Raw genomic sequence first — 57,671 nt, 5'->3', positions numbered from 1 at the left:
CGCGATCGACCGCTTTGACCCCTCGCCTTCCTTGGGCTTGAACGCCGAGGCACCCGCCGCACCAAGGCCATAGCCCATCGTCGTGTTGCCGATGTTGAACGGCGGCAGGATCGAGAACAGGTGGCAGCCGATGTCCGCCGAGACGTGCGTGGGACCAAGCTCGCGCTCCACCAGCTTCATCGCGGTGAAGATCGGGCGCTCCGGACAGCCGGTGCAGAAGCCTGCGGGGCGCTGCGGGATTTCCTTGGCCACGGGTGCGGGCAGCGGGTTGGCCGCTTCCAACTGCGGAGCCAGCGCAGGCGCATAGGCTTCGAGGAACTTCGCCAGGCCCTTGCGAATCACGTCGGCGGTGTACTCGCCCGAGCGCGGCAGCATGTCCTTGCCGACGATCCGGGTGTCCAGCTCCGCGCGGCGGATCAGCGTGTTGAGTTCGTGCTCAATGAACTCGGGCTGGCCTTCCTCCAGGATCATCACCGCGCGCTTTCCCTTGCAGAACGCGGCGACTTCCTCGGGGATGATCGGGTAGACGACGTTGAGGCAGTAGATCGGCAGCTTGCTGACCCCGTAGGAGTCCGCCAGCCCGATCAGTTCCATCGCGCGGTTGAGGTTGTTGTAGAGGCCGCCCTGCACGATCAGGCCGATGCCTTCTTCGCTTTCCTCAGGCCCGAACCACTCGTTCAGCTTGTTGTCGCGGACATAGGCGATGCCTGCGGGCCAGCGCTTCTCGATCTTCTCGACTTCGTGGAGGAAGTTCGCAGGGGGCAGCACGATGCGGTCGGTATCGCGCACCGGGCTGGCGGCCGCCTCGCCCACCGTCAGCGGCGGGCGCACGTTGTCCTTCGCCACGAACGATCCGGTCATGTGGCAAGACCGCACGCGCAGCTGCAGCATGACCGGCGTGTTCGAGGCTTCGGAGAGGCGGAAGCCCTGCTCCACCGAGTCCACGATGCTGGGCAGGTTCGGGCGCGGATCGATCAGCCACATCTGCGACTTCATCGCGAAAGCATGGGTGCGCTCCTGCATGATCGAGGAGCCTTCGCCGTAGTCCTCGCCCACGATCACCAGCGCGCCGCCGGTAACGCCGCCCGACGAGACGTTGGACAGCGCGTCCGACGCCACGTTGGTCCCCACCACCGATTTCCACGCGACCGCGCCGCGTAAGGGGTAGTTGACCGAGGCCGCCAGCATCGCCGCCGCGGTGGCTTCCGAGGCGCTCGCCTCGAAATGGACGCCGAGGCTTTCGAGCAGGTCGTTGGCGTCGGCGAAGACGTCCATCAGGTGGCTGATCGGCGAGCCCTGATAGCCGCCGACATAGGCCACGCCCGACTGCAGCAGGCCCTTGGTGACTGCCAGGATGCCTTCGCCGGTGAAGACCTCGCCCTCACCCGCGGTGAGCTTGAGGACTTCCTTCTTGAATGAACGCTCCGCCACTTGCCCTTACTCCGAAACGAGCGCGAGGACGCGCAGCGGGCTGCCCGAACCGCCCAGGATCTTGAGCGGCGAGGCAATCACGATCGCGCCGGTGGCAGGCAGCTTGTCGAGGTTTTCAAGGCACTGCAGGCCATACTTGCCCGCGCCGTGGAGCAGCGTGTGCGCCGGATACATCGGCTCAAGCAGATGCGCCTGGCCCGCGTCGGTGCCGATCGTCTCGACGCCGAAGCCCAGCGCGTCACGGTCGAGGATGTACTGGATCGCGGAGGCGTCCGGACCCGGGGTGTGGGCGCCGTCTTCCTTGCGGTTGGTGTAGGCATCGACGTCCAGCTTCGACCAGTCGGTGCGGAACAGCACCCAGGCGCCGGCGGGAATGGCGCCGTGCTTGGCTTCCCAGACCTTGATGTGCTCGGCTGTCAGGAGGAAGTCCGGGTTCGCGGCGCATTCGGCCGAGAAATCGAGCACCACGGCAGGCGCGACCAGCTTCTGCGCGGGCACCTTGTCGATGGTGTTGTCCGGCAGATCCTTGCCCGAGACCCAGTGCACCGGCGCATCGAAGTGCGTGCCGGTGTGCTCGCCCACGGTGAAGTTGTTCCAGTGCCATGCGACGCCGCGCTCGTCGTAGCGCGAGATTTCCTCGCGCGAGAACGCCGCCGTCTGGCCGAACGGTTCGGGCAGCACCAGCAGCGGGGTATCTTCGGAGAGGGTCTGGGTCAGATCGACGACGGTGATGTCACCGGCCGTCAGCGCATGGGCGAGAGAAGCGAGAACGTCTGTCATGGACTTGGGCCTCCTGTTGGACCATTACGGCGAAGAGTATCGGATTAAGTTGCATATGCAACTAAAATGTCATGCCGGGCGCTTATCGCCCTTGGAGCCTAGGATGAGCGAGGATTTGCGCCCTTTCGGTAACCCTGGATCGGAGGATTTCCGCCTCGACGCCTACCCGTTCTACCTGCTGAACCGGGCCGCGAGCCGGTACAACGTGGTCATCGAGTCGGGCCTGCGCGGCATCGGGATCGACATTCCGACGTGGCGCGTGCTGATGATTCTCGGCGAGCACGAGCCGCTGGCGATCGGGCAGGTGGCGAAGTCGGCGGTCATCAACCTCTCCACCATGATGCGCATCGTGGAGCGCATGACCAAGGCGGGGCTGATCGAGACGGCGCCCAGCGAATCGGACGGCCGCGTGACCGAGATCCGCATGACGGCCGAGGGGCGCGTAAAGCTGGGCGAAGCGCGCGAGGTGACCGCGCCGCTCTACGAGCAGATCATCCGGGGGTTCTCTGCCACGGACTTTTCGAAGATGCTGGATCTGCTGGGGCGGCTCTACGACAATCTGGATTGAGAGCACACGCCCCGAAACAGACGGGAAGGCTTGGTCTATTCGGTGTCGTCGGCGGAGAAGAAGCGCCGGATGACGTCGCGGGCCAGACGCGCCGGGCGCATCGTGGAGGCATCGAGGCAGCACCAGCTCGAGCGGACTTCCGCCAGCACTTCCTCGCCGCGACGGATCACGGTCTCGTAGAATGCGCGGGCGCCCTGCACTTTTTCCAGAAGCACCGTCGCGATGACGTCGTCTTCGAGGAAGGCGGGCTTGCGATAGGTGATCTCATGCTTGATCGCGACCCACAGGTGGCCGGCGATCGCGTCTGCGGGGGCCAGAGCGCGCCAGTGATCGGTCACCGCCGCCTGCACCCATTTCAGGTAGCTGGCATTGTTGACGTGACCCATGAAGTCGATGTCGTCCGGATCGATGCCGATCGGAAAGCGATGGGGAATTGCCTGGTTCACGTATACGTCAATAGCACCTTGCGAGCGATCCCGGAAGCCGGGCTTGCACTTGCGCCACGGCTTCCGGTCTTCATCCGGGCCTATCGTGTGGGGATTCAGAATCCTGCGGCCTTAAGCTCTTTCGCCGCCTCGTCGAAGCGTGCCTGAAACGTGGGCTTTTCCATCAGGCGCTCGCCGATCATCATGCCGTAGGTCTGGCCGGCGACGACATCGGATCGGAAATGACGCCCGCAAACCACGCGGCCATTTGCGTAACCGGCAGCGCGGGCCATGATCGCGGGAGCCTTGGCAGGGGACAGGCGCGCAAGGATCGAAGCCATCGAGAACACCATCGTGGCATGGCCGCTGGGATAGCCAAAGTCCGGGTTCTCGAGATTTCCGCAAGGATGCAAGGTGGCATCGGAGACCCACGGACGATCCCGATGGAAATGCGCCTTGCCCCGCTCGACCGCTGCCTGCTCTTCCGCACGCACTGTCGCGAACAACGCGCGGGTCGCGGGAAGCCGGTCCAGGGAGAAGCCCGGCCCCATCGCCGCTGCGAAGACGCTGACGTCCTTGATCTTGCCCTCTGCCGCAGCATTCTCGGCCTCGGCGGTGCTCCGCGTTCGTTCGAAGCGGTGGAGTTGCTCCAATTCGGACCGACCTTGCGTGCTGTCCATTGCCGGAGGCGGGGGCAGCAGCAGCGAAGGATCGACATCCCCGGGCGTCAGCAGCAAGGGCTGCTGCGGCCCTTCCTTGGCCGCGACCAGAGCGATCGCAGCCAGGGTGAGAAGCATTGCCTTGCGCATCAGAAGCGCACCGTAATGTCGCCCATGATCTGGCGGCCGGGCTGGAAGTAGACCTGATCCTGCGAGGTGTTCAGGCTCGTGGACGTAGGGCCGTTCCCCGAGAGGCCGATGTCGGTGTACTTGGTGGAGTCGAACAGGTCGGTCACCGTCACGCCGAAGCGCAGGTTGCGCCAGTCGTAGCTCGCGGAAAGAATGGTGGTGTTGTACGGCGCGATGCGAACCTGCCGGTTCACCTTGTTGAGCCCGCCGCCGATGCTCGATTCATCGATCGCGTACTGAACGCCGGTCCACTTGTCGATGATCGAGAAGCGGATCGGGCCGGACTTGAAGATGGCGCCGGCTGCCGCCGTTCCCTTGGGCGCATTGGCAACCTGGATGTGCGTGGTCTTCTCTTGCGCGGAATTGAGCGAGCCGTTTGCGAACACGGCAAGTCCGTGGCCGATCACCAGCGTCGCCTGCCCTTCGAGGCCCTTGTAGATCACGCCGCCCTGATTGTAGAACGCCGAGGTCGTTCCGCCGGTGCCGTCGGATACGGTGCGGCTGCCGATCTTGTTGTTGAAGTCGATGTAGTAACCATCGAAATCGAGGCTCAGGCGCGAACCGTGATAGACGAAGCCGGCCTGGTAATTGGTCGAAGTCTGCGGCTGCAGGTTCGAAAGGTCGGGGCGCGCGATGTAGAGCGTGCTCAGGCCGGGGGCGAGGAAGCCCTGAGCATACTGGCCATAGACCGACAGGTTCGACAGCACCGAATAATTGATCGTCGCGTACGTCAGGTTCTTGCTGTTGGTCTGACTTAGGCGCTGCGCATAGCGGGTCTTCTGGTTGTAGAGCGCGTCGATCTTGCGCGTGAAATCGACATGCTTGAACCCGGGGGTGATCGTCAGGCCGGGCAGCGGGCGCAGTTCCAGTTCCGCGAATTCCTCAGCCTGATCGCCGGAGGAGTTCTGGTCGAACTTGACGTACTGCGGTGTCTTTGCGCCAGTGACCGGGTTGGTGACCGACTTCTCGATATAGTTGTAGCCGCCGGTGACGAGATCCACGTCAGTCTGCTGGCGGTACGTATCGTTATGCTCCAGCCACAGGCCTGCGGTCAGCGCACCGAAGCCGAAGTCGTACCTGATCTTGGCGATATCGCCCCAGACGCGGTACTTGTTGGTCTTGGTGTAGCCGGGAATGCCGGCGACCTTGGCGCCGCCCGGCGTCAGGACGACCTGGTTGGCGACGTTCAACTGGCTGTTCGGCACGCCGACGAGGTTCGTCGCGGTGTTGCCCGACAGCGTCTCGTTATCGTAGGAATAGGTATAGGCCGTATTCGTGAACGTGGAGTTCGGCGCGAAATTCGCGTCGAGCTTGACGATTTCGAAGTCGGTCGTCTTCGATGTCGAGTTGTACTTCCAGTAGCTCTGGCTGTTCGGATCGTTGTTCAGGCTGTAATTGCGTCCGTACAGGCGCACCTGATCCAGCGTCGAGCCATCGCTGTCCGGCTGGTTGAAGTGGTTCTTGTTGTAGGTCGAGAGCAGCGTCAGCTTCACGTCGGGGCCGACCGGGATCACGACTTTGCCGAAGAGGTTCTTCTGGTTGTAGCCGCTATAGGTCAGCGCACCGTCGGTCTTGGTGTACTGGCCCGAGAACACCGCTTCGGTGCCGCCGAGCTTGTCGATCGCGCCGGTCTGGATGAGCCCGCGCAGGAGGTAGGTGTTGAAGGTGCCGTAACTGCCCTTCATTTCCACGCCGGGATCGGCACGCGTCTCGCGGGAGAACATGTTCATGTTGCCGCCGAACGTGGCGATGCCAAGCTGGCTGGCGTTGCCGGGACCGCGATCGACCACCAGGGTCTCGACGGTGTTGGACGGGAAGAACGTGTTGGAGTGATGGCTGGGATCGTTGGTATCGCCGAACGGCACGCCATCGTAGGTGATGTTGAATTCACCGTCCTTGAAGCCGCGCATGCGCGACTTGGATTCGTTGAGGCCGACGCCGTTGGTGCCGCCGCTGTTGCTCACCGAAGGCGAGATCAGCGCGATCTGGTTGAAATCGACGCTGGCGGGAAGCGAATCCTCGATGAACGAGCGCGACACGATCGAGGCGGGCTGCGTCTGCTTGAGCGACGCGGTGACAGGCGCGATCTCGTTTGCCTTGGTCGCGGTCACCAGAATGGCGGAACCCTCGGCGATGCCGTCGCCGCCATCTGCCGCAGGCGCCTCGTCGGCCCAGGCAGCCTGGGTGGAAAGGGCGATGGCGAGAGCGGCAATGGATGTAAGGCGGCCAGCGCGCAGGCACAAATTCCGGGCTTTCATGAGTGCATTCCCTGAGTGGTGTGATCTTGTGGCCGTGCCGCTAGAGGCCACGCGTGACAGTTCAGGGTAGTGACCGCCGCCAACCTTGCACCGATGCAATGTTGCACAATTATAATTTTTCGTGGCTTGCCGGAGGCCGAGTCAGATCGCTTGCGGCAAGGCCTCGCCGGGAATTCTCACCCGCACTTCCAGGCCCGGCATCGCGTCCGCCAGGTCGAGGCTGCCTTTGTGAAAGCGGGCGATGGCGCTCGCGATCGCCAGACCCAGTCCGCTGCCCTTGGACGGGGAAACCGCGAGGCCGCGCTCGAACGGCTGCGTAACGCGCGCGAATTCGTCTTCCGGCAAGCCGGGGCCGTCGTCGCGCACCGTGATCGTCGCGCCGTTCCCGACGCTTTCGAGCGAGATCGTGACGTTGGTTCCCGTGGGAGTGTGCGTGGCCGCATTCTCAAGCAGGTTCACCAGCAACTGATTCAGAAGGTCCGGATCGCCGTCGATGGCGACCTCCTCCAGGCTCTCCACCCGAAGCGATCCGCCGCGATCGGTGATCACCGGCTCCATCGTATCCGCAATGTCCCTGATCAGCGGGCGCAGCGCGATTCGTCCCATGACCGTGGGATGCTGCCCGGTCTCGATCTCGGCCAGGCGCAGCAGCGCGTCGAAGATATTGATAATGGAGCCGCACTCACGTTCCGCCCTGTCCAGCAGAGAGGGGAAGGCCGATTGGTCGTCGCGCGATGCCTTTTCGAGGAGGCTGCGCAGGCGCATCAAGGGTGTGCGCAGGTCATGCGCCAGATTGCTGGAAAACAACTGCTGCGCGCGGACCAGCTCCGCCATGTGATCCAGCATCTGGTTGAGACTTTGCGCCTGCACCGCGAACATGCCGTCAAGCCGCTCCATCGGAATGCGGCGGGACAAGTCGCCCGCGGCGATGGCGGCGGCGGTATCCTGCGTTTCCGAAAGCCGCCGGGCCGTCAGCCGCGCGACCAGCAATGTCGCCGAGACGCCGAGCACCAGCGCCACCAGCGAAATCGCGACGACCACCATGGGCAGGATCGCATGCAGCCCCCTGACCGCCTCCAGATGCTGGACGACCACGAACAGGCCCCCGGCATCGAGCCGCGTCGCCAGTGCCCTGCCCGCCTCCTTGTGATGCCCGCCCGCCGTATATTGCACCTCGGAGAAGCCCGATGGCGGCGGCACGATGTCCAGCCTTCCCGCCAGACGGCGCCCGTTGCGGTCGAACAGGACATACGTGCGTTCGCTGAAGACCTTGCGCTGGCTCCATTCGAGGATCTTGGCCTTCAGAATCGCTTCCTGCGCGGGATTGCCCCTGAGGTTCGAGACGTACTTGCGGGTATGGTATCGCAGCGATTCGTCGATCCGGTTCGATACTGAATTGTCGGCAAGACTGAACCCGACGATGCCGGTGACGATCATCGCCAGCGCAAAGGCGAGACCGACCTGGATCGCCAGTCGACCCAGCGTCGCCGGTCCACGCATGATCGAGTTCACGTGCAGCGCTCAGTGCGCAGCACATAGCCTGCACCGCGCTGCGTATCGATGGGATCGCAGCCGATTTCCTGCAGGGCCGTGCGCAACCGGCTCATGTTGCTTTCCACGATGTTGGTCGTGGTCGAAAACGAATAGGACCACACTGCCTCCAGCAGCATGGTGCGCGTGACGATGCGATCCGCGTTGTGCATGAGATGGGCCAGCAGGGAATATTGCTTGCGGTTCAGGATCATCGAACTTGCACCGTAGGATACGCTGTGGCTGGCGACGTCCAGCTTCAGTGCCCCGATCTGCAGGATCGCCTTCCCCGCTTGCGGGGTGCCGCGGCGGACGATCGCCTGAAGGCGGGCATCCAGTTCGTCCATGCTGAACGGCTTGGCAAGGTAGTCGTCCGCCCCGGCCTGCAGCCCCTCGATGCGATTCTTGACCGACCCCAACGCACTCAGCATGAGGATCCGCATCGCACCTCCCTTCGCGCGGACCTGATCGATCACCGAAAGGCCGTTTATATCGGGCAGCATGCGATCGAGCACCACCGCGTCATAGACGCCATCGGCGATCGCCCTGGCCGCATCCGCGCCGGTTACGGCCAGCCTGGCGGTGTGGCCGCCCAGCTTCAGCCCGGAAACGATATGATCTGCGATGAGGGGGTCGTCTTCTACGACTAGAACATGCACGGCGCTTTTCTCCTTGCGCCTGTTCCTCGGAAAACATGACAGGAAAATGACGATCTCCGCCTGTAAGCGGTTCTCGTGCAGGGCGTCGTTGGCTGCCCGAAGCGGAACGGGAAGATGAGGCCTGTCACTCAGACGCTCCGGTCATGCTGCCCATGGCCTTCAAAGCGCCTCATATTTCTCGGCCTGCCGTTGACGTCCCATGAAAATCTGCTGCAGATAGCGAGCGAAGGGGCACTTATGCGCATTGTCATCATCGACGACAGCGGGCTGCGCGCGACCGTGCTCGAGGAGGGGCTGCGCGACGCGGGATATGACGACATCCATATCGTTCCCCCGCGCGGCGCTTTCGTGGCGCGGCTGGAGCGCATGGCGCCCGACGTCGTGCTCATGGACCTCGGCAGCCCCAGCCGCGATACGCTGGAGGAAATGCTCACCGTAAGCCGGGCGCTGGCCCGGCCGATCGCGATGTTCGTCGACCAGTCGGACGAGGCGATGATCGGTGCCGCCATCGACGCGGGCGTCTCCGCCTATGTCGTCGATGGCTTGCGCAAGGAGCGGGTGAAGCCGGTGCTGGAACTGGCGGTGCGCCGTTTCAACGCCTTCTCGCGCATGCAGACCGAGCTTGAGGAGGCGCGCACCGCGCTTGCCGACCGCAAGGTGATCGACCGCGCCAAGTCGATCCTGATGAACCAGCGCGCCTTGTCCGAACAGGACGCCTATGCGCTCCTGCGCTCCACCGCGATGAACCAGGGCAAGAAGATCGCCGAGGTCGCGCAGGCGCTGATTACCGCCAGCGACCTGCTGGGAGGGGTATAATGACGACGAATCTTCGCATCGCCTTCCTGCCGCTCAACGACGTCGCGGTGCTCGCCGCCGCCCGCGAACGCGGCTTTGCCGAGGAGGAGGGCCTTGCGCTCGACCTCGTGCGCACGACGAGCTGGGCGACCTTGCGCGACCGGCTGGTCTACGGACAGGTGCAGGCCGCGCACATGCTGGCGCCGCTGGCGGTGGCGGTGACGCTGGGCCTGAGCCAGCAGCCCGCCGCACTGGCCGCGCCGTTCAAGCTGGGCGTCAACGGCAACATGCTGGTCATGGCGAAGGACTTCGCCGCCGCCCTCGCACCCGATCCCGCCGCGCGGCTGGCCGACCCGCTGGGCACCGCGCACGACTTCGCCGCTGCAATCGGGCTGTGGCGGCGCAAGCCGATCATCGGCGTCGTCCACCGCTTTTCCAGTCATGCGCTGATGCTCCGCTACTGGCTGGCCAGCGCGGGCATCGATCCCGACCGCGACGTGGTGCTGCGCGTGCTGCCTCCCTCGCTGACGGTCGAGGCGATCCATGCCGGCGAGATCGACGGTTTCATCGCGGGCGAGCCCTGGGGCAGCGCCGCGATCGAGTCCGGACGCGCGGAGGCGGTGGCGATCGGTCAGCGCATCTGGCAGCGCGGGGTGGAGAAAGTGCTGGCCTTCCGCGAACCATGGCTCGAGGAGAACCCCGAGATCACCGACCGCCTGCTGCGCGCGCTCGCCCGCGCCGCCGTCTGGTGCGACGAGCCGGACAACCGCGAGATACTGGCCGATATTCTCGCCGACCCGCGCTATGTCGGGCAGCCCTCCGACCTGATCCTGCGCACGTTGAGCGGCACGATCGTCCCCAGGGCGGGCGATGCGGCGGTGTCCTGCCCCGACTTCGTGCTGTTCTCCCGCGAGGCGACGCCGTTTCCGTGGCGCAGCCAGGCGCTGTGGATCTATTCGCAACTGGTGCGCTGGAACATGGTGGAGCCTTCCGCCGAAACCGAGGCGCAGGCGGCGGCGGTGTTCCGTCCCGACATCTACCGCCGTGCGCTTGCGGGCAGCGACCTGCCGATGCCGGGGGCGAGCATGAAGCTGGAAGGGGCGGTCGATGCGCCGCTCGGCGTGGGTTCGCGCAAGGGCGACCTGCTGCTGGGGCCTGACCGGTTCTTCGACGGCCGCGTGTTCGATCCTGAACGGATCGAGGACTACCTCGCCGGTTTTGCCCGTTAGGATTTTTGGGCAGCATTGAAAATGCGATGACGCTGAAAACGCGTGCAATTTTACGTCTTGCCAGATCTGCGAAATCGCGTGACTATATAGGCGTCTCGCGATGAAGCGCGACCACACCGGATAGGCTGTCCCAAAGACGGGACGCCATCCTCACCGAAATTCGCAGCAAAGCCGCTGACCGGGCTCACCGCAAGGGTGACGTCCGGCCTGCGGCTTTTTTCGTGTCCGCTTTCATGATTTATGGGGGACGTACCATGGCAACCGCATTCTTCCGACCTGACGAAGACAATGACGTGCTTGCGCCCGCGCAGAAGCCCGCCGTCGGCTTCTGGAAGGCCGGCCACACGCCGACTCTGATCGCAGCTTTCCTCTATTTCGACCTCGCCTTCATGGTCTGGGTCCTGCTCGGCCCGCTGGCGCCGGAGATTTCGAAGACTCTCGGGCTCACGCCCGCGCAGAAGGGCCTGATGGTGGCGCTTCCCACGCTGGCGGGCGCTCTCCTGCGCGTCGTCAACGGGCTGCTGGTCGATCGCATCGGGCCGAAGCGCTCGGGCGCGATCAATCAGGTCATCGTCATCACCGGGCTGTTCTTCGCCTGGTCGATGGGCGTCACCAGCTTTGGCGGGACGCTGGCGCTGGGCGTGATCCTGGGCTTTGCGGGGGCGAGCTTCGCGATCGCGCTGCCGCTCGCCAGCCGCTGGTATCCGGCCGAGCATCAAGGCAAGGCGATGGGCCTTGCGGGCATGGGCAATTCGGGCACCGTCTTCGCCGCGCTCTTCGCGCCGACGCTGGCCAAGATGTTCGGCTGGAACGCGGTGCTGGGCCTTGCCTGCATCCCGCTGACCGTGGTGCTATGCATCTATCTCGCGCTGGCGAAGGACGCACCGAACCAGCCCGCGCCGCGCAAGCTGGTGGACTATGCGGCGCTGCTCAAGCAGGCGGACGCATGGTGGCTGATGGCCTTCTACGCGGTGACTTTCGGCGGTTTCGTGGGGCTTGCCGCGTCGCTGCCGATCTACTTCACCGACCAGTTCGGCCTCAGCACCGTCGTCGCCGGATATTGCACGGCGGGCTGCGTCTTCGCCGGATCGCTGGTCCGTCCGATGGGCGGCGCGCTGGCCGACAAGATCGGCGGTGTGAAGGCGCTGATGATGGTCTACGCGGTGGCTGCGATCGCGCTTGTCGGCGTGTCTCAGGCGCCTAGCCTGATCGCGGCGCTCGGGCTGTTCGTGGTGGCGATGCTGGCGCTCGGCACCGGCAACGGTTCGGTGTTCCAGCTGGTCCCGCAGCGCTTCCAGGCCGAGATCGGCGTGATGACCGGCCTCGTCGGCATGGCGGGCGGTGTCGGCGGGTTCTACCTCGCCAGCTCGCTCGGCCTGGCCAAGCAGTTCACTGGCAGCTTCGCGCCGGGCTTCCTGATCTTTGCCGGCCTTGCGGTCGTGGCTCTCGCCTCGGTGGCGAGCGTCAAGGGCCGCTGGCGCGCGACCTGGAAAACCGGCGCGCGCATCTGAGCCGACAACCGGGGCGGCGGCACCCCAGCGCCGCCGCCCCACTTTCTTTCGTCCTGAGGGGGACGCTTTCACCATGAAAAACATAACAAAAGCGGCGGCCGTGCTGGTCGTCGGCGGGGTCGCTTGCGCGGGATCGGCGCAGGCCCAGGACATCACGGTCAAGCCGGTCGCCGAGGCGCGGGTGCGCTACGAGCATGTCGATCAGGACGGCATCGCCGCCAAGGCCGATGCGCTGACCGTGCGGGTGCGCGGCGGCGCGCAGGCCACCAGCGGGGCGCTGAGTGCCACCGTGGTCGCGCAGGGCAACCTCGCCGTGGTCGATCACTACTACGATGGCGTGAACGGCGCGGCCACGCGGCCCCTTGTGGCCGATCCGCAGAACATCGCGCTCTACATCGCGCAGTTGCAGTACAAGGCGAAAGGCGTGACGCTGACCGCCGGGCGCCAGAAGATCGCTCTGGACGACGAGCGCTTCGTCGGCAACGTCGCCTTCCGCGACAATGCGCAGACCTTCGACGCGGTGAGGGCCGAGGTCACCCCGGTCAAGGGCCTGAAACTGGACGTTTCCTACGCCTGGAGCGTGCGCACGATCTGGGGCATCGACGGCAACGCCGCGCGCCAGCAGGCGGTGGGCGGGGACAATCTGCTCGCCAACCTCTCGTGGGAGACACCGCTTGGGGTGCTGACCGGGTTCGCCTACCTCGTCGATCAGGATGAGGCGGCGGTGCAGGCGTTTCGCCTCTCCAGCCAGACATATGGTGCCCGTTTCGCGGGGACTCATGCGTTCGGCAAGGCGGTGAAACTGGCGTATCAGGCGAGTTACGCGCGCCAGTCGGACTGGCACCGCAATCCCAGCGACTACAGCGCCGAATACTGGCTGGCCGACGCGACGCTCGACGTGAAGGGTTGGAAGGCCAATGCCGGTTACGAAGTGCTTGGCTCCGACAAGGGCGCGACGCTGACCAGCTTCCAGACGCCGCTGGGCACCAACTTCAAGTTCCAGGGCTGGGCGGACAAGTTCCTGACCACCCCCGCGAACGGCGTGCGCGATCTCTATGTCGGCGGCGGGTATGGCACGAAGCAGATCGGCGCGTTTTCCGCCGTCACCCTGCAGGCGACCTGGCATCGCTTCGACAGCGACCGGCTGGACCAGCACTACGGCAACGAAATCAATCTCCTGGCCTCGGCAAAGCTGCGCAAGACGACGATCGCGCTGCGCTATGCCCACTATGACGCGAAGACCCTCGCGACCGACACCGACAAGGTCTGGGTCCAGTTCGACTGGGCGATTTGACAGGTTCGTTACGGAATCGCTTGAGCCTTCGGGCGATTCCATTTATGTTGCAGTGCAAAGGGCAGCGTTGTCCTTCCTACATCGCCGAAATGTCCCACTGACGGGGCACTTAGGCACCGAATGATGGCAAGGCCGCCATCCTGACTTCCGGTTTCGAACCGGGGGTCTGGATGGCGGCCTTTTCTCGTTTTCAACTCCCTTTCCCATGACATTGCCGGAGTTTCGAACATGGACTTTCAGGACGGGATCGAACCCAATTCCGACTATGACGACGCGCTGATCGTGCCGAGCGACGATGTGCGCGAGCATCTGGTCGTCGTCGGCAACGGCATGGCGGGCTGCCGCGCGGTCGAGGAACTGCTGGCGCGCGATGCGGACCGCTACCGCGTGACCATCTTCGGCGCCGAACCGCATGTGAACTACAACCGCATCATGCTTTCGCCGGTGCTGGCGGGTGAGAAGACCTTCGACCAGATCGTCATCAACACCCGCGAGTGGTACGACGAGAACGGCATCGACCTCATCACCGCCGATCCCGTCACCGCGATCGACCGCGCGGCGAAAACCGTGACTTCGCGCTCGGGCCGCACGGTGCATTACGACCGCCTGCTGATCGCGACCGGCTCCGATCCGTTCATCATTCCGGTGCCCGGCAAGGATCTGCCCGGCGTGATCTCGTTCCGCGACATGAACGACGTCGATACGATGCTGGCGGCTGCCGAGGCCGGAAAAGCGCAAGGTGGCGGCTCGGCCGTGGTCATCGGCGGCGGCCTGCTGGGGCTGGAGGCGGCGCATGGTCTGACCCTGCGCGGCATGAAGGTCACCGTCATCCACCTCATGTCCACGCTGATGGAGCGCCAGCTGGACGAGGCCGCGGGCTGGCTGCTCAAGTCCGCGCTGGAAGGTCGCGGCCAGTCCATCCTGACGGGCGCCGACACCGCCGAGATCTACGGCGAGGGCAAGGTCGAGGGCGTGCGCCTCAAGGACGGGCGCGAGATTCCGGCCAGCCTTGTCGTCATGGCCGTGGGCATCCGTCCCGCCACCGCGCTGGCGCGCGAGGCGGGGCTGGACGTCGGGCGCGGCATCAAGGTCGACGACCACATGGTCACCAGCGACCCCTCGGTGCTCGCGGTCGGCGAATGCGTGGAGCATGACGGCAACGTCTACGGCCTCGTCGCGCCGCTGTGGGACATGTGCCGCAGCCTCGCCGACGGGCTGACCGACCGGCACACCGGCTATCGCGGCTCGGTCACCTCGACCAAGCTGAAGGTCGCCGGGCTCGACGTGTTCTCCGCCGGCGACTTCTCGGGCGGCGAGGGATGCGAGGACATCGTGCTGCGCGATGCCGCGCGCGGGGTCTACAAGCGCGTCGTGGTGAAGGACGACAAGGTCGTCGGCGCCGTACTCTACGGCGATACGGCGGACGGCGGTTGGTACTTCGACCTGCTGAAGAAGGGCGAGGACGTTTCCGAAGTCCGCGACCTGCTGATCTTCGGCCAGGCCTTCGCCTCGGGAGGAGGCGCGCTGGACCCTAAGGCGGCCGTTGCGGCGCTCTCGGACGATGCCGAGATCTGCGGCTGCAACGGCGTCTCCAAGGGCCAGGTCGTCGGTTGCATCGAGGCGGGTGCCTGCAGCCTCGACGCCGTGCGCGCCACCTGCAAGGCTTCGGCCAGCTGCGGGCAGTGCACCGGCCTTGTCGAGAGCCTGCTGGCGCTGACGCTGGGCGAAGAGGTCGAGGCAGGGCCGAAGACCTTGTGCAAGTGCACCAGCTTCACGCACGACGACGTGCGCCGCGAGATCGTGGCGCAGGACATGCGCTCGATCCCCGAAGTGATGCAGAAGCTGCACTGGGCGACGCCGGATGGCTGTTCGTCCTGCCGCCCGGCGCTCAACTACTACCTGCTCTGCGCGCTGCCCGGCGAATACGTGGACGACCAGCAGAGCCGCTTCGTCAACGAGCGTATGCACGCCAACATCCAGAAGGACGGCACCTATTCGGTGGTCCCGCGCATGTGGGGCGGCCTCACCAACCCGCGCGAGTTGCGCGCGATCGCCGACGTGGTCGAGAAGTACGATGCGCCGATGGTGAAGGTGACCGGTGGCCAGCGCCTCGACATCTTCGGCATCAAGAAGGAGGATTTGCCCGCCGTCTGGGCCCATCTCAACGCCGCCGGGATGGTCTCGGGCCATGCCTACGGCAAGTCCCTGCGCACGGTGAAGACCTGCGTGGGTTCGGAATGGTGCCGCTTCGGCACGCAGGATTCGACCGGCCTCGGCGTCAAGACCGAGCGGATGACCTGGGGCAGCTGGATGCCGCACAAGTTCAAGATCGCGGTTTCCGGCTGCCCGCGCAACTGCGCCGAGGCGACGATCAAGGACTTTGGAATCGTTTGCGTGGATTCCGGCTACGAACTGAGCGTGGGCGGCAACGGCGGCATCAAGGTGCGCGCCACCGACTTCCTGTGCAAGGTCGCGACCGAGGAGGAAGCGCTCGAATATTGCGCCGCCTTCATCCAGGTCTACCGCGAGGAAGCGCGCTATCTGGAACGCACCGCACCGTGGATCGAGCGCGTCGGCGTCGACTACGTGAAGTCCCGCGTGGTCGAGGACGAGGCGGGCCGCAAGGCGCTCGCCGCGCGGTTCCTCTATTCGCAGAGCTTCAGCCAGGACGATCCGTGGGCCGAACGCGCCTCGGGCGATCGCGCCGACCTGCACCAGCACCTCCAACCTCTTGCTCTCGAAGCAGCGGAGTGAACGCCATGACCGACTGGATCGATATCGGAACCCTGAGCGACATCCCCCAGCGCGGCGCGCGCACCGTGCGGTTCGAGGGGGAGCCGGAGATCGCCGTCTTCCGCACCGGCGACGACAAGGTCTTCGCGCTCGTCAACGAATGCCCGCACAAGAAGGGGCCGCTCAGCCAGGGCATCGTCCATGGCCACGCGGTCGCCTGTCCGCTGCACAACTGGAACATCGCGCTGGCGAGCGGCGAGGCGCAAGGGGCGGACAGCGGCTGCACCCCGACCATTGCCGTGCGTGAGGAGAACGGTCGCATCCTGCTGGCGCGTCCCGAAGTGATGAGGGACGCGGCCTGATGCGCGAGGCGGTCCGCACGACCTGCGCCTATTGCGGCGTCGGCTGCGGCATCTCGGCCACCCCCACGGGTGCGCGCGAGGTGACGATCCGGGGGGACGAGGCACACCCGGCGAATGCGGGGCGCCTCTGCTCCAAGGGTACGCATCTGGGCGAGACGGTCGGGCTGAGCGGCCGCCTTCTCCACCCGATGATCGGCGACAAGCGCGTACGCTGGGACAAGGCGCTGGACCTCGTCGCCAAGCGCTTTCGCGACACCATCGCCCGCCATGGCCCGGACAGCGTGGCGTTCTATGTTTCCGGCCAGCTGCTGACCGAGGACTATTACGTCGCCAACAAGCTGATGAAGGGCTTCATCGGTTCGGCCAACATCGACACCAATTCGCGCCTGTGCATGTCGAGCGCGGTCGCCGGCCACACCCGCGCCTTCGGCGAGGACGTGGTGCCCGCCGGCTACGAGGATCTGGACAAGGCCGACCTCGTCGTGCTGGTCGGTTCGAACACGGCATGGTGCCATCCGATCGTCTACCAGCGCATCCAGGCGGCGCGTGCAGAGCGGGGCACGAAGCTGATCGTCATCGACCCGCGCCGCACAGAAACCTGCGAAGGCGCCGACCTGCACCTGCCGCTGCGCCCCGGCAGCGACGTGGCGCTGATGAACGGGCTGCTGGCATGGCTCGCCGAGCAGGGCATGGTCGACAAGGCGTTCATGGCTGCCCACGTCGATGCGCCCGAGGGTTTCTGGGAGCACCTTGCGACCGGCCATGACGTGTGGACCACGGCGCAGACCTGTGACCTCGATCCCGCGCTGCTGCTGCAGTTCTACGAGATGTTTGCCGCGAACCCGCGCACGGTCACGATGTTCAGCCAGGGGATCAACCAGTCGATCCGCGGCACCGACCAGGTCAACGCGATCATCAACCTGCATCTTGCGACGGGGCGGATCGGCCAGCCGGGCGCGGCGCCGTTCTCGATCACCGGGCAGCCCAATGCGATGGGCGGGCGCGAGGTCGGCGGGCTCGCCTCGACGCTGGCTGCGCACATGGACTTCGCGGCCGAGAACGTCGCGCGCGTCGGCCGCTTCTGGGCCGCGCCGACGATGGCGACGAAGCCGGGTCTCAAAGCAGTGGACCTGTTCCGCGCGATCGGCGAGGGGCGGATCAAGGCGCTGTGGGTCATGGCGACCAACCCCGCCGTCTCGCTGCCCGACGCGGGCAACGTGCGTGCGGCGCTGGAGAAATGCCCCTTCGTCGTCGTCTCCGACGTCATCGCGAACACGGACACCACCGCCTATGCCCATGTGCGCCTCCCCGCCGCCGCATGGGGGGAGAAGGACGGCACCGTCACCAATTCGGAGCGCACCATCAGCCGCCAGCGTCCGTTCATGGCGCTGCCCGGGGAGGCGAAGCCGGACTGGTGGATCGTCAAGGAAGTGGGCCGCCGGATGGGCTGGGGGAGCGCCTTCGCCTATGATACTCCCGCCGACATCTGGCGCGAACATGCGCGCCTCACGGGCTATCAGAATGATGGCGCGCGCGTCCTGAACCTCGCCGCCCACGCCGCGATCGGCAACCTTGCCTATGACGCGATGGAGCCGTTCCGCTGGGGTGGTACACCGTTCGCCGACGGTCGCTTCCCGACGCCGAGCGGACGCGCGCGGATGGTCAAGGTCGGACAGATGGACCTTCAGGCACCGCTCGCCGACTGGCCGTTGACGCTCAACACCGGGCGCTACCGCGACCAGTGGCACACGATGACGCGCACCGGCCTCGCCCCCAAGCTGGCACGCCACCGCGAGGAGCCGCTGGTCGAGGTCCATCCCGCCGACGCCCTCGCGCTGGACCTCACGGACGGCGATCTCGCCCGCGTCTCGACCCCGCAGGGCAACAGCACCTTCCGCGTGCAGCTCAGCGACGGGCAACGCCCGGGCGAGATCTTCACGCCGATCCACTGGACCGACCAGATCTCCACCGGCGGCCGCACCGGCCTGCTGCCGCGCCCGCTGGTCGATCCGCACTCCGGCCAGCCCGGCTTCAAGTCCACCCCCGCCGCGCTCGCCAAAGTCGAGACCGAATGGAAGGGCTTCCTCATCCTGCGCGGCGATGAACCCGCCCGCGTGCCCTGCCTGTGGGCGACGCGCGTGGCGGTGCCCGGCGGCGCGCTCTACGAGATCGCGGGCAATGGCGATGCCGCGCGCATCGAAGCCTGCCTGCCCAAAGGCGAGCGCATCGAGGCCATCGACCATACCCGAGGCTCGCGCCGCATCGCGGTGATCGTCGAGGGGCGTCTGGCGGGCGTGCTGTTCGTCACCCGCACCGGCCTGCTGCCTTCGCGCGACTGGCTGATCGGGCAACTCGCGGCGGGCGACGTGGGCGCCACCGTGCTCGCCGCGCGCGGCCCCGGCAGCCAGCCGGACAAGGGCGCGACCGTCTGCGTCTGCTTCGACATCGGCCTCAACCAGATCGTCGCCGCCATCCGCGAGCAGGCGCTGGTGGACGTTCCCGCCATCGGCAGGGCGCTGGGCGCGGGCACCAACTGCGGGTCGTGCCGCCCTGCCCTCGCCAAAATTCTTGCACAGACCAATACGGCACAGGCCAACGAGGAGGTTCTCGATGCAGCCGAATGAACTGATCGCCCCCGGTGAAGTCTGGCTGGTCGGCGCCGGGCCGGGCGACCCGGATCTATTGACCCGCAAGGCGGAAAAGCTGATCGCGGCGGCCGACGTCGTTTTCCACGACGCGCTCGTCGGCCCCGGCGTGCTCGATCTCATCCCTGCCCGCACGGACCGCGTCAGCGTGGGCAAGCGCTCGGGCCGCCACTCCCGCGATCAGCAGAGCATCGATGAGATGCTCGTCGCAGCCGCGCTTGCCGGTAAGCGCGTGGTGCGGCTCAAGGGCGGCGACCCGGCCATGTTCGCCCGTGCGACCGAAGAGATGACAGCCTTGCGCAAGGTCGGCGTGCGGGTGCGCATCTGTCCGGGCATCACCGCCGCCAGCGCCGTTGCGGCATCGGCCGGGCTGTCGCTGTCCCTACGCGGCATCGCCCGTCGGGTGCAGTTCGTCACGGCCCATAGCCGCAACGGGCAGGCACTCGATCTGGACTGGCCGGCGCTCGCCGATCCCGCCTGCACGCTGGCCGTCTACATGGGCCGGGAAGCGGCACCGGAACTGAGCATGGCGCTCATCGCCGCCGGTCTGCCGGGCTCCACGCCTGCCCTGATCACCTGCGACGCGTCGCTGCCGCAGGAGCAGCAATTGCGCACCCGGCTGGACCTGCTGCCGCTGGTGGCCCAGGCCTTTGCCGAGGACCGCCCCACTCTGATCCTGATCGGAGAGGCCGTCGCGCAGGCCGACGGCACGGTGCCCGTCGGTTCGGCGGTGGCAATGCCCCTGCGCATCGCGGTAGGGGAGTAGGCGAATGGCCACCGCTCCCGAACTGCCCTGCCACGCTGCCGCAACCTTCGATGACGCGCAGGCGATAGTCCGGCAAAGCTGCGCGCCGCTGGGGGTCGAATGGGTCCCGCTGGCGAAGGCCGGCCGCCGGACGCTGGCCGGTGATGCCATCGCGCAGATCGATTCACCAAGGCGGGACAGCGCGGCAATGGACGGTTTCGCCGTCCGGTCCGAGGACTTTGCCGGGGATTTCACCCGCTTCGTGCTGCAGGGAGAGAGCGTGGCCGGGGGAAGCCAGCCGTTGCCATTGCGACCCGGAGCCGCGATGCGCATCTCGACCGGCGCACCGATACCCTTGGGAGCAGACCGGGTGGTGATGCGCGAACACGCCCGCCTCGACGGCAAAGAGGTGATCCTGCCGCGTACTTCGGGCAAGCCCCATGTCAGGCCGCGCGCATCCGATTTTGCGAAAGGTACGGCGCTGCTCCCGGCAGGCAGCCGGATCGGTCCCCGCGCCATGGTGGTCGCCGCCGCTGCCGATATTGCGAAGCTGCCCGTGTGGCGCCAACCCCGGCTTCGGGTGATGGTCAATGGAGACGAGCTTGTCGTTCCCGGCAATGCCGCACCCGACGTCGATACCATCCCCGACAGCCTGAGCGAAGCCCTGCTGCTGATGGCGCGTCAATGGGGTGCGAAACCGCTCGGCACCTTGCGATCGATGGACCGGGTCGAGGACCTGCGTGCGGCTGCGATGGCGGCGATGGACGGGACGGACCTTATCGTCGTCGCGGGCGGCGCCTCGCACGGCCACCGGGATCTGGCACGGAGGGCGCTGATGCCGCTGGGCCTGCGGATGGCCTTTGCCGGTGTGGCGATGAAGCCGGGCAAGCCGCTATGGTACGGCAGGATCGGCCGGACTCATGTGCTTGGCCTGCCAGGCAATCCGACCGCCGCGCTGACCACTGCCCGCCTCTTTCTGGCGCCCATGATCTGCGCGCTTTCCGGCGCGGGCTTCGATCAGGCTTTGCAGTGGAGCGAGCACCGGCTGCTCCACGATGCGCCGGGCAGAAGCGATCGCGATCAGTTCCTTTGCGCGGCAGGAGACAATGCGGGAGACGGCGTCGCCATCATCGAGCGGCAGGAAGCATCGGCCCAGATGCTGCTCGCCCGCGCCGACCTGCTGGTGGAACGGCGCGCGCATGCGGTGCCCGCGGTTGCGGGCTCCCGGGTGCGATGCCTCCGCTTCTGACGCTGCCGTGCCCGGCGCGATCACGGGCGGGATAAGATTCGTCCGCTCCGGTTCGGACAAGGCGGCGGCGTACTACCATCCACCGCCTAATGCGCGGACAAGGTCCACCGCGGCGACGAAATGGCGTGTCCGCACGTCGAGGGCGGCCTGCTGCGCCTGAAACAGGGAAGTCTGGGCGGTGACCACGTCCAGATAACTCGTGGTTCCTGCACGATAGAGATCGCTCGCCGCATTCGACGTCTGCGTCGCGGCGGCAACGGTCGTGTCGTTGAACCCGCGCTCCTTCGCAAGATCGGACAGCAGCACGCGATTGTCCTCTACCTCGCGAAAGGCGCGGAGCACCGTTCCGCGATACTGCGCGGACATTTCGCGAAAGCGCGCATGCGCCGCATCCAGGTCAGCCTTCAGGCGGCCGCCCTGGAAGATGGGCAGGTTGATGGACGGCTCCAGCGACCAGAGGATGTCGCTGGCCTTGAAGGGATCGCTGCCTGCGCTCTGGAACCCGCCCAGCGCGTTGAAGCTGATAGAGGGGTAGAACGCCGCGCGCGCGACGCCGATCCCGGCATTGGCCGAGGCCATCGCTCGTTCGGCCGAGGCGATGTCGGGGCGGCGTTGCAGCAGTTCCGAGGGCACCCCTTCCGGAACGGCGGGCAGTGCCGGCGGAAGATCGGCCGGGGTAACTGCGAAATCGCTCGGCATGGTGCCGACAAGGACGGCGATCGCATTCACCAGCAGCGCGCGGCGACTGTGCACCTCGGTCAGCGCGGCCTGCGCGGTGCCCAGCTGCGCTTCCGCCCGCGACACGTCCATCTGCGCCGCCAGCTTGCCGCGATAGAGAATGGCGGTCAGGTCGCGGCTCTTGCGATAGAGCGCTACCGTATCGTCGAGCAGCCGGGTCTGGGCATCGAGACCGCGCAGCTGGAAATAGCTGTCGGCAAGCTGGGCCTGCAGGCTCAGCTGCGCCGCCGCGCGATCCGCGTCGCTGGCCTGCGCCATCGCCTTGCGGCTGGTGAGCTGGTTGCGCAGCTTGCCCCACAAGTCCAGTTCGTAGCCCACCACGCCGTTGGCCTGGTCGGCGCTGTAGACGTCGGGCTGTCCCGAGCCGCGCAGGGGCTTGTCCGCCGACTGCCGGTTGCGGGTGGCGCTGCCCTGCAGGCTTGCCGAAGGGAGGAGCGCGCCGCGTGCCTGCCGGGCATAGGCGCTGGCCTGGTCGTAGCGGGCGACGGCGGCCTGCAGGTCGGGATTGTCGGCGGTCAGGCGGGCCTCGAAGGCATTGAGCGCAGGATCGCCGAATGCCTCCCACCATGCCCCGCGCGGCGCGGCATCGGCGGGCGCCGCCTCGCTCCATCCAGGCAGCGGGGCGAAATGGTCCGGCACCGGCATGGTGGGGGGGTGATATGCCGGTGCCAGGTTGCAGCCCGCCAGCGATGACGCGGCGAGGAGGGTAAGGCCGAAGCGCAGCCTGCGGGCAAGGCCGGTCATGCGCCGGCCTTCGTCTTGGCGGGGGCGGGAGCGGCGATCCGCACCGCGTCGCCGGTGCGCAGCGTTTCGGGCGGGGTGTCGACGATGCGGTCGGAGGGCGACAGCCCGGCGACGACATCGACGGCATCGCCGTAGTCGCGGCCCAGCTTGACGTCGCGGATCACCGCCTTGTTGCCGGGGCCGACGATGGCGACGGCGCTGCCGGCGTTGCGCACGATCAGCGCGGTCGCGGGAATGCGGATGGCGTTGCTTGCCGCCGCCGGTTCATCGAAGGTCACCTGGCAATAGGCGCCGGCGCCCACATTGCCGGGATTGGCCGCCTGCAGCTGCACCAGCATGGTGCGCGCCGCCGGGTCCAGGGCGTGGGAAATCGCCGCCACGCTGGCTTTCAGCGTCTGTCCGGGTTGTTCGGGCAGCGTGAACGTCGCCTGCTGCCCGACCTTGAGCTTGGCCGCCAGCGTCTGCGGCACCTGCACGTAGATGCGCAGCTTGCGCAAGTCGGCGACCTCGAACAGTTCCTGCCCGTTCGATCCGGCGGTGATGAGCGCGCCGATATCGGTCTTGCGCGCGGTCACGATGCCGTCGAACGGCGCGGCGATGCGCTTGTAGGCGGACAGGGCCTCAATCCCGCGCACTTTGGCCTGAAGCGCGGAGACGACCGCGCGCTTGGCCTCGCGGTCGCCCGCCTTCTCGTCCACCACCTGCTGCGCGACGGCGCCGGTCTGGCTCAGGTCGGACCAGCGCGTGGCGGTCAGCGTGGCCAGGCGGTAGTTCGCCTGGGCCATCGCCAGATCGCCGCGCGCGGCGGCCAGTTGCTGGTCGAGGTCGGGCGCATCGACGACGGCCAGCGTCTGCCCGGCGTGGACCGGCGCGCCGATATCGACGCTCCACGATTTCAGGTAGCCGTCCACCCGCGCATAGAGCTGCGCCTTCTGGAAGGGCTGGATCGTCCCCGGCAGGCTGATCGCGCTGGCTTGTCCGACCTGCGGCTTCGCGAGGTTCACGGTGGGCACCGCGTTGCTGCCCGACCACTGCGCGTTGGCGCTTGCCGAAACGGCGCGGGTGATCAGGCCGGAGGCGGCGATCACGATCGCCAACGCAGTTCCTGTCGCTCCCGCGATTAGGAGGAAGCGGCGGCTGGGCGTCTTTGGGGTGATGGATGGAGTGGACATGATGGCTCTCAGATGGTGGCGGGTTCGGGAGCGATGCCCGAAGTATCGCGCTTGATGACCTTGCCTGCGCCGTGGACGATGGCGAAGAGCGTGGGAACGAGGACGAGCGTGGCGCAAGTGGCGAACAGCAGCCCGCCGATCACCGCGCGGCCCAGCGGCATGTTCTGGCCCGGCTCGATCGCCATCGGAATCATGCCCAGGATCATCGCGCTGGCGGTCATCAGCACCGGGCGGAAGCGCGCGGCGCCCGCTTCCATGGCCGCCGTCAGCGGCGCGGAACCGCCGTCCAGACGTTCACGGGCGAAGGCGATCAGCAGGATCGAGTTGGCGGTCGCGACGCCCATGCACAGGATGGCTCCGGTGAGCGCGGGCACCGACATCGTCGTGCCGGTCGCGAACAGCATCCACACGATGCCCGCCAGCGCCGTCGGCAGGCCCAGCACGATCACCAGCGGATCGAGCCAGGACTGGAAGTTGACGACGATCAGCAGGTAGATCAGCAGGATCGCGAAGGCGAGGCCGACGAACAGCTGCGTATAGGCGCTGGTCATCGTCGCGACCTGACCGCGCAGCGCCACGCTCGATCCCTTGGGCAGGGTCTTGGCGGCATCGGCGACGATCTTGTTCACGTCCGCCGCGACGGCACCCAGATCGCGCCCCTGCGGGGTGGCGTAGATGTCGATCACCGGGCGCACGTTGTAGTGCGAGATCAGCGCGTTGTTGGGTGCGCGGCTGATGTCGGCAAGGTTGCGCAGCAGTTCGGGCGTCTGCCCGGCGGCGGCAGTGCTGGGCGTCAGCGGGATGTTCTTCAGCCCGTCGAGCGAGGTGATGTCACGCTGGGGCATCTGCACGGCGACCGGGTAGGACACGCTGGTCTTGGGATCGAGCCAGTAAGTCGGCGCGACCTGCCCGCTGCCCGAGAACGTCGTCAGCATCGCATTGGCCGTGTCGCGGGCGTTGATCCCCACCGCGCCTGCCATCGAGCGGTCGAGCGACACGCTGAGCGCGGGCTGCTGGAAGGCCTGCTGGATACGGGCGTCGGCGACGCCGGGTATCTTGCGGATGCGGGCGAGCAGCGCGGTGGCATAAGCGCGGTTGGCGGCAAGGTCGCTGCCGACGATCTGGAGGTCGATCGGCGCAGGTGTGCCGAAGTTCAGGATCTGGCTGACCATGTCGGCGGGCAGGAAGGCGAAATCGACGCCGGGGAAGCGGCGCGGCAGTTCCTCGCGCAGGGTCTTCACGTAGTCCGCCGTCTCGCCGTGCTCCGGCGCCAAGCTGACCTGGATGCTGGCGTCCTCGGTGCCGATGGTGCCGGCGTTGTCGTAGGCCATGTTGATGCCGCTGACGCTGAGGCCGATGTTGCTGACGACGCCCGCGACCTCGCCATGCGGCAGGATATCGCGGATGGCGGTGCTGACCTGGTCGGCGGTGCGCGTGGTCGCCTCGATCCGGGTGCCGGTCTGGGCGCGCATGTGGATGCGAATCTGGCCGCCGTCGACTTGCGGGAAGAAGTCCTGTCCCAGCAGCGGGTACAGGCACAGCGACAGCAGCGACAGGCCAATGAAGCCGATTACCACCGGACGGCGGCGACCGAGCGCGAGTTCGAGCAGGCCCAGGTAATAGGCGCGCAGCGTCTCGAACCCGGCCTCGAACCGGCGCTGGGCGCGCTGAAGGGTCTGCGAGATCCGGCCGCCGGTCGGCGCCTCGCCGTGACGGATCGGCTTGAGCAGGCGGTCGGCCATCGCCGGGACCAGCGTGCGCGACAGCAGGTAGGAGGCGATCAGCGCGAACACCACCGCTTCCGCCAGCGGACGGAACAGGCTGCCGGACACGCCGTTCAGCCAAAACATCGGCACGAAGGCAATGCAGATGCACAGCAGCGAGACGGTGGCGGGCTGGACGATCTGTTCTGAGCCGTGCAGCACCGCATCGCGCACGTCCTCGCCGCCTTCGAGATGGGCGTTGATGTTTTCGATCGTCACCGTGGCGTCGTCGACGAGGATGCCCACCGCCAGCGCCAGGCCGCCCAGGGTCATCACGTTGATCGTCTGCCCCAGCACCGCCAGCGTGCCCAGCGAGGCCAGGATCGACAGCGGGATCGAGACGAGGATGATCAGCGTCGAGCGCCAGTTGCCCAGGAAGATCAGGATCATCAGCCCGGTCAGCGCGGCGGCGATCACGCCTTCGCGCACCACGCCCGACACCGCGCTGGTGACGAACACCGACTGGTCGCCGGTGGCCAGCAGGTTCAGTCCGGCAGGCAGGGTATCGCGGATGGCGGGGAGCAGGCCGGTGACGCCGTTGATCACGTCGAGCGTGGAGGTCGCGCCGGACTTGATGATGCTGAGCAGCACCGCGTTGCCGCCGTCGACGTGGACCACGTTGGTCTGCGGCGGGTTGCCGTCATGCACGAAGGCGACGTCGCGCATGTAGACGGTGGCGCCGTTGACGGTCTTGATCGGCAGGTCGTTGAACTTGGCCATCGCATCGGGCGAGGCGTTCAGGTTGATGGTGTATTCCAGATTGCCGATCTTCTGCGTGCCCGCCGGAATGATCAGGTTCTGGCTGGCCAGCGCGGCGGTGACGTCGTTGGCCGAAATGCCGTACTGCTGCAGCGCCTGCGGATTGAGGTCGGCCTGCACCTGGCGCACCTTGCCGCCGTAGGGCAGCGGCACCGACGCCCCCGCGACCGAGGCGAGCTGCGGGCGGATGAACGCGGAGGCCTGGTCGAACAGCGTCGTGTCCGGCAGCGTCTTGGACGACAGCGCCAGCTGCAGCACCGGCACGCTCGATGCGTCGAAGCTCAGGATGGTCGGGGGGGTGATGCCGGCGGGCATCTGCTTGAGCACCGTCTGCGAGGTCGCGGTGACCTGCGCCAGCGCGGCGTTGATGTCGACCGAGGGCTGGAAGTAGATTTTCACGATGCCGTAGCCGGGCAGCGACTGCGATTCGACATGCTCGATATTGTTGACGCTGCCGGTCAGCGCGCGCTCGTAGAACGTGACGATGCGCCCGGACATCTGGTCGGGCGAGAGGCCGTTGTAGCTGAAGACCGCGCTGACCACCGGCACGTTGACCGAGGGAAAGATGTCGACCGGGGTGCGCACCACCGCCGAAAGACCGTAGATCAGGATGAGGATCGCGAGAACGACGACCGTATAGGGCCGGTGCAGCGCGAGCTTGATGATGTTTTTCATGCAGCGTCCGTGGAGTCGTCCTGCCGGGTGGGGTGCCGGGCTGCGGAAGGATAGCGGCTCGCTTGGGCGACGAGCTCGACCAGGAAAGTGTTCAGCGCGCCGTTCGTGGGGTCAGGCCCGTCCCACAGCGCGAAAGTGCGGATGTCGAAGGAGAGGTCGCGCAGCACGCGGATCATCTCGTGAAAGGCGCGCCCCTCGGGATCGTCCTCGTCGCGGTGCTGGACGAAGCGCAGCGAGGCGGGCGCCGCGCGCATCACCCGCGGCAGGGCGGGACGGGGCAGATCGACGACGATCGCGCCCGCACCCGGCGCCCGGCCCTGCAGCACCAGATCGAGCGCGACGTGCCCGGCGCTTCCCGCGCCGACCAGCACGACTTGTCCGAAGGTCAGCCCCATTTCGTCAATCCGCGCCCGGATCAGCGCGGCGTCGGCGGTGGATTTCCGTTCCGTCAGGATCGCCGCGAAAGCGGCGCGGGGCACCGCTTCGTGCCAACCCGGCACGAATGCGGTCATGTCGGACCGGTCGGTGCCCTGCAGGACGACGACCAGCGCTTCCGGCGCCACGCAGGGCAGGTGAAGCATCTGCCATACCGGCTGGGGGCTATCCGGGATATCCATGGGCAGCTGAATGCCCGCACTTGCAGCATTACTCCAACTCATTATATAAATTCGTACATGCACGATATGAATGAAGAGCGGACCGGCGCCCGGCTCGACCTGAACCTGCTGCTGGTGTTCGAGGCGATATTGCGCGAACGCAGCGTCACCCGCGCCGCCGCCCGCCTTGGTCTGAGCCAGCCGGCGATGAGCCACGCGCTCAACCGCCTGCGCCATCTGCTCGGCGATCAGGTCTTCGTCCGCACGCCGCAGGGGATGCTGCCGACGCCGCGCGGGGAGCGTTTGGCGGAACCCGTTCGCCATGCCCTGCTCGAACTGCGCACCGCCCTGGAAACCGAGCACTTCGCGCCCGAGGAGACGCATCACCGCTTCGTCGTCGCGGTCAACAACCATGCCGCAATCGCGCTGGTCGGGCCGATCCTGCAGAAGGTGGCGGCGATGGCGCCGCATATCCGCCTGCGCTTCGTGCCGAGTGGCACTCTGGACGTCGCCGACCTGCTCGACCGCGCGGAACTGGATCTTGCACTGGTCGCGCGGCCTCCGGCCCAGGCCCGTTTCCACGCACGCGAACTCATCGACAATCAGTTCGTGGGACTGGTGCGCCGGGGCCATCCGGTCCTCGGATCGCGGATGGACGCCGCCGCCTTCGCGGCGCTACCCCACCTTGCAATCTCGTCGAGCGGCGACGATCTGAGCGCCATGGATGCAGGTCTCGCGGAAATGGGCCTCGAACGCGCCGTCCGCGTGGAGGCGCCTTACCTGTCGATCGGCGCCATCCTCATGCAGTCGGACATGATCGCCGTCACGGCGCGGCATATCGGCGAGGAATTCCGCCGCGCCTATGCGGTGCAACTGGTCGAACTGCCGGTCCAGCCGGAGCCCTTGCGCAGCCACATGGTCTGGCATCGGCGGTTCGACGACCACCCCGCGCATCGCTGGCTACGCGAGACGGTTCTGTTCGGGGTCCGCGAACTGGGGCCGCGTTGACGGCCTATCCTGCGGAAACCGGACGCGCACGCATAGACCGCCCAGCGAGGCCGCATCTTCCAGCGTGATCGCCGCCGCATGCCGATCGGCAATGCGCTTGGCGATCGCCAGGCCGAGGCCGCTTCCCGCCACGGTATGTCCGGCACCCCGGAAGAATCGGTCGAACGCGCGTGTACGCTCGGCCTGCGGAATGCCTGGCCCGCTGTCCTCGACCGTCAGGTCGAATGTGCCATTGCCCCGCCACAGTGCCACATCGACCTGCCCTCCGACCGGCGTATAGCGGATCGCGTTGTCGATCAGATTGAGTACGAGCAGCATAAGCTCGTCCCCGTCGCCCGGTACGACAGCCTCGTCATCGTGCACGAGGCCAATGTCGATCCGCTTGGCCTGGGCCAGCGGATCGAGCCGGACGAGCGCTTCGCGCACGATCGTGTTGATCGTGATCGGCCCGCGGCTGGCCACCGACCCCTCCGCATCGAGGCGCGAGGTCGCAAGCAACTGTTCGACCAGCCGCCCGGTCCGCTTCACGCTGGCCTTGAGCGCTTCCAGCCCGTTCCGGCGCTCCGCATCGGATCCTGCCTGCTCTACCATCTGGACCTGCAGTTGCAGTCCGGCCAGCGGCGTGCGCAGTTCGTGCGAGGCGTCGGCCAGGAACCGCTGCTGCGCCCCGGCCGCCCTCCCCAACCGGTTCAACAGGGTGTTGATCGCCTGCACCAGCGGCTGGATTTCCGCTGGCTCGCCAGTGGGGTCGAGCGGATTGAGCCGGTCGATGTGCCGGGCATCCAGTTCGCGCGAGATCCTGTGCAAGGTCCGCAGCCCCGCCGTGACCGCCAGAGGCGTGAAAAGCGCAATGACCACGATCAGCAGGATCAGCGGTGCGACCAGATGCAAGGCACGCTCCCGCGCCAGTGCGCTGCGCTCTTCCAGCGATTGTCCCACCTGGATCGTGTAAGGCCCCGCATGCCGGAGGTACACCTTCCACCGCTCCCCGCCGATCGAGCGGATGCCGAAGCCGGGTTGCGTGAAGCGGGGCAGGCCGCGATCAATCGTCGAGCGGTAGATTTCCCGGTCGCCGGTCCATACCTGCAGCAGGAAATCGTCCCTGCCGTGGAACAGCTTGACGTTGATCGCCCTGAAATCCGCGGTCTTGAGCCTTGGCGGAATGCCTGTGGCGATCTGGCGCAGGCGAAGGTCCTGGTAATGTTCGATGGCTGCCCGCTCGACCGCGTAAGTGCCGCCGATGAAGACGACGCTCAGCCCCAGCAGGGGGACAAGCAGCCACAGCAGAAGTCTTTGCTTGATCGACACCCGAACGGTCAGTCGGCCGGCTCGTCGGCCAGAAAATAGCCGACGCCGCGAATATTGCGGATGGCGTCCGGCGACAGCTTGCGGCGCAGGGCATGTATATGGAATTCCACGGCATTGCTCTCGATCTCGACGTCCCAGCCGTATACGCGGTCGATCAGCTGGTCACGCGAAAGCACTTTGCCGGGCTCCTCCAGAAGCGCCGCCAGGAATGCGAGGTCGCGCCCCCGCAGGTTCACCGGTTTGCCGCGATAGGTCACCACCTGCCGCGCGGGGTCGAACACGACCTGCCCGTAGCGGCGCAGCACGCTCGCCCGGCCTTCGCGGCGCCGCCGGACGGCGCGAAGGCGTGCGGCAAGCTCGTCGAGGTCGAAGGGCTTGGGAAGATAGTCGTCAGCCCCGCAGTCCAGACCGGCGATGCGGTCCTGAACGGCATCGCGCGCCGAGAGGATGATGACCGGCGTGTCGTTGCCCCGCCCGCGCATCCAGGACAGCACTTCGAGCCCGGACTTGCCCGGCAGGCCGAGGTCGAGCAGTACCGCCCAGTAATCGTTGGTTCCCAGCGCATGCTCGGCCGCGTCGCCGTCCTCGACCCAATCGACCATGAAGCCATAAGACCGGAAACCGCTGCGGACAGCTTCGCCGATGGTCTGATCATCTTCGACAAGACAGAGACGCATGGCAGACAATCACCAGTCGCACAGAGGCAAATTGCGATGCTGATTAATCCGCCGGCCATTACATAAATATGACGTTTTTGGCAGAATTCTGTACATTGCAGCAATATTGCTTGCACCTCCCGATCGCTAATTTTCGCATAATCCGGCGCGCCTAACCGGCGCCCCCGAACCACCGGACGACGGCTTCGCGATGTGATTCGCCCCGCCCCGTCCGACGCAACTCGGGGGTCAGTTCAATGTCCGGAAACACATCTTGCGCAGGCCAAACGGCACGCGCCGTCATCGTATCCGCCCTTCTTTGCGGCACCGCCGTACCGGCACTCGCCGATGACCTCGATACGGGCGAGCACGCCGACATCGTCGTCACGGCGGACGGCAGCGCCGAGAGCCGTGCGCGGCAGAGGGACGCGCCCAACATCGTTCAGTCGATCTCGCAGGAAGAGGCGTTTCGCCTGCCCGACCTGAATGCGGGCGAGGCGATCGCCCGCCTGCCGGGCGTCACCATCGGTGCGGACAAGGGTGTCGGCCACTTCGTCAACATCCGCGGGCTCGACGCCGACCTCACCAGCACGACCTTCGGCGGCACGCACCTGCCGCCGCCGGACCCCGTGACCCCGCAAGGCGGCGGCCGCGCCTTCTCGTTCGACGTGATGCCGACCGGCGTGTTCGGCTCGCTCACGCTGACCAAGACCAACCATCCCGACATGGACGCCGAGGCGCTTGGCGGCACCATCGAAATCTCGCCCAAGGCAATTCCGACCGGCCGCGACCATTTCCTCACCGCCCGCCTGGGTTCGGGCGAGCAGTTGTCGCGCCACACCGGCGTCGTCGACCTGTCCGCCAGCGGCGGCATCCGTTTCGGCGACAAGAACGGCGGCGGGCCGTTCTCGATCGTCGGCTCGCTGGCCTACTACCGTGACGCGCTGGGCATGGACGACCGGCGCACCAGCTACGTCAACAAGGCCTCCGCCCCGGACCTGGCCTGGTCGAGCATGTCGCAGTCCTACAACACGTTCCGCCATGTGACGAAGGGCGGCAGCATCGAGTTCGCCTACGAACCCGATGCCGATACCCGTTTCTATGCCCGCTACCTGAACACCGGCTACCAGGAAGACAACTGGCGCCAGCAGCTTGCGATCAAGACCTCTGGCACGGCGACGGCCAACGCCGACGGCACTTACACGTCGCCGGTCAAGCAGCTCGACAAGAGCCTGCGCGACACCCTGCTGAAGGTGAACCTGCAGCTTGCCGAAATCGGTGGCCGCAACAAGCTGGGCGATCTGGCACTCGACTACCATGTGTCCTTCGCGGAGGGGCGCGAGTACCGTCCTTACGACACGATTTCGACTTTCACCTCGAAGCCGGGTTCGGCAAACATCACCTATGGTGATGCAGGCGGGTACTATCCGTCATATACCGTCACCGGGACCGATCCTTTCGGGACCGGCGCCTACAAGCTCTCCAGCCTGACCAACAACGACAACCTCTATCGTACCCGCGAGTGGTCCGGCGCGGTCAACGCCGCCTTGCCGACCGCACTGACCGGCGGCGCCAATGAGAGCATCAAGTTCGGTGTCGCCGTGCGACTGCGCACCAACACCCACGTCATCAACCCCTACACGGCCACCACCTTCCCCTCGACCGAGCTCGCGGTGGTTGCGCCGGGTGCCAATGCGATCGTCGACCAGAGCCATTATTCGAACGGCCCGGACATCGATATCGACGCCATGCGCGGCCTGTGGTCCGGCGGAACCGGCACCGGCTTCGGCAACAATGTTCAGGCGGATGCCTATGCGGGCGGCCTTTCCCGGCAGGACAACCGCGAGAACGTGTTCGCGGGTTACGTGCAGGGCGAGGCCGACTTCAGTGCACTGCATCTGCTCGCCGGTCTGCGCGCCGAGTTCACCGACGCCCGCTACCAGGGCAACACCGGCGTCCCGATCACATCCTCGGCAGCAGCAGGCGGCACGATCACCAACGGCAAGGGTTCGATCCTGGTGCCGACCTCGTCCACGTCGCGCTACACGAACCTCTTTCCTTCGCTGCAGGCCCGTTACGAGTTCTCGCCGAGCCTGATTGCCCGCGCGGTCTACTCCTCGACGATCGCGCGTCCGGGCTTCAACCAGGTCAATCCGTCGGCAACCATCGACGCCGCCAACAACATCGTCACTACCGGCAATCCGAACCTGAAGCCGATCACCGCCAACAGCTTCGATCTTTCGGTTGAGCACTACCTGCCGTTCGGCGGCATCGTCTCGGCGGGCGTATTCGACAAGGAACTGTCGAACTACATCTTCAACCGCACCCAGTCCGGAGGCATCACCGACCCGGTCACCCTTGCCGTGCTTGGCAATCAGGCGACGCCTACCCAGGTCGTCACATATGCCAATATCTCCCACGCCTGGGTGCGCGGCATCGAGCTGAACTACGACCAGCACCTCTCGTTCCTGCCCGGCCCGCTGTCGAACCTCGGCGTTTCAGGCAACTACACCCTCATCGACTCTTCGGCCGATATTCGTCCCGGCGAGAAGGGACCGCTGCCCGCCAGCTCGAAGCATATCTACAATGCCGCGGTCTACTGGGACGACGGCAAGCTCAACGTGCGCACGGCGATCTCCTATGCGGGGCGCAGCCTCTGGTCGGTCGGCACAACCCGCGCACTCGACCAGTATGCCGAGGCCCGGTTCATGCTCGACATCGGCGCCAGCTACGCCGTGACCGACAATGTCTCGATCTACGCATCGGGCCGCAATCTGCTCAACACCCCCAAGATCCGTTCGGAAGGCACGCGGGACCACACCGTCCAGCACCAGCTTTCCGGATCAGCGGTGTTCGGCGGCGTAAACGTTCAGTTCTGAAGGAGAATACGATATGCGCATGATCCCCTCCCTCCTGCTCGCGGCGGCCACGGCCTGCATCAGCGGTGCAGCCATCGCCGCCCCGGCCGAAAAGCCGGTCTACGAGCAGCTTGCCGTCACCCCGGTCCCCGACATGCCCGAAGGCGACTGGGACCAGCTGGTGACGGACGTGGCACACAACCGCATCTATGTTTCCGGCGAGGACGGCGCGCTCATGGCCGCGTTCAATCTGGAGACCGGGGCGCTCATCGCTTCGGGCGGTGACGTCGTTTCGCCGCACAAGGTCGCCTTCGACCCCAAGACCGGCCATCTCCTGGTGGCCGAAGGCAAGGATGGCACGGTCAAGGTACTGACCACCGACTTCAAGACCGTCGCCTCGATCCCGGTCGGCGCGAAGTCCGACACCGGCGCCATCGATCTGGTCGGCCGCGTCTTCTACGTCAGCGGCCGCGACGGCGATACCGGATCGCAGATCAGCGCGATCTCGCTCGACACGCTCAAGGTCGTGCGCCGCTTCCCGGTTCCGGCGATGACGCTCAAGGGCCTCGTCCTCGACCGGACGGGCGGACGTCTTTTCGTCAGCATGCGTGACAAGAACGCGGTCGGCGTTATCGACATCAGGACCGGCACGCTGCGGACCTGGACTTCGCCCAACCTCAACAAGAACGTGCCGCTGGCCTACGACAAGCGCAGCCAGCGCCTGTTTGCCGGTTCGCGCGAACCCGGCCGCCTCGTCGTGCTGGATGCGCGCAGCGGCAAGGAACTCCAGTCGCTGCCGGGCACCGAGACGGCTGACAGCATGTCCTTCGACGAGAAGGGCCGCATCCTGTACGTGTCGGGCGATACCGGCATGAGCCGTTACCGCATCGCCGCCAACGGCAACGCCACCCTGCTGGAAACCGACGCCTCGCTGGTCGGCAAGTCCTCGCTCTACGTGGGCGAGAACCATCGCCTCTACGTGATGCGCCCACGCAAGGGGGAAACCGTCGCCGCGCTGCAGGTCTACGCCATCCACGACTGACAGCCCGTATTCGACAACCGGTGAAGTATCACACCCCGCCATTCGCAAGAGTGGCGGGGTTAAGGCACATACACCTGAATGAAAATTAGAACAACTCCCCTCATATCGAGAGAGATATTTGATAACAGAGTAATTTCCATTTCTAGAAAATGTAATTTATTTCATTTTTATGAAAGTATTGAAAATTTATTCAATAATTTTCCTTAAATTATAATTCAAGATAATTCAGCGATAATTTTCCCTCTCTAATGGCGCTGTTCGACAAGCAAGGGGTTGCAGCAGCGGCAGATCCACCGCCGCTGGACAATCACGACATCTCGGAGGCTGTCATCGTGTCGAATAGAAGTTCTGCCCTGCCTCGCGCCCAGCGCGCGGTACTCGTCGCCATGCTCCTGTGTTCGGCGGCCTCGCCCGCGTTCGCAGCGGCCGATGAAGACGAAGCAAACGAGCCGAAGGGCGACATCGTCGTCACCGGCCATGCCGCCACCGACAGCCGTGCCAAGCAGGAAGCCGCGCCCAACATCATCCAGACCGTCTCGGTCGAAGAAGCGCGCCGCCTGCCCGACCTCAACGCCGGCGAGGTCATCTCGCGCCTGCCCGGCGTGACGATCGCGGCGGACAGCGGCGTCGGCCACTGGATCAACATCCGCGGCCTCGATGCCGACCTTACCAGCACCACGCTTGCCGGCACGCACCTGCCGCCGCCAAGCCCCGTCACGCCCCAGGGCGGCGGCCGCGCTTTCGCGTTCGACGCTTTCCCGACCGGCCTCATCGGCTCGGTGACGGTCACCAAGACCAACCGCCCCGACATGGATGCCGAAGCATTGGGCGGCACCATCGAAATCACCCCGAAGAAGCTGGCGCCGAACCAAGGCTACTTCGTGGAAGGCCGCCTGGGTTCGGGCGAGCAACTTTCCCGCAGCACCGCGATCGCCGACATGGCGCTCAGCGCAGGCATCCGTTTCGGCGGCCATGGTATCGGCGACGGTCCGTTCACCCTGGTCGGCTCACTCGCCTATTATCAGGACGCGCTCGGCACCGACGACCGCCGCGTCTCCTTCGCCAACAAGAGCGGCACCCCGGATCTGGCCTGGTCAGGCGTGACCCAGGCGTACTACCAGTTCCGCCGCAAGACCAAGGGCGCCACGATCGAACTCGGCTACGAGCCCGACGTGAACACCCGCCTCTACATCCGCTACGTCAACAGCGGCTACCAGGAAGACATCGCCCGCAACCAGCTTGCGTTCAAGCTGGGCAGCCCGACGGTGACCAACGCAAACGGCTCGCTGACGACGCCCGCGACCCAGTACGACAAGTCGGTCCGCGACATGCTGCAGCGCGTCAGCCTGCACCTCACCGAAGTCGGCGGCCATCACCAGTTTGGCAATCTGGACCTCGCGGCGCGCGCATCCTACGCGCAAGGTCAGGACTACCGCCCCTACGACACGCTTTCCACCTTCAGCAACAAGGCCGCCTCGGGCTCGAGCGTCACCTATGCGGATGCGGGCGGGGAGTTCCCGACCACGACTTTCACCGGCACCGATCCCTTCGGCACCGCAGGCTACAAGCTGTCCAGCGTGACCAACAACAGCCAGATCTATCGTACCCGCGAGTGGTCGGGCGGGATCGACGGCACGCTCGCGACTTCGCTGCTGGGCGGTGAGAACGAGAACATCAAGTTCGGCGTCAACGTCCGTCTGCGCACCAACACGCACGTGTTCAATTCCTACACCTCGACGAGCGTGCCGGTGCTGGACATGGCAAGCGCCGCCCCGGGGCGGAACATCCTGTTCGACCAGAGCCACTATGCAAACGGCCCGAATATCGACATCGACTACATGCGCAGCGTCTGGGCGAACGGCACCGGTCCCGGCTTCAGCAACAACGCTCAGGCCGACGCCTACGCCAGCGGGCAGGCACAGCAGGACAACCGCGAGAACGTCTTTGCCGGCTACGTCCAGGGCGAGACCGACTTCGGTGCGCTGCACCTGCTGGCGGGTCTGCGCGTCGAACACACCGACGCGCGCTACCAGGGCGTTACCAGCGTCCCGATCACGTCCTCGGCGGCCGCAGGCGGTACGATCACCAACGGCAAGGGCTCGATCTTGGTGCCGGTCTCGTCCTCGTCGAGCTACACCAACTTCTTCCCGTCGATCCAGGCACGCTACGAACTGTCGCCCAGCCTGATCGCGCGCGCTTCCTACTCCTCGACGATCGCGCGTCCGGGCTTCAACCAGATCAATCCGTCGGCAACCATCGACGCCGCCAACAACGTCGTCACCACCGGCAATCCGAACCTCAAGCCGATCACCGCCAACAGTTTCGACCTCTCGATCGAGCACTACCTGCCGTTAGGCGGCATCATCTCGGCCGGCGCGTTCGACAAGGAGCTGTCGAATTACATTTTCAGCCGGACCCAATTCGGCGGCATCACCGACCCGGTCACCCTCGCTGTGCTCGGCAATCAGGCGACGCCCACACAGGTCATCACCTATGCCAACATATCCCACGCCTGGGTGCGCGGCATCGAGCTGAACTACGACCAGCACCTCTCGTTCCTGCCCGGCCCGTTGTCGAACCTCGGCGTCTCGGCGAACTATGCCTTGATCAAATCGTCGGCGGACATCCGACCGGGCGAGAAGGGCAGCCTTCCGGGTACGTCGAAGCACGTGTACAACGCCGCGGTCTACTGGGACGACGGCAAGCTCAACTTGCGCGCCGCCCTGTCCTATAACGGCCGCAGCCTGCTTTCCGTCGGCGCGACCCGGGCCAAGGACCAGTATCTGGAGGACCGCCTCTCGCTGGATATCGGCGCCAGTTATGCCATCACGGACAATGTGTCGATCTACGCATCGGGCCGCAATCTGCTCAACACCGCGAAGATAAAGAGCGAAGGCGCTGCGACCCGCATCACGCAACTGCAGCTTTCCGGCTCGGCAGTAATGGGCGGGGTCAACTTCAAGTTCTGACGCCAGCGGGCCGTTCCGACCGTCGCCCCCAAGGAACGACCGCAACGCGTACGCGGCGACGGAGTCATCCGTCGCCGCGTTTACCGTCTTGCAAGATCGGAAACGCAAAGCCGCCACAAGCGCATAGCCATTGCGGCTTTTGAAGCCGTCGCAGTGAAATACAAAACTCGACGTTAACTTAACTCTCCATAACGGATCAAACTGTTATTGCTCGAAATTTCTGTGAGCATCTAAAGCCGCTTGTGCGTGCGACGGACTTTCCCATCTCCCCTAGCCGCAAGTTCGATCAAGCTAATCACAGAAAAAAGGGGCACATCGGATGGCAATCCGGAAACGGCACTTCGCCAAGATCGGACGCGAGCGTCTTCTTCAGAGCGCGGCATCGCTGACGTTTCTCGTCGGTACACGGTCTGCAATGGTCACGATTGCCTCGGCGGGCCTTGTCGTGGGCGCGGGCATGGCCAGCGCGCATACCGATGCCTTGGGCTATCTCGTGTCCGACGGCTCGGCCGCGGGATTGTTCGATGTCCAGATCATCTACGGTAGCTGGCACGGCGGCTCCGTTTCGGCGGAGGGCGCCGTACAGCTCAATCGCGCGGACAGTTCCGCAGTCGGCACGCAGGCATTCTCGATCCTGCTGAGCAACGTCCCCAACGGCACGTTGCCCGCAGGCCTGACGGCAGGGCAGAACTTCTTCTACATCAGCCCGGACGGGAATTCGCTGGTAGCATCCGACAGCGCGAACAACGGCGTCTACAATTTCCAGGCCGCGACCTTCTCTGACATCACCGCGGGGACCTACACGTTCGCTTACGCCAGCACGAGCGGCCTTTCCCAGGTGTGGACGCCGGCCGGGAACGCGATCTCGTCCGGGACTTTTACGGTGACCTCGGACGGCGGCGTGACGGTGCCGGGACAAGCCAACGACATCGACACCGCAAGTCCGAACTACGGTTCGAGCAACCTTGGAACCTCGGTAAACCCGACCTTCGCAGGCGGCACCTTGCTGATCGACCAGAACGGGCAGACCTATCCCAACAGCTTCGCGCTGGACGATACGAACACCAACACCATCGATATGAACGGCAACACGACCGTGCTGTCCGGTGGATTTTCGGATGGCACGGCCGGCACGCCGGGCGTCATCACTTACATCGATTCGGGATCCGGCGGCCAGGTGACGCTCACCGGTGCAAGCGGGTACACCGGCACCACGACGCTCGAATCCGGCACTTTGGCTCTGGCGGGCAACGGCACGCTCGGCGCGGATACGGCATCGACGATCGTGAATGGCGGAACCCTGGACCTCGGCGATACGCAGCAGATCCAGGCGTCGCTCACACAGGGCGGCGGAACGATCCGCAACGGTACGCTATCGGTCGATACCTACACGCTTGCGGGCGGAATCCTCGCCAGCGATGCCTCCGTGGATGCAGGCACGGCAATCGATGCACAGGCGGGGGCGATCGATGGCGCACTGAGCGGCTCGGGCACGTTGACCAAATCCGGCAACGGCACTGTCACGCTCGGTGGAGCGAACAGTTACACCGGCGGCACCGTCGTCAACGGCGGTACACTGGCGCTGGCAGGTGCCGGGACTTTGGGCTCCGGCGACGGTACGACAACGATCAATGGCGGCACCCTGGACCTGGGCGCGGGCAGTCAGAGCCAGGCAACGCTCACGCAGGGCGGCGGTACCGTCCAGAACGGTACGCTCTCGGTCGGCACCTATACGCTGACAGGCGGAACCCTCGCAGGCAATGCGGCCATCGATGCCGACGATATGCTAGACCTCCGGTCCGGGAGCGTCGATGGCGCGCTGTCCGGCACGGCTGGGTTGATAAAGACCGGCTCCGGCGGCGTGATCCTCAAGGGTGCCAACAGCTATACCGGCGATACCGTCATCGATGACGGATCGTTGGTGTTGGCCGGCGCGGGCACCCTCGGTTCGGCCAGCGGTTCGACGGTCATCCACGGCGGCACGCTCGACCTCGGCGGAACGAGCCAGACGCAAGTATCGCTGATGCAGGGCGCGGCCACGATCCTGAACGGGACCTTGGTACTCGATACTTATACCATTGCGGGCGGAACGCTGACGCGAACCGTGGCCGCCAACGTGAGCAGCACTATCGATGCCCGGACCGGCATGATCAACGGCGTGCTGTCGGGTACGGCCGGTCTGATAAAGACCGGGAACGGCGGCGTCACCCTCACCGCAGCGAATACCTACACCGGCGGGACCACGATCGATGCCGGCGCGCTGGTGCTGGCAGATGCCGGTGACATCGTCTCGTCGGTTGCGATCGGCGCGACGGGCACGTTCGACATCAGCGCAGCGGACGGCGATCGCGATCTCGACACGGTAACCGGCGCTGGTGCCATCGCCCTGGGAGACAACACCCTGACGCTCACACAGGCCGGCGGCAATTATGCGGGATCGATCAGCGGTACGGGCGGACTGATACTCTCGGCCGGACAGGGCTACGCCCTGAATGGAAGTAGCACGTATTCGGGCGGCACGGCACTGCTGACCGGCACACTTTCGCTGGGGAACAACGACGCGCTCGGCACGGGCGCGCTGGCGATGAGCGAATTCACCGCCATCAACCTCGTCCAGAGCGGCATGGTCATCGGCAACGATATCACCGTCAGCGGCGATCCGACGATCTTCGTACCCACCGGCGTGACGGCAACCGTCGCAGGAACGATTTCAGACGGCACACAGCCGGGCGACGTCGTCAAGACTGGCGGTGGCACGCTGATTTTCACGGGCAACAACACATATTCCGCCGGCACCACCATTTCCGACGGCACGCTGCAGCTTGGCGATGGCGGGACCAGCGGCGCCATCATCGGCAACGTCCTGAACAACGCAGCCCTGGCGTTCGACCGCGCTGACGCCGTGACGTTCTCCGGGACGATTTCAGGCACCGGCGCAGTCGTGCAGGCCGGTGCGGGCACGACGACGCTTTCCGGCGTCAACACGTATTCCGGCGGCACGACGATCTCGGACGGCACGCTCGTCGGGTCGGCGACCGGCTTCGGCAGCGGTGCGATCCTCGACAACGCCGCACTGGTCGTGACCCAGGGCACTGACGCCACTTTCGCAAACGCGATCAACGGCAACGGCACCTTCACAAAGCAGGGTGCGGGCATGCTGTCCCTGACGGGTACGAGCGGCCTGTCCAGCGCCACCATTCTGGCTGAGGGCGAATTGCGGATCACCGGTTCGCTCGCGGCATCGTCGGTCTCCCTGGCCAGCGGCACACGCATATCGGGCACCGGAACCGTGGGCGGCATCGTCGCCGCACCGGGTTCGACGATCGCCCCGGGCAATGGCGCGATCGGGACATTGGCCGTGGATGACAACGTCACGCAGCAATCCGGGTCGATCTATGCGGTTCAGGTCGCCGTGGATGGACCGCTTTCCGACAGGATCACCGCCACGGGCTTTGCGGCAATCGGGAGCGGCGCGACACTGGAGGTGACCAAGACCGACACCGCAACGCCCTATGTGCTTGGCCGGCGCTACACGGTGCTGACGGCGGCTCAAGGCGTGACGGGCACTTACACGCTGACCGGCGATACGGCGGTATCGGCCTTTTACGATCTTACCGTCGGGTACGACGCCAGCAACGTCTACCTCGATGTGGCCCAGACCAGCAGCTTCGTCTCTGCCGCGATCACCCCCAACGAGCGCAGCGTCGCCGGCGCGCTGGATGCACTCGACCCGGCCGTGGGCCTGCGCAACGCCCTGGGCTATCTCCAGACCTTCGAAGAGGCGCGCGGCGCGTTCGGGCAACTGTCAGGCGAAATCCACTCTTCCGCCAAGAGCGCGCTGATCCAGGACAGCCAGTATCTGCGCGATGCGGTGTCGATGCACCTGCGGTCAGGCACCGATGGCCGGGAGACAGAGCGGCCCGGCGTGTCGCTGTGGGGACATGGCTACGGCTCGTGGGGTTCCCTCGCGGGCAATGGCAATGCCGGGGTCCTGCACCGTTCGGCCCGGGGCTTGCTGGTCGGTGTCGATCTGCCTATCGGCGATGTCGCAAGGGCGGGCGTATTGGGCGGCTACAGCCGCTCGAAATTCAACACTGCCGGGCACCGCGATACCGGCCATAGCGACAATTACCACCTGGGCGTCTATGCGGGGACCGGCCTTGCCCCCCTCAACCTGCAGGTCGGCGCGGCTTATACCTGGCACAAGCTCGATGTCGATCGCGCGGTCGGGTTCACCGGCTTCGCCGATGCACTCTCCTCGCGATACAAGGGCAACAGCGCGCAAGTCTTCGGAGAAGCGGGCTATCGAATAGAGGTCAATCATGGGCACTTCGAACCATTTGCCCAGATCAGTCACGTGCGTCTTCATACCGATGGGTTCGCCGAAAATGGCGGCGATGCGGCGCTGATCGGGGAATCGAAAAATACCGAAGTGACCTTTTCGAGCCTGGGCTTGCGCGGCGACCTCGATCTGGCGAGAGAAGGCGCGCTGCATGCGTTCTGGTCGACCGGGTGGAGGCACGCCTTCGGCAACCGTACACCGTTCACCGATCTGCGCTTCGATGCGGGCTCGCAGGTCTTCGGGATATCAGGCACACCGATCGCTCGGAATGCAGCCGTCCTTCAGGCCGGGATCGAAGCGGGCCTGGGGGCTGGCGTCAGCATCGGGGCATCCTATTCGGGCCAGATCGGGCGCAATGTGCAGGACCACGGCGTGAAAGGTAACCTGACGTGGCGCTTCTGACGATGCACGAAGGGCCTTGTCCGTGACGGTTGAGCGCGGTGGCCATGCTTGCCGGTGGCCTGTTCTGGCCATCGTAGCAGCGCTGTTTCTCACCGGCGACATGGCCGTTGCCGCGGAACCATCCGCTGCCCCGCCACATGAGCGCCATGGAGACTGGGAGGTCGTCTGCGCCGTGGCGGGCAAGGCCACCAAATGCTCGGCGGTGCAACGACAGGCGACCACGGCGACTTCCGGCCATGAAATGCAGCGCGTGCTCGCGATGGAACTGGTCGCCGTGCCGGATGGGGCAGTGGGCACCCTGCTAACGCCCTTCGGGGTGGATTTGGCTAGCGGCCTCGTTCTCAAACTGAACACATCCGGCCCGCCATTGCCGTTCAAGACCTGCCTGCCCTCCGGCTGCGTGGTCCCGCTGCAATTCGGCAAGGAAGCCGTCCGTTCCTTGCGCAAGGAGACGTTGTTACGCATCTCGTTCGTAACCGCGGGAGATGGGCGTAGGATCGACCTGCCGGTTTCCCTCAAAGGACTTGGTCAAGCGCTCGACAGAGCGGGGGTACTTGCCGGCACAAGCCGCTAACTCATATCTTCGGTAAGGTTTTTCGGCACCATGCGCCAACTGCCGAGACAAAAGACATTTTCAGGCAGTCTTTCGAACGATCGCAGCATAGGCCCACGAGAAAATCGACGCCTGCCGTGGCAAATCGAGGCGTGCGTCGCGGCTTCATCCCCACCGGAAGCGAAGGTTTCAACTAAGGCTCTCGCGCCGATCTGACGGCGATCCCGAAGCCCAAGCCTCTACGGCCCTGCCGGCCGACGAACGCCATGATGCCGGCGGGTTGGGTGAGAACCTGCAAGGCACCGTATCTGCCCATCATTCCGGCGCGCTCCTACCGCCAGGTTCCAGGTCTTCCTGATCATCGCCGCTACCGCGACCGCTTGCAAACCGATCAGGGCATCTCCCATCAGTTCGAATCGAGCCCCCTTCCCCACGCATGGGAGCACCGCCCCTCATCTCGACGACATCGCAACCGCGCGATTTGCCGTCGATCGCCGGATCAAGGAACGCCGGATGACGAATGAGAGGCTGCCTGTCGAGATGTCGCCCTCGTTCCTCAGACCCGGCTAGCCAACGCCACCACCGCGCAGGAAAGCGTCAGCAGCCCGAGCCGCGCCCATGAGGCACCTTCGCCCAGCCACACCACCGCGAGCAGGATCGCACCCATCGGTACCACGGCCGCCATCAGCGGCATCAACAGGCTGAGCGCGGCGCCCTCGTGCAGTAGCAGCGCCAGGCAGTAGAGCGAGACAACGTAGACCGCCGCGCAAAGCAGCGACCAGCCGGGCGAGGTAAACCCGGCGGTGCGCGCCAGCAGCACGCTCCCGCCGATCTGACCGACCACGACCACCACGAACAGCGCGATCGCTCGCGCCGTAAGGCCCGCCGCAATCACTGCGCCGTCAACCCGCCGTCGACGACGAACTCGCCTCCGGTCACGTACTTGGCGCGGTCCGAAATAAGAAACGCGATCATCTCGCCGATGTCGTCGGGCTCGCCCATGCGCTTCATCGGGATCGCCGCGTTGATGGCGTCGTACTGGTCGGGGTTGTCCTCGATCGCGACCTTCTGCATCTCGGTCCAGATCACGCCGGGGTGGACCGAGTTCACGCGGATGCCCTTGGCCGCCACTTCCAGCGCCAGCGCCTTGGAATAGAGCCGCACGCCGCCTTTGCTGGCCGCATAGGCCGAGGCGCCGGCAACGCCGACGAGGCCCGCGATCGACGAGAGGTTGACGATCGAGCCCGATCCCTGCGCCTCCATCACCGGCAGCACCGCGCGGCAGCCGAGGTAGACGCTCTTGAGGTTGACGTCGATCTGGCGGTCCCAGGCGGCGGAGTCGAGGTCGGCGGTCCACTTGAGCACGGCGATGCCGGCATTGTTGACGAGGCCGTCGATGCGGCCGGTCTCGCCGCTGACCTGCGCGATCAGCGCGGCCCAGCCCGCCTCGTCGGTGACGTCCTGCGCGAGGCCGGTGGCAGTCAGGCCCTCGGCGCGCAGTTCCTCGGCGCGGACGGCGGCGGCATCGCCGTCGAGGTCGGTGAGGGTGACGGCATGGCCCTGCCGCGCGAGCAGGCGGGCGGTGGCGAAGCCGAGGCCGCCGGCCGATGCGGCGCCGGTGACGATAATGGTCTTGCTGGTCATGAAGGTCTTCTCCGGGTCAGGCGTTTTTCAGCCAGTCGCAATCGTAGGAACGGTCCTGAGTATCGTGGCGGCCGAGCAGGCAGGTGGCGAGATCGGTGGACAGTATGCCGTCGGCGGCGATGTCCTTGCGCGCCCAGTCGACGAATTCGCTGCGATGGGCGAAGCGCCATTCCGGGCCGGAGGGGGTATCGCGCCGTTCGTAGCGGTCGAGATAGCGACCGCTGATGATGAGGTCGGTCGCCACCCCATCATCAAGGATGCGGTGGAAGGCATAGTAGTAGACTTCGCCAAAGGCGCGGTTCGGGTCGGCCTCGTCGAATTGAATATGGTGCTGGCCGATGATGTGCTGGTTGGCGAGATGCTCTGTCAGCAGGCCTTGCGCGAAGTCCACGAAGTCCGGGCCGCTTCCTGCGAAGATGCCGTAATCGGTGGTCGAATCCGGCCAGAACGTACCCAGCTGCAGCGCGTGGTCGAGGCGGTCCTGCCCGCGCATGTAGCGCATGGCGAGGTCGCGTATGTCGTCCTTGGCGATGAGCGCGGCGAGCCTGCTGTCGGTATCGGTCATGATGCTGTCCTCTCCCCCGGCGCCCGGGTCTGAGCCGGGCGCCGGGTTTCACGATTACGCCCTGCCGTTCAGAACCGTACGCTGGCCTGCAGTTGCACGGTGCGCGGAAGGTTCACGAAGCCGATCTGGTCGGCGATGCGCGTGGTGCCGGTGTTGGGACCGTCGATGGCGCCGCCGACGATGAACTGGTTCGTCAAGTTCTTGCCGATCAGGGCCAGTTCGAAGCGCTCGTCGTCGAACTTGACGCGGATGGTGCCGTCCACTGTCAGGTACTTGGCCTGGCCCGAAAGCGGATGCGCGAAGCTGGAGGCGAGGTAGGAACTGGAATAGCGCGTGTCGATCGTCGCGCCCAGCTTTGTGCCGGTGCCGATGTCGGTCTCGTAGCCGATGCCGAACGAGCCGGTCCAGCGCGGCGCGACGGCGGTGGGCGCGCCGCTCAGGTCCTGGCCGGGGGCGGCGGGCGAGTCCGGATTGGGCTGGAACACGGTGTTACAGCCCTGCGCCGCCGTCTGCCCGCCATAGCACGGGGCGATGTATTCGAGGTAACGCGCCTTGTTGTAGTTGATCGAGCCGTGCAGGTTCAGGCCCGGCACCGCATAAGGCGCGAACTCGAATTCCAGCTCCGCGCCCCTGGTGCGCGCGGCGCCTGCGTTGGTGGTGATGAACGCGAACGTGGCGGGGTTGAAGAAGTCCACCTGCAGGTCGGTGTACTTGTAGCTGTAGACGTCGAAGTTCAGGCGCAGCTGGTTGTCGACCAGCTTGGTCTTGATGCCGACTTCGAAACCGCGCGCCTTTTCCGGTTTGAAGGCGACGTCGCTGGGCACGGTCCCGGCGCTGACGAAGCCGGAGTTGGAGAACCCGCCCGACTTGTAAGCGGTCTTGTACGCGCCGTAGACAGTCACGTCGTCGGTCGGCTTCCAGGTCAGGGTGGCTTCGGGCGACCAGTTGTTGAAGGTCTGGTCGGCCGCGATCGTCTTGTTTTCCGGGAACAGGAACTGCAGCGCGGCATTCACGTACGGCTGGACAAGGTAGCTGTCCTTGGTCTCGTGAATGTAGCGCACGCCCGCTGCGGCTTCGAGGTTGGACAGAATCTTCCAGGTCGCCTGACCATAGGCCGACAACGTCTCGCCGTGAGTCTCGGAATGCTTGAAATAGCCGAGGTATTCATACTCGGCCGGCGCGGTCGAATCCGAAACGTTGCCGAACGAGCCGGTCTGGCGGTGGTTGCGGTGGGTCTTCTGGTAATAGGCACCGGCAAGCAGGTTGATCGGCCCGTCGAACTTGGTCTGCGCGCGCAGTTCGCTGGAGAAGGCGTGGAACAACGACCGCTCGGTCGATGGGGCGGCGGCGCTGCTGCTCGACACGAAGGTGCAATCGCAGGCCCACTGGTTGGTGTTGCGGTTGAAGTTGTTGACCCAGGTGATGTCGACGTCCTTCAGCGCATACTCCGCCGTGCCGGTGACCGCCCAGCTGCTGTACTTGTTGTAGAGCGCGCCGTCATCGCGCGACCATGGGTTGGTGCCCGCGAGGTCCTCGGGGAAGTAGTTCTGGTAGACCTGGAATTTCTTCTCGCACTTGATCAAGGGATTGGTTTCATAAGTGCCGCCGACGCAGCCGAAGGGTACGTAGTTCCACGAGTTGTTGTTGTTCTTCGAGGTCGAGCCGTTGGCCTTGACGGTGAATTTGAAGTCGTTGCCCGGGTCCCAGACCAGCGTGACGCGGCCCAGCAGTTCCTTGTTGCCGGGATTGTCGCCGTCATAGGCAGGCGCGAAGTGCGAGGTGGTGACGCCGGTGGCGATGTCGGTGGTGTTGTAGGTCTTGTCGACCCCGGCATTCCTGAAATAGCCGCCCCACATGTTCGAGGCACGCACCGCGACGCGTAATCCCAACGTGTCGGTCAGCGGGCCGGAGCCGACGAATTCGCCGACCAGTTCCTTGGCGCGGAACTCGTAGCCGAGCTTGGCCTTGAATTCGGGGGTCGAAGTCGGATCGGCGGTACGCAGAGAGATCACCCCCGCCGTAGCGTTCTTGCCGAAGAACAGCGACTGCGGGCCCTTGAGCACCTCGACGCCGTCGAGATCGAGAAAGCCTTCATTGATGACGCGGCCCTGGCCGTAGTAGACGCCGTCCACCACCACCGCGACCGACTGCTCGATGCCGATCGAGGTCGAAGACGAACCGATACCGCGCAAGGTAAGCTGCGCGCCCGAACCGTTCGAGGAGCGGCCGATCGTGAACTGCGGCGTCTGCGTGGAGATCTTCTCCAGGCTGGTCATGTCGTAGCGTTCGAGCGTCTCGGCGCTGAGCGCGGTGACGGCGACAGGCACGTCCTGCAGGCTTTCCGCACGGCGGCGCGCAGTCACGACGATGTCGTTCAGGCCGCCTTCGGCATGCTGCGGGCCGATTGCGGAAGCGGCTTCGGGAGTGGCTGCAGGCGGCGTCGCGCCGGCTGTGGTCGTCGCTGCCTCTTGGGCACCGGCGGATGCGGATGCGAATGTGAATGCCGATGCGAATACCCCGGCCATAAGCGCGGCGCGTGCAGACGGTCCTGCCGTTCCAGACATGAAAAGCTCCTTTCCCCTTTGACCGGAGAAGGGCCTGTTATGACCTGTTCGCCCTCCCGGTTGCCTCTATGCTGAGACTGCCGGCAGAGTACCTCAGTTAAAAAATGCAGCTGACTGCAATTAGTGCTAGGCACCGCCGCCGAGGGCACGGGTGAGAGCACGGGCTTCGTCGCGCAGTTGCGCGCCCAGCTTGCCCTCGGCGTAAGGCAGGACGATCTGGCAGATCGCCAGACGCAGGTGCGCTTCCAGCGCGGCGTCGGCGATCTCGTTCTTGGCCCACAGCAGGATCGTCGCGACCATGCGCATGCAAACCAGGCGCGAAACCAGGCCGACGTCCTCAAGCGCCAGCACCCCCGCTTCGGCCATCGCCCGCAGCGCGCCGCCCGCGAAGCGCTCGTAGACGTCGGGCAGGCCGACAAGGTCGGCGTGCTCGATGAGGATGGGAGCGAGAGCGCGGGCAAGTTCGGGCGCCTCGAAAGTCTTTTCGGCGAGGCGTGCGGGCAGTTCGCGAAAGAACGCCATGCCGTCCCCGCCGCCGTGCACGGAGGCGGCATGGGCGATCGTCTCCTCGCTGCGCTCGCGCACGGTGGCGGCGAACAGGCGGTCCTTCGAGCCGTAGATATTGAACAGCGTCCGTTCGGCCACCCCGGCGGCCTCGGCAATGAGCCGCATCGAAAGCGCCTCGCCGCCGTGCCGGGCCAGCAGTGCGAAGGTCGCAGCCCGCACCCGCTCGCGCCGCTCGCGCTGGCGCGGCGTGAGTCTGCGCCCGATTGTCTGACCATCCGATATTGCGTCCATCACATGACGTTTAAGTCGTAAACGCAAGAACGTCACCATCGAGTGACCGCCATCGAGCCGTGCGGCATACCACATCGTCGGGCCCGGGCACTCACCGTGCCGGGCAGGTTACGCCTTCATCGCGGACACACTTCTCTCCTCTGAAGAAGAGGGGCAAGGGATTGGCAGCGCAGGCATAGCACTACGATAGGTCCGGCAAAGCGGGTTATGGTAGATCACGATATCGATCATCGTTGCCTCTTCAGCAGCAGGTAATTCGGCCGGAAGCGGCTCGCACAGTTCGGCGCGCCCCTGGCAGCAATTCTTGGCCAGACACACCATTCAGTTCGCGCGGCGCGTCGAAGTTGGCGCGCTGAATCTGCTGCCAGCCACGTTTCTCGGAGAACACCAGCCCTGCCTTCACCATCACGGCGAGGTGCGTCGAGAACGTGCTCTGGGCCCGCCCGGATGACTCGACCAGTGCGCAGCCTTAGAGCGATTGATCCCGTGTAACCGGATCGAAAACCGCTCTAACTGGCAGTTCAACGGATCGGGCTTTGCCCGGCCCACCCGGGCAGATGCTGGGCATCCCGTTCACGCGCGAGGATCAGCGCGTGTGCGACCGCCTCTGGATATTCGCTGTCCAGCGCCTTCTTGCGGATGTGATCGCGAAAATAGTCCGCCCAGAGAAATTCCGAATAGGGCGTCTGCGTCTTGGCGAAGCCGCCTGCCTCTCGCACGTCGCCGGCCAGGGAGCGATAGGGATCATCGATCAGCCCCCCGACATGGTGCGGAATATCCTTCCATGGGCAAGGGCGCCCTTCCTCATCATAAGAATGCAGCCAGTTATGCGCGTCCATGAAAGCGAAAAAGCGTTTCTTTGGCAGATGATCGAGCCGGGCGAGGATGGAGATCAGCACCATTTCCACGCCCTCCAGATGCAGCGCCAGCGCAAGATGATGATGATCGACGATCCACGGCCGCTTTTCGGGGCCAATCACCGCCGGGATCATGCGCTCGCCCAGATAGCGCCCGGCTTCGTCGTGCGGCCGCTCACGCCAAGCTCGCGCCTTGCGCTCCACCTCGCGCATGCCGACTGTCATCTGGGTAGGGCGCAGGTCGCTGATCTTCACCGGGTCCAGTATCGGCTGGATGAGGGTCGCGATCGCCATCGTCAGTTCTCCTTCAACGCCAAATCGGCGGCGTCCGCAACGCTATAGGTGCCGGTGGATGCCAGTTCATCCTGTCCGCTCGCACGCAATATTCCGCGCACCCGGTCATGCGCGCGGGCCAGGATGAGCCGACAGTTTATCGTCCGCAAGGCCGTGGCAAACTCGCCCAGCGCCTCTACGGCCGTGCTGTCGAGATCGTCGCTCTCCTCCAGGCTCAGGATCAATGTGCCAGGCTTCCTCTGCCGCGCTCTGTCGGCCATGGCCCGCAGTACGCTCTCGGCATTGGCGAAGATCAGCGGAGCGTTGGGCCGGACGATTATGATGCCCGGCAGCGCTGATGTGTCGGGATGGCGCTGGCGATCGACGAAGTCATGGCCATCACCCACCCGCCCCAGTTCGCTGAAGGACGGATGCGACAGACGATAGAGCAGTTCGACGATCGACAACGCGATGGCCGCCAGCATGCCGTTGAGTACGCCGAGTGCCAGCACGCCCAGTGTTGCCGTCACTGCCACCCACTGGTCCCGCTGGAGGTGGAACAGCCAGAGCAGCGGCGCGGGCGAGAGAGCATGGGTCAGCGCGCCGATCACCACGGCGGCGAGAACCGGCTCCGGAATATGGGCGATGAGCGGCGTCGCGAACAGAGCGAGGGCCAGAAGCGCCAGGCTGGCCGTCAAAGCAGCCATGCGGCCGGTCGCGCCGGCACTCGCATTGGCATTGCCGGCGGAAAAGCCCGCGCCCACCGGCATGCCGTGCGCCAGGGCAGAAAGGCTGTTGGCAAGGCCGAGCCCGGCCAGTTCCCGATTGGGGTTCACGCTGTCGCCATGCGCCAATGCAAGGCCGCGGATGGTGCCCCAACTTTCGGCAAAAAGGATGAGCGCGATCGGAGCGGCCAACTGGGTCAGGCGCGCCCATGTCGAAAAATCGTCGGGCAGACGTAAATCCGACAAGGCGAGCGCGACCGGTCCCGCCTCCGCCACGCCCCATGCCGACAGGTCCATGGCTTGCCCCAGCGCGATCCCGGCAAGGATCACTAGCAAGGCAGCAGGAATACGCGGCGCGCGGCGCAGCAAGAGCAAAGCACACAGCGCGCCCACTCCGATCAGGATGCTCGGCCAGTGCCAGCTACCGACCTGTGCCCCAAGGCCATCGAGCACCGAGAGGATGGAACCCCCATCAACGCGTACGCCTGCGATGTTGGGCAATTGCTTGATGATGATCGTGATCGCCAGCCCGAAGGTGAAGCCGCGCAGGACGGGGCGGGAGATGAAGTCGGACAGCCCGCCGACCCGAAAGGCCGCAAGGCCCAGGAATATAACGCCCGCAATCAGCGTGAGCGCCGTCGCCATCATTCCCCTGTCTGCAGCATTTGCATTCAGGCCGATCAGCGCGGCGGCAAGGATCGCGGCCGAGGAGGATGTCGGCGAGACGATGGCATAGCGGCTGCGCCCGACGACCAGATAGGCGAGCCCACCGGCGATTCCGGCTGCCAGCGCGCGACCGGGGGGCAGGCCCGCTATCCCGGCATAGGCAATCCCTTCGGGCAGGACGAGGCCGGCCACGGATAGCCCAGCCACCACGTTCCGTGCGATCGATTGCTGCATCGCGCTGCCTCCTCCCGGCTATTCGGTGTAATGCCGACATCACCGGGGGGCAATCGCCGGCGCGGATTACGGCCTGCCCAAACCTGGCGATCGAATATCGGTTGCTGCATGACTGCACTGGGCCAGCCAGTTCCGAAGCATTCTACCCGTCTTTCGATGGCGTCATTGCGCAGCACTGCAAGCTGGATATTGTTGTCAACAATGCCGGCATCGCGCGGTTCGAGATGGCCGATAGCCTGACCCAAGACACCTTTCACAAACAGTTCAATGTCAATGTACTCGCCTATTTTCTCCAAGGGTGCGCGCGGTGTCTGAAGCATCAGGGCCGGGTCTGGCCTGAAATCTGCGCCTTGCGGAAGCAGGCGGGGACGTGGTCGTTGGTGATGCCGACGGCCTGCATCCAGGCGTAAACGATCGTCGGCCCGACGAACTTGAAGCCTCGGGCCTTCAGGTCCTTCGAGAGGATCGCCGACAGCGCGGTCTGCGCATCGGTGACCTTGCCCTCGATCGGCGTGCCCGAAGTAAAGGACCAGCAATAGGCGGCGAAATCCTCGCCGCGATCCTGCATCTCGTTGTAGATTTGCGCGCCCCGGATCGTCGCTTCGATCTTGGCTCGTGCCCGGACGATGCCGGGATCGCCCATGAGGCGTTCGATATCCTGCCCGTTGAACCGGGCGACCTTCTGAGGATCGAACCCGGCGAAGGCTGCGCGGAACGCCTCACGCTTGCGCAGGATGATCTCCCAGGAAAGTCCGGCCTGGAAACCTTCCAGCATCAGCGTCTCCCAGAGCATGCGGGAATCGCGTTCGGGCACGCCCCATTCGGTATCGTGGTACTGCTGCATAAGCGGGTTCGATCCCGCCCAGCCGCAGCGTTGCTTGTCGTCCATAGTCGGCTCCTCCTGTCGCGTCACTGATCGACTATACGCGTATCGGCGATTGTCTCTGCAAAGCCGTTGCCGCACAGCGTGGCCGGGGTCTGGAAGCCCGGCCGCGCCTCGCCGCCGATGACCCGCCGTGCCGCTTCCGCCGCCGCGATCGTCGTGAAGGTATAGCCGTTTACGGTATCGAGCAGCGAGCGAACCACGGTCCCGTCCCGACCCGTCACTTCCACTGCCGCATGGTAGCGATTGGCTTCGCGCTGTTCCAGCGTGGGACCATCCGGCATTTGCGCCAGATCGCCCTCCGGGAAGGCGCCCTCCGACACGTGAACGAACGTCTCGATGTTCGGGATGCCCGTGGAGTGCCAGATCGTGATGAGATCGGGCAGCGTCACCGGGAAGGCCGTTGCCGGGCCCTTGCCGAAATCGAAGGTGCGGACCTCACCCGCATTGCGGCCGACCAGCGCACCGTCGACGCGGTGAAGCGTCTGCGCCGTCACGTTCTCGCTGGCGCTGACCGCCGACCCGCGCGAGAAGCCGCCGGTGACATGCAGCGCGATGCTGACCTTGATGGGAGCGGCCACCCGCTCCGCCGCGTGTCCGGCCAGCGATCCGAGCATTGCCACGCTGCCGCCGCATCCGGGCAACAGCATGATACCCTTCGCCCGGGCCTCAGCATCCAGCGTTTCGGCAAGCCGGTAGCTGTCCATCTCGGCCGCAATGTCGAGATAGTGGACTCCGGCTGCCAGGCATGCACGCATCAGCGGCTCAGCCGTGTGCATGAAAGGCCCGGCGCAGTTCACCAGCACGCCGATCCCGTCCATCGCCGCGTGCGCAGCGGCGCGATCGTCGGCCGCGAACAGCCGGTACTCCGCGCCGAGTTCCGCGGCGAGCAGTTCGAGCCTGCCTTGGTCCTTCACTCGTCCGGCGATCACGAAGTCCAGCCCGTGCGCCTTCGCGTTAGCGCAGACCATGCGCCCGGTGTACCCGGCCGCGCCGTAGATGATCAGTTTCGTCATGTCAGTGCTGCCAGTTCTTGTAGGTGAATTCGAGGCTGTATCCGTCCGGATCGAGCACGTTCGCGGCGTAATAGCGTGGATCGTAATAGAGCCGGGGGCCGGGCGGTCCATTGTCGGTCGCGCCCGCGGCGATGGCGGCGGCATAGGCGGCATCAACCTCCGCCCGCGAACCGGCGATGAAGCCGACGTGCGCGGCACCGCCTTCGACGGTGCCCGGCCGCAACCAGAAAGCCATCCGGTTGTCCTTGCCGAACCCCTTGAGGTCCGGATGCCCGGGAGGGCCGTCCTTTCCATCGTAATCGACCCGCTGCGTGATCCCCAGCGGCGTCAGTGCGGCGGTGTAGAAGGCGACCGCGCGATCGAGATCGCTGACCGACAGGAAGACGTGATCGAGCATGTGGCTCTCCCGTTCAGATGATGTAGCCGCCGGCGATTTCGATCGACTGCGCATTGACCCAACGATTGTGATCGGAAAACAGCCCCGCGATGGCACCGCCGACGTCGTCCGGTTCGCCGACCCGGCCGAGCGCGGTCTGCCCGGCCAGCATGGCCTCGAACTCGTCATCGAGACCGCCGCCCAGATCGGTGCGGATCGCGCCCGGTGCGATGGAATTGGCACGGATGCCGCGATGCCCGAACTCCTTCGCCATGTAGCGGGTAAGCACTTCGAGCCCGCCCTTGAAGCTGGCTTAAGGGGCGACACCGGCGGTCGCGACGCGGGTTGTGGCGCTGGCGACATTCACGATATGCCCGCCATTGGCCATGAGCGGCAGCAGCGTCTGCGTCAGGAAGAACGGTCCCTTGAGGTGCACGGCGAACAGGCCGTCGAACTCCGCTTCCGTGACCGTCGCGATCGGATTGAAGACGCCGTAACCCGCGTTGTTGACGAGGCCGTCGAAATCCTCGCGGCCCCAGTGGGTCTTCAGCGCGGCACCGACGGCATCGCGGAAGGCGGGAAACACGGAGGTGTCAGCGACGTCGAGCTTCAGTGCGGCCGCCTTGCCGCCATCCGCCTCGATCCCGGCCACGACGGCCTCGGCACAGGCGGGGTTGCTGTTGTAGGTGAGGATCACCCCCATGCCTTCCCTTGCGCAGAGGCGGGCGGCGCTGGCACCGATGCCCCGGCTCCCGCCGGTGATGATGACGATTTTCATTGGGTAGTTCCTCGCGATGTTGTCGAGCCTTGAACTACGCCGACGAGCCGGACGGCGCTCACCGGATCCTCTTCGATCCATGCCTATTTCTGCTTTTGGCTTGGCCGGGTGCACTGCGCGTGAGATGGTCATGCGCATGAACGCGAACCTCACCGAACTGCGCCGCCTGGCCGCGCATGCCGAGAACCGGCGCACCGACACAGGCATACCTCGGGTCGCGATGGTGCAGGGCGAAATTCCCGAACATCAACTGGCGGCGGTCTACGATCCGATGATCAACCTCATTCTCACCGGATCGAAGACGATGACGGTCGGAGACCGCACTCTGCGCTACGATCCGGCCACCTACTTCGTGATGTCGATCGACCTTCCGGCGGTGGGCTCGGTTCACCCGGCCGAGACCGGCGAGCCCTATCTGGCAGTGAGCCTCACGCTGGAGCCGACGATCGTTGCGAACCTGCTGGCCGACCTGCCCAAACCTGCCGGAGGCGATCTCTACAGCCCCGGTTTTTCGATTGCGCCGGTGACGGACGAACTGCTCGACGCCTGGCTGCGCATGCTGCGCCTGATGGAGCGCCCCGCCGATATCGCTGCTCTGGCTCCCGCCTATGAACGTGAAATCCTCTACCGCGTCCTCCAGGGACCGCATGGCTGGATGCTGCGTGACATTGCTGCGCCTGGCACCGCGCTCTCGCGCGTCAGCATCGCCATCCAATGGATACGTGAGAATTTCACAAGGCCGCTGAGAGTCGAGGCCCTGGCCGCGATGGCGGCACTCAGCGTTTCCGCGTTTCACCGGCACTTCAAGGCAGTCACGGCGCTTAGTCCGCTTCAGTATCAGAAGCGGATTCGGTTGCTGCATGCCCGGTCGTTGCTGATCGCCGGAGAGGGAAACGCGACCTCGGTTTCATTCGGCGTAGGCTACGAAAGCCCCACCCAGTTCAGCCGGGAGTATGCCCGCTATTTCGGGACGCCACCATCGAAGGATACGCTGCAGATTGTGGGCAGGGTCAATTCGAAGAGGCCGTAGCTGGCGGCACCACATCAAGAGCTTGGACGCCACGGCTATACCTGAGAATGATAAATCGACCATTGAACGACCGGCCAAAGGCCCGTTGCTCCAACACGCCTCGCGCCTCTTCCAGCAACGGCAGCGCTGCTTCCAAGTCCACCGAATGGCCTGGTCCGATCGACCGTGAGGCGGAAATCGCCGCGACGACCATGCCGTTCGCATCCCGCAGCGGCACGGCGATGCATGCCAGCCCTTCGCTGATCTCTTCACGGTCACAGGCGAAACCCAACCGGCGCACCGCAGCAAACTCTTTCGCAAGCGCGCGTGGCTCGGTGATCGTATGCGCAGTCAACTGAACGAACGGACCGGCCTCCAGATAGCGGGCCTGCTCCCCGTCCGGCAGATGCGCCAGCAGGACCTTGCCGATCGCGGAGCAATAGGCTTCCAGCTGCATCCCCACTTTCGTGAACAAGTCGCCGCCCGCCTTGACGCGGTACGTCACCATATCGCCGTCGAGAGTGCCCAGTTGAACCACACAGCCCAGTCGCCTCGCGAAGTCGGGCAACAATTGGCGGCAGATACCGGACAGCACCTCCGGCACGCTGATCCGGCCCGCGAAGGCGAGCATTCGCGGGCCGGCAACATGACGCCCGCCTCCAACCGGCGTCAGCAACCCTGCGTCACGCAACGTGGCAAGATGCCGGTGCATGGTTGCCACGGGCACATTGAGACCACCCGCAAGCGATGAGGCGCGGCTGCGCCCGCCATCGACCAGAACCGCTTCCAGCAAGTCCATTGCCCGCTCGAAAGATGAAAGGCGTGGCATTCCATTTCTCATATTGTGAGAAGTAAACCTGCTAGCCAACTGGCGCAAGTCATGCCGCGCATCTATGCTCGACGGCAAGCGAGAGGGAGACCATCGGTAATGACCGAAACACCGCACGAGAGCCTGGCGAAAAGGCTGCGCGACGCATACGTCGCGGGCGCCGTACCGCCGCTACGAGATGGACTTGAGCCGGTGGATGCGGCGGGCGCCTATGCCGTGCAGGAGATCAACACGCGTCACTGGCAGGCACAGGGCCGTCGCATCGTCGGCAGGAAGGCGGGCCTAACGGCAAAAGCCGTGCAGGTTCAGCTCGGCGTCGATCAACCGGATTTCGGCGTCCTGTTCGATGACATGCGTATCTCTGATGGCGGGCGCCTCGCGGCTTCCCGGACGATCCAGCCGAAGGCCGAAGCCGAAATCGCGCTCGTGCTGGCACGCGACCTGCCGGACGACACGACCACCGCCGCGCAGGTGGGCGCGGCGACGGGCTCGGTTCACGCCGCGATCGAGATCGTCGATTCCCGCATCGCCGACTGGAAGATCACCTTCGCCGATACCGTGGCGGACAATGGATCGTCCGCCTTCTTCGTGATCGCAGAGGAAGGCGTTCCGATCGCCGGGCGCGACTTGTGGAGTTGCGGCATGGTGATGACGGTGAACGGCGCGATCGCATCGATCGGCGCTGGCGCTGCCGCCCTCGGCCATCCGCTCGAAGCGGCCGCCTGGCTGGCACGCACGCTGGCGGCACGGGGCGATCCGCTCAAGGCAGGCGACATACTGCTTACCGGCGCACTGGGGCCGATGGTGCCTCTCTCGCCGGGAGATCAGGTGCGCGCCGTGGTCGGCGGGATCGGCGAATGCGCTTTCAGCTTCGGCGGAGAATGACGCCATGAGCAGAACCAAGGTCGCGATCATCGGTTCGGGGAACATCGGCACCGACCTGATGATGAAGATCATGCGGCTCTCGAAGACGCTCGAGGTGGCCGCGATGATCGGCGTCGATCCATCCTCGGACGGCCTCGCACGCGCCGAGGGCATGGGCATCGCCACCAGCAGCGCGGGGATCGACGGGCTGCTCGCCCTGCCCGGCTTCGACGAGATCGGCATCGTCTTCGACGCCACGTCCGCAGGCGCGCACGAGCGGCACGACGCCGTTCTGCGCGGGCACGGCAAGCGCGTGGTCGATCTCACCCCCGCCGCGATAGGGCCTTTCGTGGTGCCGCCGGTCAACGGCGCGGCGCATCTCGATGCCGCCAACGTCAACATGGTGACTTGCGGCGGACAGGCGACGATCCCGATCGTCCACGCCATCAACCGCGTAGCGCCTGTGCACTATGCCGAGATCGTTGCCTCGATCGCCTCGAAAAGCGCAGGTCCGGGCACGCGCGCCAACATCGACGAATTCACCGAGACGACCAGCCGCGCCATCGTCGAGATCGGCGGCGCCACGCGGGGCAAGGCGATCATCGTGCTCAACCCCGCGGAACCGCCGCTCATCATGCGCGACACAGTGCTGTGCCTGTGTGAAGACGCGGACCGCGAAGCGATCGCCGAAAGCATCGCCGCCATGGTCGCGCAGGTCCAGGAATACGTCCCCGGATACCGCCTGAAGCAAGCGGTCCAGTTCGAAAGCATCGGCTCCAACCGCCCCTTGCGCATTCCCGAAATGGCATCGACCGGCCGGACCGAATTCACCGGCCTCAAGGTTTCCGTCTTCCTCGAGGTGGAGGGCGCGGCGCATTACCTGCCCGCTTATGCCGGCAACCTCGATATCATGACCTCGGCGGCCCTGCGCACGGCCGAGCGG

At 65.6% G+C, this 57,671-nt stretch carries 44 protein-coding genes and 2 pseudogenes (1 of these 46 only partly in view); 20 read left to right on the top strand and 26 right to left on the bottom strand.

The genetic code is table 11. The features are described 5' to 3' along the window. Both ACYPYD_RS04865 and ACYPYD_RS04860 read right to left on the bottom strand, forming a co-directional pair. Positions 1-1,431, bottom strand: partial view of an indolepyruvate ferredoxin oxidoreductase subunit alpha gene (locus ACYPYD_RS04865; protein WP_036525166.1) — the 5' portion only. 714 nt of this gene lie to the left of the window's left edge; 1,431 of the gene's 2,145 nt are visible here — the first part of the coding sequence; the start codon lies at positions 1,429-1,431; the stop codon falls past the left edge of the window. A 6-nt stretch (positions 1,432-1,437) separates the two neighbouring features. Then, positions 1,438-2,211 carry a cyclase family protein gene (locus ACYPYD_RS04860; RefSeq protein ID WP_459662292.1) on the bottom strand — a complete coding sequence of 258 codons (774 nt, stop codon included), beginning with the start codon at positions 2,209-2,211 and terminating at the stop codon, positions 1,438-1,440. A 103-nt stretch (positions 2,212-2,314) separates the two neighbouring features. Here ACYPYD_RS04860 and ACYPYD_RS04855 point away from each other — a divergent pair, with 103 nt between their 5' ends. After that, positions 2,315-2,779, top strand: a complete 465-nt coding sequence (locus ACYPYD_RS04855; RefSeq protein WP_008828462.1) for a MarR family winged helix-turn-helix transcriptional regulator — start codon at positions 2,315-2,317, stop codon at positions 2,777-2,779. Between the two features lie 35 nt (positions 2,780-2,814). Here ACYPYD_RS04855 and ACYPYD_RS04850 read toward each other — a convergent pair whose 3' ends face one another. The 5 genes from ACYPYD_RS04850 to ACYPYD_RS04830 all read right to left on the bottom strand — a co-directional run bounded on the left by ACYPYD_RS04850 (position 2,815) and on the right by ACYPYD_RS04830 (position 8,499). Further along, entirely contained in the window at positions 2,815-3,225 is a 411-nt protein-coding gene (locus ACYPYD_RS04850; RefSeq protein WP_459662291.1) for an acyl-CoA thioesterase, read from the bottom strand. A gap of 95 nt (positions 3,226-3,320) precedes the next feature. Continuing rightward, the gene (locus ACYPYD_RS04845; RefSeq protein ID WP_459662290.1) at positions 3,321-4,001 is read right to left on the bottom strand and encodes a phosphatase PAP2 family protein; all 681 of its coding nucleotides are present in this window, start codon (positions 3,999-4,001) and stop codon (positions 3,321-3,323) included. A gap of 11 nt (positions 4,002-4,012) precedes the next feature. Beyond that, the gene (locus tag ACYPYD_RS04840; RefSeq protein ID WP_459662289.1) at positions 4,013-6,310 is read right to left on the bottom strand and encodes a TonB-dependent receptor; all 2,298 of its coding nucleotides are present in this window, start codon (positions 6,308-6,310) and stop codon (positions 4,013-4,015) included. A 141-nt stretch (positions 6,311-6,451) separates the two neighbouring features. Beyond that, on the bottom strand, positions 6,452-7,822 hold the full coding sequence (locus ACYPYD_RS04835; RefSeq protein ID WP_459662288.1) for a sensor histidine kinase: 1,371 nt from the start codon (positions 7,820-7,822) through the stop codon (positions 6,452-6,454). Then, positions 7,819-8,499 (bottom strand): response regulator transcription factor, encoded by a 681-nt coding sequence (locus ACYPYD_RS04830; RefSeq protein WP_459662287.1) that lies wholly within the window; start codon positions 8,497-8,499, stop codon positions 7,819-7,821. The genes ACYPYD_RS04835 and ACYPYD_RS04830 overlap by 4 nt, the downstream gene beginning before the upstream one ends. Positions 8,500-8,736: 237 nt before the next feature. On the opposite strand from ACYPYD_RS04830, the gene ACYPYD_RS04825 reads away from it, so the two are divergent. The 9 genes from ACYPYD_RS04825 (at position 8,737) to ACYPYD_RS04785 (ending at position 21,062) form a co-directional block, all read left to right on the top strand. After that, the gene (locus ACYPYD_RS04825) at positions 8,737-9,315 is read left to right on the top strand and encodes an ANTAR domain-containing response regulator (RefSeq protein ID WP_008828468.1); all 579 of its coding nucleotides are present in this window, start codon (positions 8,737-8,739) and stop codon (positions 9,313-9,315) included. After that, positions 9,315-10,523 (top strand): ABC transporter substrate-binding protein, encoded by a 1,209-nt coding sequence (locus ACYPYD_RS04820; protein ID WP_036525173.1) that lies wholly within the window; start codon positions 9,315-9,317, stop codon positions 10,521-10,523. Before ACYPYD_RS04825 ends, ACYPYD_RS04820 begins: the two co-directional genes overlap by 1 nt. Positions 10,524-10,777: 254 nt before the next feature. Continuing rightward, on the top strand, positions 10,778-12,034 hold the full coding sequence (locus tag ACYPYD_RS04815) for a nitrate/nitrite transporter (protein ID WP_036525175.1): 1,257 nt from the start codon (positions 10,778-10,780) through the stop codon (positions 12,032-12,034). Between the two features lie 73 nt (positions 12,035-12,107). Continuing rightward, a complete protein-coding gene (locus tag ACYPYD_RS04810; protein ID WP_036525176.1) occupies positions 12,108-13,328 on the top strand; it encodes a hypothetical protein in 1,221 nt (406 codons plus the stop codon). 228 nt (positions 13,329-13,556) lie between these two features. Next, the gene (nirB, locus tag ACYPYD_RS04805; RefSeq protein ID WP_459662286.1) at positions 13,557-16,082 is read left to right on the top strand and encodes a nitrite reductase large subunit NirB; all 2,526 of its coding nucleotides are present in this window, start codon (positions 13,557-13,559) and stop codon (positions 16,080-16,082) included. A 5-nt stretch (positions 16,083-16,087) separates the two neighbouring features. Further along, a complete protein-coding gene (gene nirD, locus ACYPYD_RS04800) occupies positions 16,088-16,423 on the top strand; it encodes a nitrite reductase small subunit NirD (RefSeq protein ID WP_008830579.1) in 336 nt (111 codons plus the stop codon). Next, a complete protein-coding gene (locus ACYPYD_RS04795; RefSeq protein ID WP_036525180.1) occupies positions 16,423-19,047 on the top strand; it encodes a nitrate reductase in 2,625 nt (874 codons plus the stop codon). The genes nirD and ACYPYD_RS04795 overlap by 1 nt, the downstream gene beginning before the upstream one ends. Then, positions 19,034-19,834 carry a uroporphyrinogen-III C-methyltransferase gene (gene cobA, locus ACYPYD_RS04790; RefSeq protein WP_069709361.1) on the top strand — a complete coding sequence of 267 codons (801 nt, stop codon included), beginning with the start codon at positions 19,034-19,036 and terminating at the stop codon, positions 19,832-19,834. The genes ACYPYD_RS04795 and cobA overlap by 14 nt, the downstream gene beginning before the upstream one ends. A gap of 4 nt (positions 19,835-19,838) precedes the next feature. After that, a complete protein-coding gene (locus ACYPYD_RS04785) occupies positions 19,839-21,062 on the top strand; it encodes a molybdopterin molybdotransferase MoeA (RefSeq protein ID WP_036525182.1) in 1,224 nt (407 codons plus the stop codon). 72 nt (positions 21,063-21,134) lie between these two features. Here ACYPYD_RS04785 and ACYPYD_RS04780 read toward each other — a convergent pair whose 3' ends face one another. The 4 genes from ACYPYD_RS04780 to ACYPYD_RS04765 form a co-directional block, all read right to left on the bottom strand. Next, positions 21,135-22,544, bottom strand: a complete 1,410-nt coding sequence (locus tag ACYPYD_RS04780) for an efflux transporter outer membrane subunit (RefSeq protein ID WP_459662285.1) — start codon at positions 22,542-22,544, stop codon at positions 21,135-21,137. Then, positions 22,541-23,632: an efflux RND transporter periplasmic adaptor subunit gene (locus tag ACYPYD_RS04775; protein ID WP_459662298.1), complete on the bottom strand. Its 1,092-nt coding sequence runs from the start codon at positions 23,630-23,632 to the stop codon at positions 22,541-22,543. The genes ACYPYD_RS04780 and ACYPYD_RS04775 overlap by 4 nt, the downstream gene beginning before the upstream one ends. A 92-nt stretch (positions 23,633-23,724) precedes the next feature. Then, positions 23,725-26,913 (bottom strand): efflux RND transporter permease subunit, encoded by a 3,189-nt coding sequence (locus tag ACYPYD_RS04770; RefSeq protein WP_459662284.1) that lies wholly within the window; start codon positions 26,911-26,913, stop codon positions 23,725-23,727. Further along, positions 26,910-27,530, bottom strand: a complete 621-nt coding sequence (locus ACYPYD_RS04765) for a hypothetical protein (protein WP_036525189.1) — start codon at positions 27,528-27,530, stop codon at positions 26,910-26,912. Before ACYPYD_RS04765 ends, ACYPYD_RS04770 begins: the two co-directional genes overlap by 4 nt. 57 nt (positions 27,531-27,587) lie before the next feature. On the opposite strand from ACYPYD_RS04765, the gene ACYPYD_RS04760 reads away from it, so the two are divergent. Continuing rightward, positions 27,588-28,517: a LysR family transcriptional regulator gene (locus ACYPYD_RS04760; RefSeq protein WP_051586780.1), complete on the top strand. Its 930-nt coding sequence runs from the start codon at positions 27,588-27,590 to the stop codon at positions 28,515-28,517. Here ACYPYD_RS04760 and ACYPYD_RS04755 read toward each other — a convergent pair. Next, positions 28,470-29,825 (bottom strand): ATP-binding protein, encoded by a 1,356-nt coding sequence (locus tag ACYPYD_RS04755; RefSeq protein ID WP_051211475.1) that lies wholly within the window; start codon positions 29,823-29,825, stop codon positions 28,470-28,472. The two genes, ACYPYD_RS04760 and ACYPYD_RS04755, sit on opposite strands and share 48 nt — an antisense overlap. 8 nt (positions 29,826-29,833) lie before the next feature. Further along, on the bottom strand, positions 29,834-30,502 hold the full coding sequence (locus ACYPYD_RS04750; RefSeq protein WP_459662283.1) for a response regulator: 669 nt from the start codon (positions 30,500-30,502) through the stop codon (positions 29,834-29,836). Between the two features lie 236 nt (positions 30,503-30,738). Between ACYPYD_RS04750 and ACYPYD_RS04745 the strand changes: the two genes are divergently transcribed. The 5 genes from ACYPYD_RS04745 (at position 30,739) to ACYPYD_RS04725 (ending at position 42,668) form a co-directional block, all read left to right on the top strand. Further along, positions 30,739-33,360, top strand: coding sequence for a TonB-dependent receptor (locus tag ACYPYD_RS04745; RefSeq protein WP_459662282.1), 2,622 nt, complete (start codon positions 30,739-30,741; stop codon positions 33,358-33,360). A 19-nt stretch (positions 33,361-33,379) separates the two neighbouring features. Beyond that, positions 33,380-34,381, top strand: coding sequence for a YncE family protein (locus ACYPYD_RS04740; RefSeq protein ID WP_162177372.1), 1,002 nt, complete (start codon positions 33,380-33,382; stop codon positions 34,379-34,381). A 332-nt stretch (positions 34,382-34,713) separates the two neighbouring features. After that, positions 34,714-37,350, top strand: coding sequence for a TonB-dependent receptor (locus ACYPYD_RS04735; protein ID WP_459662281.1), 2,637 nt, complete (start codon positions 34,714-34,716; stop codon positions 37,348-37,350). Between the two features lie 319 nt (positions 37,351-37,669). Next, positions 37,670-42,094, top strand: coding sequence for an autotransporter outer membrane beta-barrel domain-containing protein (locus tag ACYPYD_RS04730; RefSeq protein ID WP_459662280.1), 4,425 nt, complete (start codon positions 37,670-37,672; stop codon positions 42,092-42,094). Positions 42,095-42,116: 22 nt separating this feature from the next. Beyond that, positions 42,117-42,668, top strand: coding sequence for an invasion associated locus B family protein (locus ACYPYD_RS04725; RefSeq protein WP_155986215.1), 552 nt, complete (start codon positions 42,117-42,119; stop codon positions 42,666-42,668). Between the two features lie 535 nt (positions 42,669-43,203). Here ACYPYD_RS04725 and ACYPYD_RS04720 read toward each other — a convergent pair. The 8 genes and pseudogenes from ACYPYD_RS04720 to ACYPYD_RS04685 all read right to left on the bottom strand — a co-directional run bounded on the left by ACYPYD_RS04720 (position 43,204) and on the right by ACYPYD_RS04685 (position 50,973). Continuing rightward, complete coding sequence (locus ACYPYD_RS04720; protein WP_008832106.1) at positions 43,204-43,542, bottom strand: hypothetical protein; 339 nt, start codon at positions 43,540-43,542, stop codon at positions 43,204-43,206. Beyond that, the gene (locus ACYPYD_RS04715) at positions 43,539-44,291 is read right to left on the bottom strand and encodes an SDR family NAD(P)-dependent oxidoreductase (RefSeq protein WP_008832105.1); all 753 of its coding nucleotides are present in this window, start codon (positions 44,289-44,291) and stop codon (positions 43,539-43,541) included. The genes ACYPYD_RS04720 and ACYPYD_RS04715 overlap by 4 nt, the downstream gene beginning before the upstream one ends. A gap of 16 nt (positions 44,292-44,307) precedes the next feature. Beyond that, on the bottom strand, positions 44,308-44,856 hold the full coding sequence (locus tag ACYPYD_RS04710; protein ID WP_459662279.1) for a nuclear transport factor 2 family protein: 549 nt from the start codon (positions 44,854-44,856) through the stop codon (positions 44,308-44,310). A gap of 68 nt (positions 44,857-44,924) precedes the next feature. Then, positions 44,925-47,420 (bottom strand): TonB-dependent receptor, encoded by a 2,496-nt coding sequence (locus tag ACYPYD_RS04705; RefSeq protein WP_236727330.1) that lies wholly within the window; start codon positions 47,418-47,420, stop codon positions 44,925-44,927. A gap of 126 nt (positions 47,421-47,546) precedes the next feature. Continuing rightward, positions 47,547-48,218 (bottom strand): TetR/AcrR family transcriptional regulator, encoded by a 672-nt coding sequence (locus ACYPYD_RS04700; protein ID WP_051586784.1) that lies wholly within the window; start codon positions 48,216-48,218, stop codon positions 47,547-47,549. Positions 48,219-48,470: 252 nt separating this feature from the next. Continuing rightward, a pseudogene (locus ACYPYD_RS04695) lies at positions 48,471-48,678 on the bottom strand (ArsR/SmtB family transcription factor); the annotation flags it as partial. Between the two features lie 61 nt (positions 48,679-48,739). Further along, complete coding sequence (locus ACYPYD_RS04690) at positions 48,740-49,369, bottom strand: ParB-like protein (protein WP_459662278.1); 630 nt, start codon at positions 49,367-49,369, stop codon at positions 48,740-48,742. Between the two features lie 2 nt (positions 49,370-49,371). Then, a complete protein-coding gene (locus tag ACYPYD_RS04685) occupies positions 49,372-50,973 on the bottom strand; it encodes a SulP family inorganic anion transporter (protein ID WP_459662277.1) in 1,602 nt (533 codons plus the stop codon). Here ACYPYD_RS04685 and ACYPYD_RS04680 point away from each other — a divergent pair. Beyond that, positions 50,955-51,383 (top strand): SDR family NAD(P)-dependent oxidoreductase, encoded by a 429-nt coding sequence (locus tag ACYPYD_RS04680; RefSeq protein ID WP_459662276.1) that lies wholly within the window; start codon positions 50,955-50,957, stop codon positions 51,381-51,383. The genes ACYPYD_RS04685 and ACYPYD_RS04680 overlap by 19 nt on opposite strands. On the opposite strand, the gene ACYPYD_RS04675 is transcribed toward ACYPYD_RS04680, so the two are convergent. The 4 genes and pseudogenes from ACYPYD_RS04675 to ACYPYD_RS04660 form a co-directional block, all read right to left on the bottom strand. Next, the gene (locus tag ACYPYD_RS04675; protein ID WP_008828503.1) at positions 51,293-51,862 is read right to left on the bottom strand and encodes a DNA-3-methyladenine glycosylase I; all 570 of its coding nucleotides are present in this window, start codon (positions 51,860-51,862) and stop codon (positions 51,293-51,295) included. The genes ACYPYD_RS04680 and ACYPYD_RS04675 overlap by 91 nt on opposite strands. A 20-nt stretch (positions 51,863-51,882) precedes the next feature. Continuing rightward, a complete protein-coding gene (locus ACYPYD_RS04670; RefSeq protein ID WP_459662275.1) occupies positions 51,883-52,872 on the bottom strand; it encodes a saccharopine dehydrogenase family protein in 990 nt (329 codons plus the stop codon). A gap of 1 nt (position 52,873) precedes the next feature. Then, the gene (locus ACYPYD_RS04665) at positions 52,874-53,269 is read right to left on the bottom strand and encodes a VOC family protein (protein ID WP_459662274.1); all 396 of its coding nucleotides are present in this window, start codon (positions 53,267-53,269) and stop codon (positions 52,874-52,876) included. Positions 53,270-53,282: 13 nt separating this feature from the next. Further along, a pseudogene (locus ACYPYD_RS04660) lies at positions 53,283-54,026 on the bottom strand (SDR family NAD(P)-dependent oxidoreductase). 16 nt (positions 54,027-54,042) lie between these two features. Between ACYPYD_RS04660 and ACYPYD_RS04655 the strand changes: the two are divergent. Beyond that, positions 54,043-55,056, top strand: a complete 1,014-nt coding sequence (locus ACYPYD_RS04655; RefSeq protein WP_459662273.1) for an AraC family transcriptional regulator — start codon at positions 54,043-54,045, stop codon at positions 55,054-55,056. Here the strand turns inward: ACYPYD_RS04655 and ACYPYD_RS04650 are convergent. Beyond that, on the bottom strand, positions 55,037-55,834 hold the full coding sequence (locus ACYPYD_RS04650) for an IclR family transcriptional regulator (RefSeq protein ID WP_459662272.1): 798 nt from the start codon (positions 55,832-55,834) through the stop codon (positions 55,037-55,039). The two genes, ACYPYD_RS04655 and ACYPYD_RS04650, sit on opposite strands and share 20 nt — an antisense overlap. 129 nt (positions 55,835-55,963) lie before the next feature. On the opposite strand from ACYPYD_RS04650, the gene ACYPYD_RS04645 reads away from it, so the two are divergent. Together ACYPYD_RS04645 and ACYPYD_RS04640 are read left to right on the top strand one after the other, a co-directional pair. Further along, positions 55,964-56,749, top strand: coding sequence for a 2-keto-4-pentenoate hydratase (locus ACYPYD_RS04645; RefSeq protein ID WP_459662271.1), 786 nt, complete (start codon positions 55,964-55,966; stop codon positions 56,747-56,749). 4 nt (positions 56,750-56,753) lie between these two features. Continuing rightward, positions 56,754-57,671: acetaldehyde dehydrogenase (acetylating) (locus ACYPYD_RS04640; protein WP_459662270.1), on the top strand; the 918-nt coding region annotated here is incomplete at its 3' end.

It is taken from the genome of Novosphingobium sp. 11B (assembly GCF_054589055.1).
The sequence above is the reverse complement of the archived record's forward strand: the minus strand, read 5'-3'. Positions and strand labels throughout refer to the sequence as shown.

Excerpts from the sequence above, each read along its gene's own strand:
- cobA (WP_069709361.1), top strand. The coding sequence starts at position 19,034 with ATGCAGCCGAATGAACTGATCGCCCCCGGTGAAGTCTGGCTGGTCGGC.
- ACYPYD_RS04825 (WP_008828468.1), top strand. The coding sequence starts at position 8,737 with ATGCGCATTGTCATCATCGACGACAGCGGGCTGCGCGCGACCGTGCTC.
- ACYPYD_RS04795 (WP_036525180.1), top strand. The coding sequence starts at position 16,423 with ATGCGCGAGGCGGTCCGCACGACCTGCGCCTATTGCGGCGTCGGCTGC.
- ACYPYD_RS04675 (WP_008828503.1), bottom strand. The coding sequence starts at position 51,862 with ATGGACGACAAGCAACGCTGCGGCTGGGCGGGATCGAACCCGCTTATG.
- ACYPYD_RS04765 (WP_036525189.1), bottom strand. The coding sequence starts at position 27,530 with ATGGATATCCCGGATAGCCCCCAGCCGGTATGGCAGATGCTTCACCTG.
- ACYPYD_RS04705 (WP_236727330.1), bottom strand. The coding sequence starts at position 47,420 with ATGTCTGGAACGGCAGGACCGTCTGCACGCGCCGCGCTTATGGCCGGG.
- ACYPYD_RS04860 (WP_459662292.1), bottom strand. The coding sequence starts at position 2,211 with ATGACAGACGTTCTCGCTTCTCTCGCCCATGCGCTGACGGCCGGTGAC.
- ACYPYD_RS04650 (WP_459662272.1), bottom strand. The coding sequence starts at position 55,834 with ATGGACTTGCTGGAAGCGGTTCTGGTCGATGGCGGGCGCAGCCGCGCC.
- nirB (WP_459662286.1), top strand. The coding sequence starts at position 13,557 with ATGGACTTTCAGGACGGGATCGAACCCAATTCCGACTATGACGACGCG.
- ACYPYD_RS04840 (WP_459662289.1), bottom strand. The coding sequence starts at position 6,310 with ATGAAAGCCCGGAATTTGTGCCTGCGCGCTGGCCGCCTTACATCCATT.
- ACYPYD_RS04700 (WP_051586784.1), bottom strand. The coding sequence starts at position 48,218 with ATGGACGCAATATCGGATGGTCAGACAATCGGGCGCAGACTCACGCCG.
- ACYPYD_RS04815 (WP_036525175.1), top strand. The coding sequence starts at position 10,778 with ATGGCAACCGCATTCTTCCGACCTGACGAAGACAATGACGTGCTTGCG.
- ACYPYD_RS04780 (WP_459662285.1), bottom strand. The coding sequence starts at position 22,544 with ATGACCGGCCTTGCCCGCAGGCTGCGCTTCGGCCTTACCCTCCTCGCC.
- ACYPYD_RS04760 (WP_051586780.1), top strand. The coding sequence starts at position 27,588 with ATGCACGATATGAATGAAGAGCGGACCGGCGCCCGGCTCGACCTGAAC.
- nirD (WP_008830579.1), top strand. The coding sequence starts at position 16,088 with ATGACCGACTGGATCGATATCGGAACCCTGAGCGACATCCCCCAGCGC.
- ACYPYD_RS04655 (WP_459662273.1), top strand. The coding sequence starts at position 54,043 with ATGTTGTCGAGCCTTGAACTACGCCGACGAGCCGGACGGCGCTCACCG.
- ACYPYD_RS04645 (WP_459662271.1), top strand. The coding sequence starts at position 55,964 with ATGACCGAAACACCGCACGAGAGCCTGGCGAAAAGGCTGCGCGACGCA.
- ACYPYD_RS04750 (WP_459662283.1), bottom strand. The coding sequence starts at position 30,502 with ATGCGTCTCTGTCTTGTCGAAGATGATCAGACCATCGGCGAAGCTGTC.
- ACYPYD_RS04730 (WP_459662280.1), top strand. The coding sequence starts at position 37,670 with ATGGCAATCCGGAAACGGCACTTCGCCAAGATCGGACGCGAGCGTCTT.
- ACYPYD_RS04785 (WP_036525182.1), top strand. The coding sequence starts at position 19,839 with ATGGCCACCGCTCCCGAACTGCCCTGCCACGCTGCCGCAACCTTCGAT.
- ACYPYD_RS04665 (WP_459662274.1), bottom strand. The coding sequence starts at position 53,269 with ATGCTCGATCACGTCTTCCTGTCGGTCAGCGATCTCGATCGCGCGGTC.
- ACYPYD_RS04710 (WP_459662279.1), bottom strand. The coding sequence starts at position 44,856 with ATGACCGATACCGACAGCAGGCTCGCCGCGCTCATCGCCAAGGACGAC.
- ACYPYD_RS04770 (WP_459662284.1), bottom strand. The coding sequence starts at position 26,913 with ATGAAAAACATCATCAAGCTCGCGCTGCACCGGCCCTATACGGTCGTC.
- ACYPYD_RS04810 (WP_036525176.1), top strand. The coding sequence starts at position 12,108 with ATGAAAAACATAACAAAAGCGGCGGCCGTGCTGGTCGTCGGCGGGGTC.
- ACYPYD_RS04745 (WP_459662282.1), top strand. The coding sequence starts at position 30,739 with ATGTCCGGAAACACATCTTGCGCAGGCCAAACGGCACGCGCCGTCATC.
- ACYPYD_RS04685 (WP_459662277.1), bottom strand. The coding sequence starts at position 50,973 with ATGCAGCAATCGATCGCACGGAACGTGGTGGCTGGGCTATCCGTGGCC.
- ACYPYD_RS04690 (WP_459662278.1), bottom strand. The coding sequence starts at position 49,369 with ATGGCGATCGCGACCCTCATCCAGCCGATACTGGACCCGGTGAAGATC.
- ACYPYD_RS04855 (WP_008828462.1), top strand. The coding sequence starts at position 2,315 with ATGAGCGAGGATTTGCGCCCTTTCGGTAACCCTGGATCGGAGGATTTC.
- ACYPYD_RS04670 (WP_459662275.1), bottom strand. The coding sequence starts at position 52,872 with ATGACGAAACTGATCATCTACGGCGCGGCCGGGTACACCGGGCGCATG.
- ACYPYD_RS04820 (WP_036525173.1), top strand. The coding sequence starts at position 9,315 with ATGACGACGAATCTTCGCATCGCCTTCCTGCCGCTCAACGACGTCGCG.
- ACYPYD_RS04740 (WP_162177372.1), top strand. The coding sequence starts at position 33,380 with ATGATCCCCTCCCTCCTGCTCGCGGCGGCCACGGCCTGCATCAGCGGT.
- ACYPYD_RS04845 (WP_459662290.1), bottom strand. The coding sequence starts at position 4,001 with ATGCTTCTCACCCTGGCTGCGATCGCTCTGGTCGCGGCCAAGGAAGGG.
- ACYPYD_RS04715 (WP_008832105.1), bottom strand. The coding sequence starts at position 44,291 with ATGACCAGCAAGACCATTATCGTCACCGGCGCCGCATCGGCCGGCGGC.